At 59.0% G+C, this 57671-nt stretch carries 53 protein-coding genes and 3 pseudogenes (1 of these 56 running past the window's edge); 27 read left to right on the top strand and 29 right to left on the bottom strand.

Features of this window, described 5'->3' with window-relative positions; genetic code table 11:
• The 10 genes and pseudogenes from atzF to QRN50_RS16185 form a co-directional block, all read left to right on the top strand.
• Positions 1-1534 carry the 3' portion of an allophanate hydrolase gene (atzF, locus tag QRN50_RS16230; RefSeq protein ID WP_024651232.1) on the top strand. Its footprint begins 272 nt before the window's first position, so the window shows 1534 of its 1806 coding nt (coding positions 273-1806); its start codon lies off the left edge, out of view; its stop codon occupies positions 1532-1534.
• A 15-nt stretch (positions 1535-1549) separates the two neighbouring features.
• Positions 1550-2659, top strand: coding sequence for a BMP family ABC transporter substrate-binding protein (locus tag QRN50_RS16225; RefSeq protein ID WP_024660799.1), 1110 nt, complete (start codon positions 1550-1552; stop codon positions 2657-2659).
• Positions 2660-2668: 9 nt separating this feature from the next.
• Positions 2669-3778, top strand: coding sequence for an ABC transporter permease (locus QRN50_RS16220; protein WP_096127292.1), 1110 nt, complete (start codon positions 2669-2671; stop codon positions 3776-3778).
• Positions 3771-4691 carry an ABC transporter permease gene (locus QRN50_RS16215; protein ID WP_004406591.1) on the top strand — a complete coding sequence of 307 codons (921 nt, stop codon included), beginning with the start codon at positions 3771-3773 and terminating at the stop codon, positions 4689-4691. Before QRN50_RS16220 ends, QRN50_RS16215 begins: the two co-directional genes overlap by 8 nt.
• A 27-nt stretch (positions 4692-4718) precedes the next feature.
• Positions 4719-5735: a formamidase gene (locus QRN50_RS16210; protein ID WP_024642476.1), complete on the top strand. Its 1017-nt coding sequence runs from the start codon at positions 4719-4721 to the stop codon at positions 5733-5735.
• A gap of 4 nt (positions 5736-5739) precedes the next feature.
• Positions 5740-6426 carry a biuret amidohydrolase gene (gene biuH / locus QRN50_RS16205; protein WP_024639185.1) on the top strand — a complete coding sequence of 229 codons (687 nt, stop codon included), beginning with the start codon at positions 5740-5742 and terminating at the stop codon, positions 6424-6426.
• Entirely contained in the window at positions 6423-7964 is a 1542-nt protein-coding gene (locus QRN50_RS16200; protein ID WP_192873913.1) for an ABC transporter ATP-binding protein, read from the top strand. The genes biuH and QRN50_RS16200 overlap by 4 nt, the downstream gene beginning before the upstream one ends.
• Positions 7961-8632: pseudogene (locus QRN50_RS16195) on the top strand (cysteine hydrolase family protein); the annotation flags it as partial. The gene QRN50_RS16200 and the pseudogene QRN50_RS16195, both read left to right, overlap by 4 nt.
• 3 nt (positions 8633-8635) lie before the next feature.
• Entirely contained in the window at positions 8636-9031 is a 396-nt protein-coding gene (gene hpxZ, locus QRN50_RS16190; RefSeq protein WP_024642481.1) for an oxalurate catabolism protein HpxZ, read from the top strand.
• A complete protein-coding gene (locus QRN50_RS16185; RefSeq protein WP_004406597.1) occupies positions 9028-9714 on the top strand; it encodes a GntR family transcriptional regulator in 687 nt (228 codons plus the stop codon). Before hpxZ ends, QRN50_RS16185 begins: the two co-directional genes overlap by 4 nt.
• A 107-nt stretch (positions 9715-9821) precedes the next feature.
• Here the strand turns inward: QRN50_RS16185 and QRN50_RS16180 are convergent, their stop codons facing one another.
• On the bottom strand, positions 9822-10568 hold the full coding sequence (locus QRN50_RS16180; RefSeq protein ID WP_011266861.1) for an ATPase: 747 nt from the start codon (positions 10566-10568) through the stop codon (positions 9822-9824).
• Positions 10555-10824 carry a hypothetical protein gene (locus QRN50_RS16175; protein ID WP_004406599.1) on the bottom strand — a complete coding sequence of 90 codons (270 nt, stop codon included), beginning with the start codon at positions 10822-10824 and terminating at the stop codon, positions 10555-10557. The genes QRN50_RS16180 and QRN50_RS16175 overlap by 14 nt, the downstream gene beginning before the upstream one ends.
• A 552-nt stretch (positions 10825-11376) precedes the next feature.
• Here QRN50_RS16175 and QRN50_RS16170 point away from each other — a divergent pair.
• Positions 11377-13623, top strand: a complete 2247-nt coding sequence (locus tag QRN50_RS16170) for a putative bifunctional diguanylate cyclase/phosphodiesterase (RefSeq protein ID WP_011266860.1) — start codon at positions 11377-11379, stop codon at positions 13621-13623.
• 51 nt (positions 13624-13674) lie between these two features.
• Here the strand turns inward: QRN50_RS16170 and QRN50_RS16165 are convergent, their stop codons facing one another.
• On the bottom strand, positions 13675-15045 hold the full coding sequence (locus QRN50_RS16165; protein ID WP_004406603.1) for a GntT/GntP/DsdX family permease: 1371 nt from the start codon (positions 15043-15045) through the stop codon (positions 13675-13677).
• A gap of 319 nt (positions 15046-15364) precedes the next feature.
• Between QRN50_RS16165 and QRN50_RS16160 the strand changes: the two genes are divergently transcribed.
• Positions 15365-16621, top strand: coding sequence for a sensor domain-containing diguanylate cyclase (locus tag QRN50_RS16160; protein ID WP_004406604.1), 1257 nt, complete (start codon positions 15365-15367; stop codon positions 16619-16621).
• 86 nt (positions 16622-16707) lie between these two features.
• Here QRN50_RS16160 and QRN50_RS16155 read toward each other — a convergent pair whose 3' ends face one another.
• Both QRN50_RS16155 and QRN50_RS16150 read right to left on the bottom strand, forming a co-directional pair.
• On the bottom strand, positions 16708-18447 hold the full coding sequence (locus QRN50_RS16155) for a dipeptidase (protein WP_024639190.1): 1740 nt from the start codon (positions 18445-18447) through the stop codon (positions 16708-16710).
• A gap of 133 nt (positions 18448-18580) precedes the next feature.
• The gene (locus QRN50_RS16150) at positions 18581-19018 is read right to left on the bottom strand and encodes a GNAT family N-acetyltransferase (protein ID WP_032656324.1); all 438 of its coding nucleotides are present in this window, start codon (positions 19016-19018) and stop codon (positions 18581-18583) included.
• Positions 19019-19170: 152 nt separating this feature from the next.
• On the opposite strand from QRN50_RS16150, the gene QRN50_RS16145 reads away from it, so the two are divergent.
• Positions 19171-19380 carry a hypervirulence associated TUDOR domain-containing protein gene (locus QRN50_RS16145; protein ID WP_011266858.1) on the top strand — a complete coding sequence of 70 codons (210 nt, stop codon included), beginning with the start codon at positions 19171-19173 and terminating at the stop codon, positions 19378-19380.
• Positions 19381-19493: 113 nt separating this feature from the next.
• Here the strand turns inward: QRN50_RS16145 and sodC are convergent, their stop codons facing one another.
• From sodC to QRN50_RS16130, 3 genes are all read right to left on the bottom strand, one after another.
• Complete coding sequence (gene sodC / locus QRN50_RS16140; protein WP_096127294.1) at positions 19494-20012, bottom strand: superoxide dismutase family protein; 519 nt, start codon at positions 20010-20012, stop codon at positions 19494-19496.
• Positions 20013-20255: 243 nt separating this feature from the next.
• Positions 20256-21266, bottom strand: a complete 1011-nt coding sequence (locus QRN50_RS16135) for a zinc-dependent alcohol dehydrogenase family protein (protein ID WP_003365244.1) — start codon at positions 21264-21266, stop codon at positions 20256-20258.
• A 63-nt stretch (positions 21267-21329) separates the two neighbouring features.
• Positions 21330-21638: an ArsR/SmtB family transcription factor gene (locus QRN50_RS16130; RefSeq protein ID WP_004406609.1), complete on the bottom strand. Its 309-nt coding sequence runs from the start codon at positions 21636-21638 to the stop codon at positions 21330-21332.
• A 145-nt stretch (positions 21639-21783) separates the two neighbouring features.
• Between QRN50_RS16130 and QRN50_RS16125 the strand changes: the two genes are divergently transcribed.
• From QRN50_RS16125 to QRN50_RS16115, 4 genes and pseudogenes are all read left to right on the top strand, one after another.
• Complete coding sequence (locus QRN50_RS16125; protein ID WP_011266856.1) at positions 21784-22575, top strand: transporter substrate-binding domain-containing protein; 792 nt, start codon at positions 21784-21786, stop codon at positions 22573-22575.
• Between the two features lie 107 nt (positions 22576-22682).
• A pseudogene (locus tag QRN50_RS25935) lies at positions 22683-23219 on the top strand (MCP four helix bundle domain-containing protein); the annotation flags it as partial.
• Between the two features lie 270 nt (positions 23220-23489).
• A pseudogene (locus tag QRN50_RS25930) lies at positions 23490-24338 on the top strand (methyl-accepting chemotaxis protein); the annotation flags it as partial.
• 167 nt (positions 24339-24505) lie between these two features.
• Positions 24506-25498: a hypothetical protein gene (locus QRN50_RS16115; RefSeq protein WP_011266855.1), complete on the top strand. Its 993-nt coding sequence runs from the start codon at positions 24506-24508 to the stop codon at positions 25496-25498.
• Positions 25499-25554: 56 nt separating this feature from the next.
• On the opposite strand, the gene QRN50_RS16110 is transcribed toward QRN50_RS16115, so the two are convergent.
• The 10 genes from QRN50_RS16110 to QRN50_RS16065 form a co-directional block, all read right to left on the bottom strand.
• The gene (locus QRN50_RS16110) at positions 25555-26574 is read right to left on the bottom strand and encodes a branched-chain amino acid aminotransferase (protein ID WP_003314085.1); all 1020 of its coding nucleotides are present in this window, start codon (positions 26572-26574) and stop codon (positions 25555-25557) included.
• A 151-nt stretch (positions 26575-26725) separates the two neighbouring features.
• Entirely contained in the window at positions 26726-27367 is a 642-nt protein-coding gene (locus tag QRN50_RS16105) for a CatB-related O-acetyltransferase (protein ID WP_004406614.1), read from the bottom strand.
• Between the two features lie 38 nt (positions 27368-27405).
• Entirely contained in the window at positions 27406-28290 is an 885-nt protein-coding gene (locus tag QRN50_RS16100) for a glycosyltransferase family 2 protein (RefSeq protein WP_024642501.1), read from the bottom strand.
• Between the two features lie 255 nt (positions 28291-28545).
• On the bottom strand, positions 28546-29433 hold the full coding sequence (gene cyoE, locus QRN50_RS16095; protein ID WP_003314082.1) for a heme o synthase: 888 nt from the start codon (positions 29431-29433) through the stop codon (positions 28546-28548).
• A 10-nt stretch (positions 29434-29443) separates the two neighbouring features.
• Positions 29444-29776: a cytochrome o ubiquinol oxidase subunit IV gene (cyoD, locus tag QRN50_RS16090; RefSeq protein WP_003409003.1), complete on the bottom strand. Its 333-nt coding sequence runs from the start codon at positions 29774-29776 to the stop codon at positions 29444-29446.
• Positions 29776-30408 carry a cytochrome o ubiquinol oxidase subunit III gene (locus QRN50_RS16085; RefSeq protein WP_011266852.1) on the bottom strand — a complete coding sequence of 211 codons (633 nt, stop codon included), beginning with the start codon at positions 30406-30408 and terminating at the stop codon, positions 29776-29778. The genes cyoD and QRN50_RS16085 overlap by 1 nt, the downstream gene beginning before the upstream one ends.
• Before the next feature lie 3 nt (positions 30409-30411).
• Positions 30412-32424 (bottom strand): cytochrome o ubiquinol oxidase subunit I, encoded by a 2013-nt coding sequence (gene cyoB, locus QRN50_RS16080; RefSeq protein ID WP_011266851.1) that lies wholly within the window; start codon positions 32422-32424, stop codon positions 30412-30414.
• A gap of 3 nt (positions 32425-32427) precedes the next feature.
• A complete protein-coding gene (gene cyoA, locus QRN50_RS16075; protein WP_011266850.1) occupies positions 32428-33369 on the bottom strand; it encodes a ubiquinol oxidase subunit II in 942 nt (313 codons plus the stop codon).
• A gap of 10 nt (positions 33370-33379) precedes the next feature.
• The gene (locus QRN50_RS16070) at positions 33380-33580 is read right to left on the bottom strand and encodes a hypothetical protein (RefSeq protein ID WP_024639193.1); all 201 of its coding nucleotides are present in this window, start codon (positions 33578-33580) and stop codon (positions 33380-33382) included.
• A 252-nt stretch (positions 33581-33832) separates the two neighbouring features.
• Positions 33833-34342 carry a disulfide bond formation protein B gene (locus QRN50_RS16065; protein WP_096127296.1) on the bottom strand — a complete coding sequence of 170 codons (510 nt, stop codon included), beginning with the start codon at positions 34340-34342 and terminating at the stop codon, positions 33833-33835.
• A 606-nt stretch (positions 34343-34948) separates the two neighbouring features.
• Here QRN50_RS16065 and QRN50_RS16060 point away from each other — a divergent pair.
• From QRN50_RS16060 to QRN50_RS16050, 3 genes are all read left to right on the top strand, one after another.
• Complete coding sequence (locus tag QRN50_RS16060; protein WP_003408993.1) at positions 34949-35845, top strand: chemotaxis protein; 897 nt, start codon at positions 34949-34951, stop codon at positions 35843-35845.
• Between the two features lie 65 nt (positions 35846-35910).
• Complete coding sequence (locus tag QRN50_RS16055; RefSeq protein ID WP_011266849.1) at positions 35911-36372, top strand: GNAT family N-acetyltransferase; 462 nt, start codon at positions 35911-35913, stop codon at positions 36370-36372.
• Between the two features lie 116 nt (positions 36373-36488).
• Entirely contained in the window at positions 36489-37244 is a 756-nt protein-coding gene (locus tag QRN50_RS16050; protein WP_011266848.1) for a YkgJ family cysteine cluster protein, read from the top strand.
• A 17-nt stretch (positions 37245-37261) separates the two neighbouring features.
• Here the strand turns inward: QRN50_RS16050 and QRN50_RS16045 are convergent, their stop codons facing one another.
• The 7 genes from QRN50_RS16045 to QRN50_RS16015 all read right to left on the bottom strand — a co-directional run bounded on the left by QRN50_RS16045 (position 37262) and on the right by QRN50_RS16015 (position 44139).
• Entirely contained in the window at positions 37262-37486 is a 225-nt protein-coding gene (locus QRN50_RS16045) for a hypothetical protein (RefSeq protein WP_004406626.1), read from the bottom strand.
• Positions 37487-37579: 93 nt separating this feature from the next.
• On the bottom strand, positions 37580-38578 hold the full coding sequence (locus QRN50_RS16040; RefSeq protein ID WP_004406627.1) for a fimbrial protein: 999 nt from the start codon (positions 38576-38578) through the stop codon (positions 37580-37582).
• Between the two features lies 1 nt (position 38579).
• Positions 38580-39365, bottom strand: coding sequence for a fimbrial biogenesis chaperone (locus tag QRN50_RS16035; protein WP_004406628.1), 786 nt, complete (start codon positions 39363-39365; stop codon positions 38580-38582).
• Positions 39362-41896 carry a fimbria/pilus outer membrane usher protein gene (locus QRN50_RS16030; protein WP_096127297.1) on the bottom strand — a complete coding sequence of 845 codons (2535 nt, stop codon included), beginning with the start codon at positions 41894-41896 and terminating at the stop codon, positions 39362-39364. Before QRN50_RS16030 ends, QRN50_RS16035 begins: the two co-directional genes overlap by 4 nt.
• A gap of 131 nt (positions 41897-42027) precedes the next feature.
• Positions 42028-42780 carry a fimbrial biogenesis chaperone gene (locus QRN50_RS16025; protein WP_192873914.1) on the bottom strand — a complete coding sequence of 251 codons (753 nt, stop codon included), beginning with the start codon at positions 42778-42780 and terminating at the stop codon, positions 42028-42030.
• Between the two features lie 63 nt (positions 42781-42843).
• Entirely contained in the window at positions 42844-43428 is a 585-nt protein-coding gene (locus QRN50_RS16020) for a fimbrial protein (protein WP_011266843.1), read from the bottom strand.
• Between the two features lie 330 nt (positions 43429-43758).
• Positions 43759-44139: a fimbrial protein gene (locus QRN50_RS16015; protein ID WP_024639201.1), complete on the bottom strand. Its 381-nt coding sequence runs from the start codon at positions 44137-44139 to the stop codon at positions 43759-43761.
• A gap of 292 nt (positions 44140-44431) precedes the next feature.
• Here QRN50_RS16015 and QRN50_RS16010 point away from each other — a divergent pair, with 292 nt between their 5' ends.
• The 5 genes from QRN50_RS16010 (at position 44432) to QRN50_RS15990 (ending at position 52477) form a co-directional block, all read left to right on the top strand.
• Positions 44432-45598: an efflux RND transporter periplasmic adaptor subunit gene (locus QRN50_RS16010; protein WP_060409538.1), complete on the top strand. Its 1167-nt coding sequence runs from the start codon at positions 44432-44434 to the stop codon at positions 45596-45598.
• On the top strand, positions 45595-48699 hold the full coding sequence (locus tag QRN50_RS16005; RefSeq protein WP_024642496.1) for a multidrug efflux RND transporter permease subunit: 3105 nt from the start codon (positions 45595-45597) through the stop codon (positions 48697-48699). Before QRN50_RS16010 ends, QRN50_RS16005 begins: the two co-directional genes overlap by 4 nt.
• A gap of 10 nt (positions 48700-48709) precedes the next feature.
• Positions 48710-49387 carry a heavy metal response regulator transcription factor gene (locus tag QRN50_RS16000; protein ID WP_003314062.1) on the top strand — a complete coding sequence of 226 codons (678 nt, stop codon included), beginning with the start codon at positions 48710-48712 and terminating at the stop codon, positions 49385-49387.
• Entirely contained in the window at positions 49377-50741 is a 1365-nt protein-coding gene (locus QRN50_RS15995; RefSeq protein WP_096127299.1) for a heavy metal sensor histidine kinase, read from the top strand. The genes QRN50_RS16000 and QRN50_RS15995 overlap by 11 nt, the downstream gene beginning before the upstream one ends.
• Positions 50742-50947: 206 nt before the next feature.
• Positions 50948-52477, top strand: coding sequence for a sensor domain-containing diguanylate cyclase (locus QRN50_RS15990; protein WP_024660811.1), 1530 nt, complete (start codon positions 50948-50950; stop codon positions 52475-52477).
• 70 nt (positions 52478-52547) lie between these two features.
• Here QRN50_RS15990 and QRN50_RS15985 read toward each other — a convergent pair whose 3' ends face one another.
• Positions 52548-53027, bottom strand: a complete 480-nt coding sequence (locus QRN50_RS15985; RefSeq protein ID WP_024642493.1) for a PA2169 family four-helix-bundle protein — start codon at positions 53025-53027, stop codon at positions 52548-52550.
• 218 nt (positions 53028-53245) lie between these two features.
• Here QRN50_RS15985 and QRN50_RS15980 point away from each other — a divergent pair, with 218 nt between their 5' ends.
• Positions 53246-53485 (top strand): DUF3820 family protein, encoded by a 240-nt coding sequence (locus tag QRN50_RS15980; protein WP_003341842.1) that lies wholly within the window; start codon positions 53246-53248, stop codon positions 53483-53485.
• A gap of 127 nt (positions 53486-53612) precedes the next feature.
• On the opposite strand, the gene QRN50_RS15975 is transcribed toward QRN50_RS15980, so the two are convergent.
• From QRN50_RS15975 to zwf, 3 genes are read right to left on the bottom strand one after another with little or no spacing between them, the layout of a single operon-like run.
• Positions 53613-54287 carry a bifunctional 4-hydroxy-2-oxoglutarate aldolase/2-dehydro-3-deoxy-phosphogluconate aldolase gene (locus tag QRN50_RS15975; protein WP_011266838.1) on the bottom strand — a complete coding sequence of 225 codons (675 nt, stop codon included), beginning with the start codon at positions 54285-54287 and terminating at the stop codon, positions 53613-53615.
• A 36-nt stretch (positions 54288-54323) separates the two neighbouring features.
• On the bottom strand, positions 54324-55037 hold the full coding sequence (gene pgl / locus QRN50_RS15970) for a 6-phosphogluconolactonase (RefSeq protein WP_096127300.1): 714 nt from the start codon (positions 55035-55037) through the stop codon (positions 54324-54326).
• Positions 55024-56493, bottom strand: a complete 1470-nt coding sequence (gene zwf / locus QRN50_RS15965) for a glucose-6-phosphate dehydrogenase (RefSeq protein WP_011266836.1) — start codon at positions 56491-56493, stop codon at positions 55024-55026. The genes pgl and zwf overlap by 14 nt, the downstream gene beginning before the upstream one ends.
• Positions 56494-56711: 218 nt before the next feature.
• On the opposite strand from zwf, the gene QRN50_RS15960 reads away from it, so the two are divergent.
• Entirely contained in the window at positions 56712-57578 is an 867-nt protein-coding gene (locus QRN50_RS15960) for a MurR/RpiR family transcriptional regulator (RefSeq protein ID WP_002552324.1), read from the top strand.
• Positions 57579-57671 lie beyond the last annotated feature (93 nt).

Here is a 57671-nt window from a genome sequence, read left to right as displayed (position 1 = left end):
CACGGCTGCCTGCCCGACGTTCGCCTACGTACCCGAGGACAATGCTCACGTTGTGCAGCTGCTGCTCGACAGCGGCGCAATCCTGATGGGCAAGACCAATCTCGATCAATTCGCCACAGGCCTGGTGGGCGTCCGCTCGCCTTACGGCGCGGTACGCAATGCGCATGATCCGGCCTACGTCAGTGGCGGTTCGAGTTCCGGTTCGGCAGTGGCGGTAGCGCGTGGCTACGTCAGTTTTGCACTGGGCACGGACACCGCAGGTTCAGGCCGCGTGCCAGCCGGCTTCAACGGCATCGTCGGGCTCAAGCCCAGCCTTGGCCTGTTCAGCAGCCGCGGGGTCGTGCCTGCCTGCCGCACGCTGGACTGCCCATCCATCTTTGCCAACGATGTGATGCAAGCCTGGCAGGTGGCGCAGGTCATTGCAGCTTACGACCCGCTGGATGCGTCCAGTGTGGCCGTGCAGGCATTGCCGGTGCAGCGCAGGGTTCGGCGTGTCGCCGTCGCACGGCACTGCGAGTTCTTCGGTGACGAGCAGGCACAGGCGGCTTACCTCAAAACTCTGGAAGCCCTGCAAAACGACCCGCTGGTGACGGTCAGCGCTATCGAGTTCGACGTGTTCGCCGAGGCAGCTGCCCTGCTGTATCAAGGCCCGTGGGTGGCGGAACGCCGCGCTGCCATCGGCGAATTCTTCGCCAGCAACGCGGCCGACATTCATCCCGTGGTGCGCGGCATTGTGCAGAGCGCTGATTCATTCGACGCCGTGGACACGTTCAACGCGCGCTATCGCCTGGCAGAGCTGACCCGCGCTGCGCAGCAACTGCTGACCGACATCGATGTGCTGGTGGTGCCAACCGCGCCGTGCATGCCGACCATCGAAGCGGTGCTCGGCAACCCGGTCGCGCTCAACTCACAGCTCGGCTATTACACCAACTTCGTCAACCTGATGAACATGTGCGCCATCGCCATCCCGACAGATCGTCGCGCGGACGGGCTGCCTGCGGGTATCACGCTGATTGGCCCGGCCGGTGCCGATCAACGCCTGGCAGAGATCGCCGCCGCCTGGCAGCCGCTGTTCGGCCAGGCTGACCAGCGTGACGCCGTGGCAATGGCTCCCCTGCCCTATAACAGCCCGACCGTACAGGTTGCGGTCGTCGGCGCGCATCTGGTCGGCCAACCGCTCAACTGGCAACTGCTTGAAGGTGGCGCTCGCTTGCTGCGCAGCACAACCACCAGCGCGGATTACCGCCTGTATGCGCTGGCAGAAACGTCGCCGCCGAAGCCGGGACTGGTGCGCGTCGCTGAACAGGGCGCGAGCATCGAGATAGAAGTCTGGGAAATGCCGCTGAACCAGTTCGGCGCTTTCGTCGCAGCCATTCCCGCGCCACTGGGCATCGGCTCGCTGCAATTGGCCGACGGCCAGTGGGTCAAGGGTTTCATCTGTGAGCCTGGCGGCCTTGAAGGCGCGCTGGACATCACTGACTACAAAGGCTGGCGCGCCTACCGCGCCGCGCACACATCTTCCATCGCTCAATGACCCGAGGTAGCACACATGTCGAATGTTGATCGTCGCAGTTTCATCAAGTTGGCGGGCATTATCGGCCTGAGCGCAGCGCTGCCTTTCGGTCGCGCCTATTCAGCCGATGCGCCGCTGGTAGTGGGTTTTATCTACGTCGGCGCTCGCGACGACTTTGGTTACAACCAGGCCCACGCCCAGGCAGCGGCCATCATCAAGACACTGCCCAACGTCAAAGTGATCGAGGAAGAGAACGTTCCGGAAACCGTGGCCGTACAGAAGACCATGGAAGCCATGATCCGTCAGGACGGCGCCACGTTGATTTTCCCGACCTCGTTCGGCTATTTCGAACCGCATGTGGTCAAGGTCGCCAAAAAGTACCCCGACGTCCGTTTCGCACACTGCGGCGGTCTCTGGCAGAAAGGTCGCGACCCGATGAACGCGGGGAGCTTTTTCGGTTACATCGACGAGGCGCAATACCTCAACGGCGTGATCGCCGGGCACATGAGCAAGAGCAAAAAGCTCGGTTTTGTCGCCGCCAAACCAGTGCCTCAGGTGCTGCGCAACCTCAACGCCTTCGCCATGGGTGCCCGCTCGGTCGACCCGAGCATCGTCACCACGGTGATCTTCACCGGTGACTGGTCGCTACCGGTCAAGGAAGCGGAGGCCGCCAACGGCCTGATCGACCAGGGTTGTGACGTACTGACCTGCCATGTCGACGGGCCCAAGGTGATCGTCGAGACGGCTGAAAAACGCGGCGTGATGACCTGTGGCTACCACGCCAGCCAGGCTGCGCTGGCGCCCAAGGGCTACCTGACCGGGGCCGAATGGAACTGGGAGACGCCTTATCGTGCTCACGTCGCGGCAGCCCAGAGCGGCGCGCCGATGATCAACTTCCTGCGCGGCGGGCTCAAGGAAGGCTTCGTCAAAACGTCCGCTTACGGGCCTGCGGTAACAGCCGACGCCAAACAGAAAGCGGATGCCATCAAGGCGCAGATGATGGCCGGTCAGTTCGTGATTTTCAAAGGCCCGCTCAAGGACAACAAGGGCAACGTGGTGATTGCCGATGGCGTTGTCCAAGGCCAGACCGACATTGCTCTGGAGAGCATGAATTACCTGGTCGAAGGCGTGCTTGGCCAGCTCTGAGGAACGTTCATGAGTTCATCGACAAGTCTGCGCCGCCTGGCCAGCGCGTTGTTGCCGGGGCTGCCTACGCTGCTGGCGGTGTTTTCCTCGTGCGTGCTGTTCGGGCTGTTTCTGGCGGTTCAGGGCAAGCCTGCCTGGCAGGCGCTGCACCTGGTCGGCGAAGGCGCGTTCGGCTCGTGGTTCGCCCTGGAAAACACCTTGCAACGCGCCGCGCCGCTGATGCTCACCGCGCTGTGCGTCGCCCTGCCCGCACGGGCCGGGCTGATCATCATCGGCGGTGAAGGCGCGCTGGTACTGGGCGGTCTGGCTGCCGCAGTGACACCCTTGTGGCTCAGCCATCTGCCAGCCGCTTTGATGCTTGCCTGCATGGCGGTCGCGGCAATGACCGTGGGCGCACTGTGGATCGGTCTGAGTGGCTGGATGCGCCAGCGTCGCGGGGTCAATGAAACGATCAGCAGCCTGCTGCTTTCGTACATCGCCCTGGCACTGTTCCGGCAGTTGGTGGAAGGCCCCCTGCGCGACCCGGCAAGCCTGAACAAGCCTTCGACGCCGCCGCTGGACGATGCCTATATGATCGGCACGATCAGCGACAGTTTCGAGGTGCACTGGGGACTGGTGGCGGGCGTCGTCGCCTGTCTGCTGGCGTATGTGCTGGTGCGCCACAGCGTCAAGGGTTTTGCCCTCGCCGTGGTCGGCGGCAACGTGCGGGCTGCGCTGATGATCGGCTTGCCCGTGGACCGGCTGATCATGCTCAGTTGCCTGCTGGGCGGTGCGGCGGCGGGCCTGGCCGGCATGTTCGAGGTCACCGCGGTGCAAGGCAGCGCCAACGCCGCACTGATCGCAGGCTACGGCACCAGCGGCATCCTTGTCGCCTTCGCCGCTCGCCATCATCCGCTGGCCATTATCGTCTGCGCCATCCTGCTTGGCGGGCTGGAGGCCAGTGGCGGACTGCTTCAACGACGGCTCGGTCTGCCGGACGCCACCACGCTGATTCTTGAAGGTCTGCTGTTCACCAATCTGCTGCTCTGGGAAGCCCTGGGTGGACGTATCGCCGCCTGGAAGATCAGGCTGACGGCGGCGCCTGCGCCGCTCGACAAGGGAGCACTGCAACATGGCTGATATCGACCTGACTACCTTTCTGCTCGCCCTGCTGGCCGGCGCCATCCGCGTCGGCACGCCTTTTCTGTTCGTCAGCCTGGGCGAATGCCTGACCGAGAAGAGCGGCCGGATCAACCTGGGGCTGGAGGGCATTCTGGTCGCGGGTGCCATGTCCGGATATGCCGTCGCGTGCCTGAGCGGCTCGGCGTGGCTGGGCGTCGGCGCGGCTGCCGGGGTCGGCATTCTGCTGGGCCTGCTGCATGGGCTGGCGTGCTCGTTGCCACGGGTCAACGACATCGCGTTCGGCATCGCACTGATCCTGCTCGGCACCGGCCTGGCGTTCTTTCTCGGCAAAGCCTTTATCCAGCCACAGGCGCCCATGCTGCCTTCACTGGCGCTGGGTGCCTGGAGCAGCGAAGAACGCGTGCGCTCGGCGCTGAACATCAATGTGCTGTTCTTCGTCGGTGCAGCGCTGGCGTTCGTGCTGCACTGGGGGCTGCGCACCACGCGCTGGGGGCTGATGCTGCGTCTGGTCGGCGACCATGCCGAAACCGCTCAGGCGCTGGGCTATCGACCGCTCAAGGTACGCATCGTGGCCACTGCGGTGGGCGGCGGGCTGGCCGGTATCGGCGGTGCCTATCTGTCGCTCTACTACCCCGGCAGCTGGAACGAAGGGCTGTCCAGCGGTCAGGGGCTGATGGCCGTGGCGCTGGTGATCTTTGCCCGCTGGCGCCCGTTGGCGTGTCTGTGGGCGTCGTTGCTGTTCGGCGCTGCCGGTGCCATCGGCCCGGCCCTGCAAGCGGTCGGTATCAGCACCGGCTATTACCTGTTTGCCGCAGCACCTTATGCGCTGACGCTGGTGGTGATGTACGCCACCTGTCGCCGTGGTCGCACTTTGAACGGCGCGCCGGGCGAACTCAGCCTGACGCGATGAACTGATCTTTTTTCGAGGAGACATTGCATGGCCAGTGGTCTTGGTGGTTTGAACAAGTCGCCCAATGGCGTGGTGATCGGCCTGGCGCAACTGGCGCTGCCCGATCCGCATACGCGCGAGGCGTTGTGGATGCAGACGCAGAAAGTGGTCGGCATGGTTGCCAAGGCTCGGCGCAGCAATCCGGGCATGGATCTGATCGTATTCCCCGAATACTCGCTGCACGGCCTGTCGATGAGCACGGCGCCGGAGATCATGTGCAGCCTCGACGGCCCGGAAGTCATGGCACTGCGCGAGGCGTGCAAGACGCACCGGATATGGGGCTGCTTCTCGATCATGGAAGCCAACCCGCACGGCAACCCGTTCAACAGTGGCCTGATCGTCGATGACCTTGGAGAGATCCGCCTGTACTACCGCAAGCTGCACCCGTGGGTGCCGGTCGAACCGTGGGAGCCGGGCGATCTGGGTATTCCGGTCTGCGACGGACCGCGCGGCAGCAAGCTGGCGCTGATCATCTGCCATGACGGCATGTTCCCGGAAATGGCCCGCGAGTGCGCCTACAAGGGCGCCGACATCATGCTGCGCACCGCGGGTTACACCGCACCGATCCGCCACTCGTGGAAAATCACCAATCAGAGCAACGCCTTCACCAACCTGATGCAGACCGCAAGCGTCTGCATGTGCGGCTCCGACGGCACGTTCGACTCCATGGGCGAGGCGATGTTTGTCGACTTCGACGGCACGATCATGGCCGAAGGGGGCGGCCGGCCCGACGAAATCGTCTGCTGCGAACTGCGCCCCGACCTGGTCCGCGAAGCCCGTGTGCACTGGGGCGTGGAAAACAACATCTATCAATTCGGGCATCGCGGCTATGTGGCGGTCAAGGGCGGCGCACGCGACTGTCCTTACACCTACATGCACGATCTGAGCGCAGGCCGATACCGTCTGCCGTGGGAAGACGATGTCGTGCATACCGATGGCAGCTCGTGCGGTTTTGCGGCCCCCGAGCGCGACTTCAAACCCACCCCCGGCAGCTGGAAGGAGTAACGCCATGAGCGAACGTCATATTGCATCGGCGCCCTACCCCTGGCCCTGGAACGGGCAATTGCATGCGCACAACACGGCCTTGATCGTGATCGACATGCAGACCGACTTCTGCGGCGTCGGCGGCTACGTGGACAGCATGGGTTACGATCTGGCGCTGACCCGTGCGCCCATCGAGCCGATCAAGGCGCTGCTCGCCACAATGCGCCCGCTGGGCTTCACCATCATCCATACCCGCGAAGGTCATCGCCCGGACCTCAGTGACTTGCCCGCCAACAAACGCTGGCGCTCGCAGCGCATCGGCGCGGGGATCGGCGACCCCGGTCCGTGCGGCAAGATTCTGGTGCGTGGCGAGCCGGGCTGGGAAATCATCGACGAGCTGGCACCGCTGCCCGGCGAAATCGTGCTCGACAAGCCCGGCAAAGGCTCCTTCTGCGCCACCGATCTGGAACTGATTCTGCGCACTCGCGGCATCGACAATCTGATCCTGACCGGCATCACCACCGACGTCTGCGTGCACACCACCCTGCGCGAAGCCAATGACCGTGGCTTCGAGTGCCTGCTGCTGGAAGACTGCTGCGGGGCGACCGACCCTGGCAACCATGCGGCGGCCCTGAGCATGGTCAAAATGCAGGGTGGCGTGTTCGGTGCGGTCGGCCACTCCTCGATGCTTCGCGACCTGTTGGGAGCATGATCATGCGCGCCCCGAGCCTTGAGACGATTGGTGCGAGCAAATATTTCGGCAGTTTTTGCGCGCTCGACGAGGTGTCCTTCAAGGTCCGCGCCGGCACCGTCCACGCCCTGCTCGGCGAGAACGGCGCCGGCAAGAGCACGCTGGTCAAAGGCATCATAGGCTACAGCCCGCTGCAGTCGGGCAGCATTCTGATCAACAACCGCGAACACGAGATTCGCACCCCGCGCGACTCCCATCAGTTGCAGATCGGTATGGTGTATCAGCACTTCACCGTAGCGCCGGGCCTGAGCGTGGCGGAAAACCTGGTGCTGTCGCGCGGCGATCTGCCGTGGCGTATCGACTGGGCCAGCGAGCACCAACGCCTGGAAGCGTTCATGGCAAAAATGCCTTTTCGTCTGGACATCCATCGGCCGGTCAGCAGCCTGGCGGCCGGCGAAAAGCAGAAACTGGAAATCCTCAAGCAGCTGTATCTGGAACGTCGACTGGTCATTCTCGACGAACCGACTTCGGTGCTCACGCCGCAGGAAGCCGACGAGGTGCTGGGGCTGATGCAGGCGATGGCGCATCGTGGCGAACTGACCGTCCTGATGATCACCCACAAGTTTCGCGAAGTCAGCACCTACGCCGATGACGTCACTGTGTTGCGCAAGGGTCGCTGGGTGGGCAGCGCGGCAGTGGCTGACACCACCACGCAACAGATGGCGGCGTGGATGATGGGCGACGCACAGGTACGCGGGGTGAGCAGCGAGCGCCCGGTGATGGCGGCCCGCCCGCCGCAGTTGCAGGTGACAGGCCTGGATGTGCCTGGCGACAAAGGCACGCTGGCGGTGAAAAACCTGTCTCTGGCCGTTCACCCGGGTGAAATCGTCGGGGTTGCAGGCATCTCCGGCAACGGTCAGCGCGAACTCACCGAAGCGCTGCTCGGCCAGCGCGCCTTCAGCGCCGGGCAGATAGCGATCGACGGTCAGCCTTACCACGCACGGCGCGAACAGATGCAGCGCCTGCGCGTGTTCAGCCTGCCTGAAGAACCCCTGCGCAACGCCTGCATCGGCACATTCAGCGTGGCTGACAACCTGGCCCTGCGCAATTTCGACCAGCCGCCGCTGTGCCGCCAGGGCTGGCGTCTGGATCGTCGCGCAGCAGGTGTGCAGGCACGCAGCCTGATTGAGCAGTTCCAGGTGTCGCCCAACGACCCTGACCGGCCGATCGGCACCTTGTCCGGGGGTAACGTGCAGCGCGCTGTTTTGGCCCGTGAACTGACCCACGACGTCGCGGTACTGATCGTCGCCAACCCGGTATTCGGCCTGGACTTCGCCAGTGTCGCGCTCATTCACCAGCGCCTGATCGACGCTCGCAACAGCGGCACAGCGGTCCTGCTGCTCAGTGAAGACCTCGACGAGCTGCTGAGCCTGGCAGACCGTATCGTGGTCATTCACGACGGCGAACTGGTGTTTGAAACCCGTGCAGCGGACGCCGACCGTACCGAGCTGGGCCGACACATGGCCGGTGCCGAGCATCTCGCGGGGGAACCGGCATGAACAAGGTCAATGCGCGCCCTGACCGCTTCGCCTTCGACACGTCCCGTACCGCTGTGGTGATCATCGACATGCAGCGCGATTTCCTCGAACCCGGCGGCTTTGGTGCCGCACTGGGCAACGACGTCGCTCCGTTGCAGGCCATCGTACCGTCCGTGCAACGCCTGCTGTCGCTGGCGCGCGATGAAGGCATGACGGTGATCCATACCCGCGAATCACACCGCCCGGACCTTGCCGACTGCCCGCAAGCCAAACGTGACCATGGCTCGCCGGGCCTGCGCATCGGCGATCCCGGCCCCATGGGGCGCATCCTGATTCGCGGCGAACCCGGCAATCAGATTATCGACGCCCTGGCACCACTCGCTGACGAGTGGGTCATCGACAAACCCGGCAAAGGCATGTTCTTCGCCACCGACCTGCAGCAGCGGCTGAGCCAAGCCGGGATCACCCATTTGATCTTTGCAGGCGTCACCACCGAAGTCTGCGTGCAGACCAGCATGCGCGAAGCCAATGACCGGGGTTATCGCTGCCTGCTGATCGAAGACGCGACCGAAAGCTATTTTCCCGCGTTCAAACAGGCCACGCTGGAGATGATCACCGCACAAGGCGGGATTGTCGGCCGGGTTGCCTCGTTGACAGACTTGGAGCAGGCGCTACAGAAGGAGCACACATTGATGGACATCAACCTCCCCCACGTGGTCGCTGAAGTGACCCACGCCTTTCACGACTACGAACGCGCCCTGCTGGCCAATGAACTGAACACACTGGATGCGTATTTCTGGAATTCCGAACAGACCGTTCGCTACGGCGTCGCGGAGAACCTGCATGGTGCCGACACGATTGCGCGCTATCGACGCCAGTGTCAGCCGGTGGGACCGGGCCGCACGCTGCTGCGCACCGTGGTGAGCACCTTCGGTGAAGACTTCGCCACGGTCAGTACCGAGTTTCATGATGGCGTCACCCAGCGCCTTGGTCGGCAGATGCAGACCTGGGCGCGACTGGAGGGCGGCTGGAAAGTCGTTGCCGCACATGTCAGCATTGACCTGAGCAGCCTGGAGCCACGCCCTTGAATTCCCCGAACACCACCAACGCGCTGGCTGAAGACGTCTATCGGCGGCTCAAGCAGGAGATTTTCGACTTCTACCTGCTGCCCTACGACCGCTTCACCGAAACCCAACTGGCCGACCGTTATCAGGTCTCGCGAACGCCGGTGCGTGACGCACTCTACCGCCTGCAACGCGAAGGCTACCTGGACGTCGAGTTCCGGCGTGGCTGGTCAGTCAAGCCTCTGGATTTCAACCAGATCGACCAGCTCTACGATCTGCGCATCGTGCTGGAGTGCGCGGCGGTCGAGCGCATCTGTGCCTGCGCCGAAGTGCATCCGGAACTCACTATTCTGCGCCAGCACTGGTTGATCGATCGCGATTGCTGGCAGATAGATATGCAAGTGGTCGCCGACCTCGATGAACAGTTCCACACCCAACTGGTGGCCGCTTCAGGCAACCTGGAAATGGCCCGCATCCACCAGGAAGTGACCGAGCGCATCCGTATTGTGCGCCGCCTGGACTTCTTCAAAAGCGCGCGTATCGAACATACCTACCTCGAACACGCCGCGATCCTCAATGCCCTTCAGGCGCGCAAACGTGACGAAGCCTTATTGCTGCTGCGTTCCCATGTAGAGATCAGCAAACTGGAAGTACGCAAACTGACGATCTCCATGCTCAGTGATGCGCGGCGGCGGTATGAGGCGTGAGGTTTCTACGCTTCAAATCAAAACTTCTGGGGGGCAGGTCTGATACGTGAGCGCCTGTGCGCCCTGCGGTGGGCAGTCAAGAGTTTGTACTGCGATAAAGCGCACTTCTAAGGTTCCGGATCGATAAGCCGTTCAAGCCCTTCAATGGCCACTTTGCACCACTCCGGGACTTCGTCAATTTTGTATTCGACAATCGAAGCGTCTGTGATTTCTGCTTCGAGTTCTGCAGTATCTCCAGAGTTATCAAACAAGTATGCTCGACTCGTTGCCTGGATAGCCTCCGGCAGTAACGCCAGGCATCTGTGATAACGGGCATGCACTTTCTCAGGGGTGACATTGTGCCCGCCCTCGCCAACACGAATCGCGATCCGGTTGATATTGATACTCGGGTTTTCAGTGGCAACGAAATATAAATAAGTCCGGTATCCCATCGCCTTGGCTTTTTTGATGAACTCCACTTTGGAACGGTCCGACATGACTGTCTCAAACGTGAAGCTGGCGGACTGAACAAGCAATTGATGCCTGATGAAATCAGCAACGACCGAGGCGTGGTAAGAAGTGAATGTGATGCCTTCAATCAATAGCGATTGGGCGGTGATGAAGAAATGCTCAGCCTGACAAGCCAACCGTTCTCTTTCAATGAGGGGGTGCGAGGAGAAAAACGCCCGGAAAGCTTGCTGATCATCTTCAATCGAAAAAGGGGAAAGATCTATAAACCCATTATCGCCCGCCTCACGCTCAAGGTCGTCGGCATTGACGTAAATGTAAATCAGGTCAGGATCAAGTATGCGCTTGATGGTGCTCTTGCCTGAACCGTTAGGGCCGGCAAATACGCGTAGCCTAGGTACGGGCACTGGTAGCGGACCTTGGGCCGATCCTGAAGGAGCCGGTCGCTACCTTGCGTCTCGGCGTGGAGGCACAAACGACTTCTTCAGTGCCGTCCGCACATTCGGCGACGATAAATCCTCCTTTGGACAGCAACACTGTCTGCCCGGAGGATTTTGCCTTCTCATAGGCCATTCTGGTGGCAAGGGACGCTTTGGCCGGAATCTGAGCTTCCAGCTCCTGAATAGCTTCTTCGGACAGTACATCTTCTGAAGATCTAGGCATTAATCCTCCTCGTCAGCATGTTCAGCGTAACCTCAATGGCCAGATCATAGACCGAAAACGCTTTTTTCGACACCAACCGATACTCGTCAGTGTTACCAATCATGAGAAGCGCCACGGTCTGACGGATCATGATGTGGGCGAAAGTACTTAGACAAAACCGCAAGCAAGAGCCCACTGAATTGAGGCGCATCAATCAGCCCATCCGGACATCCAGCCTCCCATGCAACCTTTTGAAACCTGCCCTGTCGTAAGCATTAGCGCGTAATAGCACTTAGGCATCAGCCTGTATTTGCTGTATTAATACATGAACCTCCACTGTTTATTCGGCCGGTGACTGACAGTCTGGCTCGTTATGCAATGGGTCAGTCGTCGCCTCGACTAAACGTCTTTTAGCAATATCAAGTCTGTACGTGGTCCTGGCTGAAAAATCAGCTGAACCCATCAGACCATCTCTCCGCGCAGCTGGAAGAGGTCCACGGAACGGGTCCACGGCTTATGCGCTGCCGAACATGATCCGGGCCACACATGCAAGCCATTCAGGAATAGCGATCGATGAACCCACAGGGCTATGAGCACGACCACGTCATACCGACGAATGTTGAAGATGTTGCCAAGGTATTGCAGGCAGCTGCTCACTCCGCCTCGTGCACCGCCGCTTTGCTGATGGTATCCAGCGCTACAGGCTGGGAACAGTTGGTCAGCTGCGGCCAAAGCCTGCTCAAAGCGGATGAGGCATGGTTGAGGATGGTCTCGTCGTATGGCGACGTGGTGCTGGTCGGTCAGGACAGTCCGGCGAATGCGATCCAGACCAACAGCCCGGGGACTACCCTGATCTACGTTGCTATCCGTGGCTTCAGGCATGAGTTGCTGGGCGCGATGCTGTTGAGCAACAGCGATGGCGCAATGGTGCTGAGCGCTGCGCAACGCTATGCGCTGCAGGCCCAGGCGGTTCATATTCGTACCTACCTGCAACCGGGACGTGATCCCGAGGCCAACAATCCGCTGGTCACCTCGTTCGAACGCCTGCGCTTGCTTGAATCGGTGGTCATCAACGCCAATGACGCGATTCTTATCACCGAAGCGGAACCCATCGATCTGCCCGGCCCGCGTATCGTCTATTGCAACCCTGCGTTTCTGGCAATTACCGGCTTCACGGAAGAGGAAGTCATAGGCCGCACGCCCCGGATCCTGCAGTGTGAGGACACCAGTCGGGCAACGCTGGACATTATTCGCGAGGCTCTCAGTCACTGGCGACCGGTTGAAGTCGAATTGCTCAACACCCGCAAGGATGGCAGCCAGTTCTGGGTCGAGTTGAGCATTGTGCCGGTGGCCAACGAAAAAGGCTGGTTCACCCATTGGGTATCCGTGCAGCGCGATATCACCGAGCGCAAGGAATCTCAGCAACTGGCTCAGCGAGCTCGTCTGGAGTGGGAGGAAAAGCTTGCGTTACAGAGCCGGCTGGAGGAACGCGAGCGCATGTCCGAAGAGCTGACCTATATCGCTTTTCACGATGAGCTGACCTCACTGTTCAACCGCGCTTACCTGATGAACGAATTGACCACGGCATTTGAAACCCGTAAGTCTCGTTACGAACGGGCAACGGTACTCTTTCTGGACCTGGACGGTTTCAAGGTGGTCAACGACAGCATGGGGCACCTGGCCGGTGACCAGTTGCTCAAGGGGGTCGCGAACCGATTGCAGACCTGCGTTCGCTCGAATGATGTGTTGGCGCGAATCGGCGGCGACGAATTTGCGATCCTGCTGATGGGCAAGGATCAGCCGGAGACTGCCGTAAAAATGGCTGAACGCATCGTGAGCCAGTTGAACACGGCAATCCAGATCGAAGGCCAGGACATTTTCATCTCCTGCAGCATCGGCATCGTCAGCGCAGGCGAAAGTCATACCAAGCCCGAAGAGTTGCTGCGTGACGCCGATGTGGCCATGTACTCCGCGAAAAAACAGGGCCGAGGACGCTGGAGCATCTTCAACACCTCAATGCGCGAGGCGGCGATCGACACGCTGATGATTCAGAACGCGTTGCGCCAGGCACTGGAAGACAAGGATTTCCTGGTCTTTTATCAGCCGATCTACAGCGGCAACTGTGAACACCTGGTCGGGGTCGAAGCCCTGGTCAGATGGAACCATGCCACCATGGGCATCATTTCTCCCGATGCGTTCATCCCGATTGCCGAAGACCTGGGGATTATTCATGAGCTGGGTGCCTGGGTAATGCACAAAGCCTGCAGCGAAGTGCAGGCCTGGCGCAAGGAGTTCTCTCATCTGGACCTCAGGCTCAATGTCAACGTGTCCGGAAAAGAGTTGAGCCATCCCGGATTCGTCGATCGGGTAACACGGATCATTGCCTCCACCGGCCTGCCTGCTACACAACTGCAGATCGAGGTCACCGAGTCGGTGTTTCTCTATCAGCCTGACGCGATCGCGGAGATTCTCCGGCAGATCAGGCAGCTTGGCGTGAGAGTGGCGCTGGATGACTTCGGCACGGGTTACAGCTCGCTCGGCTACATCGACCGTTACCCGATCGATGCCGTGAAGATCGATCGGTCCTTCGTGTCCCGAATGATGACGTATGAGCGCAGCGAAGCCATTGTCAGCAGCATCCTGTCGCTGGGACGAGCGCTGAACCTGGATATCACGGCGGAAGGTGTGGAGACAGCAGAACAATACAACCTGCTGCGCAAAATGGGCTGCCCTTACTTTCAGGGTTATCTGCTGAACAGACCGATGCGCTCAGAGGCATTGCTGCATATCATCAAATCCGCAGCCGAATGCACTGCCTGATTTACGCCGACGTTGATGGGCCGGACTGATTCCCGGCCATTACGCAGCACTTCACGTCAACCAGTGCCACAACAGCAATGTCCCGACCAGCCCGACCACCGACACGATGGTCTGCAACACCGACCAGACCCAAATGGTTTGCTTGAGTTGCAGGCCGAAGTATTCGCGGACCATCCAGAAGCCTGCGTCGTTGACGTGGCAGAAGAACACCGAGCCGGCACCGATCACCAGCGCCACCAGCGATGCCTGCACCGGCGCCAGCCCGGCCATCATCGGCGCAAGGATACCTGCCGTCGTCGTGGTCGCCACGGTCGCAGACCCGGTGGCCTGACGCAGTGCCACGGCAATCAGCCAGGCGAGCAGCAGATAAGGCATGTGCGCACCTTCTGCCACCTTGCTGATGGTCTGGCTGACACCGGCATCCAGCAGCGTCTGCTTCAGACCACCACCCGCGCCGATGGTCAGCAACAGCACAGCGATGGGCGCGAGGCTTTTGCGCAATGTACCGCCGACGTGCTCACGGGAAAGCCCGTTGGCCCAGCCCAGGCAAACCGTTGCCGCCAGCACCGCGATGCCCAGCGCCACCAGGGGCTCGCCTAGAAACTTCAAGGTCAGCGCGATGTTGCTTTCAGGTTCCAGCGCTATCTTGGCAAAGGTGCTGCCGAGCATGAGGATCACCGGTAAAAGGATGATCAGCAGCGAGATGCCAAACCCAGGCTGCCGGCTGGTTTCAGGCTTGGCACTGAACAACTCACCCAGCTCGGCGGGCTCTTCAACGTGCATGCGCCCGGACAGCCAGTTGCCGTACAGCGGGCCGGCGAGAATCACTGCCGGCACGGCAATGCACAGCCCCAGCAGCATGGTCAGCCCCAGATCGGCATGCAACGCGCTGACCGCAATCAACGGGCCGGGATGCGGGGGCATCAGGGCATGCAAGGTGGTCATGCCCGCCAGTGCCGGAATCGCGATTTTCAGCAGCGGCTGACCGGACTGACGCGCCATGACGAAGATGATCGGCACCATTAGCACCAGACCAACCTCAAAGAACAGCGGCAAGCCGATGACCATCGCCACCAGCGCCATTATCCACGGCAACGTGCGGCCCTTGCCCAGCCTGAGCAAAGTGGAAGCGATGCGATCCGCAGCCCCCGACTCGGCCATCAGCGCGCCAAGCATTGCCCCCAGCGCGATGATGATTCCGGCCTCGCCGAGAATGCTGCCCGCGCCTTTGCTGAAGGCCTTTGCGACAGCCTCGGCTGGCAAACCTGCGCCGATGCCGGCGATGAACGTGCCGACGAGAATGGAGAGAAAGGGGGGCAACCTGGTGGCGCTGATCAGCACGATGATCGTGGCGATGGCAATCAGGCAGCAGATAATCAGGCGGGTGTCGTGAAACACCCAGGCAGCAGACGACAAATCCAACGCGGACCTCCTGGCGTTCGTTTTTTCAGGGTGCTTTTCAGCGCACTCCTCGAAAGAATCAGAAACAATTAGTTTCAATTGACCGAACGATACCGGAATGCGACATCGCGTCGCAGTTAATATTTGCCAAACCGGTCAGATACTTGGGCGCTGCATGGGGGCGTTATGCACCCGTTTATTCATGGAGGTATAGTGCCTGTGCAACCAGTGCTCAGTGCCTGCGGTCCAACCCACGGCATCCATCGTCCAACCGGCATTGCGTCACACATTATCTGATCAGAGCCGCGATCAATTAACGGATCACTCGACAGGAAATCAGATGACCTCATCCAGCCAGCGTCTTGCCTTGCTTGAAGCAGTTGTTGAACAGTCATTCAATGCCGTATTGATCACCGACGCCAATCTGGCCAATGGCGGCCCCTTCATTGTGTACGTCAATCCGGCATTCTGCGCCATGACCGGCTACACGGCCGAGGCATTGATCGGAGCCTCGCCACGGATCCTGCAAGGCCCGGACACCGATCCCCAAGTGATCGAGCGGATGCGCGAATGCCTGAGCGAAAGTCTTTTTTTCGAAGGGTCGACGGTCAATTACCGCGCGGACGGAAGTCCTTACATCGTCGAGTGGAAAATTTCTCCCGTGCGCGACGATGCCGGTACGGTATGCAACTTTGTCTCTGTGCAGCAGAACATCAGCCCGCGCATCCGCGCCGAGCGTGAGCAACACCTGCTGGCGCAGGCGCTGAACGCTGCGCTTGATCCGATTATCATCACCGACTGCAATTCCACCATCGTGTTTGCCAATGAGGCCTTTCAGCAGATCACTGGCTACAGCAGCAGCGAAATCCTCGGCGAAAACCCGCGGATGCTGAGCTCTGGAAAACACGATGAGGCGTTCTATGCGCAATTCAAGGAAGCGCTGAAGAGTGGCGCCCCGCTTCGCACGACCTTCATCAACAAGCGCAAGGATGGCTCGCTGTTCTATGCGGAACACAGCATTTCTCCACTGTGTAATCTGGAGGGCGCAATCACCCATTACGTCAGCATCAGCCAGGATGTGACCACACGCCTGGGCCGTGAACAAAAGTTGCTGGAGATTGCGCACAGCGATCCGCTGACCGGGCTGGATAATCGTCGCTCGGCCGAGCATACGCTTGAGCGGCAGATACCTGCGGTGAGCATGTCGGGCAAGCCGTTCAGCCTGATCATCTGCGATATCGATCATTTCAAGGCGGTCAATGACCGTTACGGCCATCCTGCAGGGGACAGCGTAATCACCAGCGTTGCGGCCATCCTCAAACAGCGTATCCGCCTCTTGGATGTCGCCGCTCGATGGGGAGGAGAAGAGTTTCTGATCCTGGTGCCCGACAGCTCGTTGAAACAGGCTGCCGAACTCGCGGAACGCATTCGCAACAGCGTTGAAAGCCTGGTGATTCCGGAAACCGGGTCGGTGACCATTTCTCTGGGCGTTGCAGAGCTCAGCGCCGGGGAAACGGCCGCCAGCCTCATTCAGCGTGCAGACAAGGCGCTTTATCAGGCCAAGCGCTTGGGCCGCAACCGGGTGGAATGCGCTTAGACCAAGACTTGGTTTTACTCGTTGCCCGCCTCGTTTGCCTGCGCATTGAACCCGGGCCTGTCATTGCAACAGGCCCGGAAATCGTGTCAGAGCTTTGGCAGTTGTCCGATACGCCCCATCATCTCGGTGACGATCTGCAGATCCAGCAAGAACTGCCCGGTGGTCTTGAACTCGTTATCCGTATGACCGGTGTATTTGACTTCGGGTCTCGCCAGACCGAACTGCACACCGTTGGGTAATGAATGGACCGACGTCGCGCCAGCCGACGTGCCAAAGGTGTGTTCCATACCGAGATTTTCACTGGCGACAGCGAGCAGCGCCTTGACCCACTCACCCTCGGGATTGCGGTACATCGGCTCGGCAATGGAATAGTCGAACGCTGGCTTGATCGCGGTTTTCGTACTCCAGGCCGCCAGCTTTTCGGCGATTTCGGATTTGAGCACCTGTGGGGACTTGCCCTTCGGCACGCGCAGATTGACCGCAAGCTTGAATGCCTTTTCATCCATTGCGACGTACGTCAGTGATGCGGTCAGAGGCCCCATGAAGTCGTCGGAGAACCCGACGCCCAACTTGCTGCCCAGGTAATCGAGCCCCCAGTTGTCGGCGGCATAGCGAGCAGCGTCGGTGATCTGGTTATGTTTGAGCGCCACCTTGCCCTGCAGGCTGTTGATGAAATCCAGCATCCTCGCGACCGGATTGACCCCGGACTGGGGCGCCGATGAGTGTGCGGATACGCCGGTCACGGTCAGTTTGACGTCCTTGCCGTCGACCCTGGCATCGACCTCGAAGTCACCGCCATTGCTTTTCACGTACTCGGCTCCGGCCTGTTGCAGACTGGCAGCAAGCTCGGCAGGTTTGTCGGTCAGCAGAGTGGCGACCGACTTCGATGGAATCTGATTGGTGGCCATACCCCCGGTCATTGAAACGATCTCGGCACCCTCGCCTTCTGCCTGGCGTCGGGCAAAGCTGGCCATGACCGTGCCGTAACCTTTTTCTGCGATCACAACGGGATAACCGCCATCCAGCGCCAGGTTGTAGGCAGGCGTCGGGTTACGCTCAAAATAGTAAGGGATGGCGTCGCCGGCGGTTTCTTCCGTGGTATCGATCAGCAGCTTGAAGTTTCTGGCCAGCGGCAGTTTTTCTTCCTTGATGACTTTCATGGCATAGAGCGCCACCACAATACCGTTCTTGTCGTCTTCGGTACCGCGCCCGTACATGCGATCACCGATCAACGTCACCTTGAACGGGTCCAGACGAGTGCCGTCAGGCAAGACCCAGTTGTCCAGCGTGACCGGTACAACATCGGCATGCACATGAATGCCCACCACTTCATCACTGGCCCCGTCGAGCGACACTTCATACACACGGTTATCGACGTTACGAAACTTCAGATCGAAGCCTTCGGCAAGGCTCTTGATCTTGTCGGCAATCTTTATGAACGCCGGGTTTTCGTGCTGGGCAACGCCGTCGACACGAACCGTGGGAATCGCCACCAGCTCACGCAGGGTTTCAGTCGCCGCGCTGCCGTACTTCATGCGGGTATACAGACCGAGCAGGCGATGAATATCGTTTTGTTGCGCTGCGGAAAGTGGTTTGTTATCGAGAAAGGCACTGATGGCCGGGCCAAAATCGGCAGTTTTAACCACATCAGCGTTGGCCAGACTGTTCAGAAACTGCCTGAAATCCTTTACCGACGTATCACTGAACGTCTTGAGGATGACGGCGCTCTGTTGTGCAGTGACAGTGGCGTTTGCCAGACTGGAGAACGACGAGAGACTGGCCAGGATCAAGGTGGAGGCAGCCAGTTTTTTGAGTGACAGATTCATTATTGAAAGCATTCCTTGGCAAGCAAAGCGCGAATGTTCTGATCGTTTGATCAGCAAGCTTTTCAACTTACACCAAGAGCAATGATGCGAGAATCCCCTTTTAAAACGAGATAACAGTGCACACCTGACTTTTTCACATGTCGTCCTGTCCAGCGAACGACTTCAACAGCGTGTGCCGGCTCCAGGGGCCACAGTAGCGTGGAAGGCATGCGATCGGCACGTAACCGCAACGCGCATACCATCTGGCGATATCGTCATCCAGCGTTTCGATCAGAGCGTCAGTGCAGCCTCGCTCGATGGCCAATGCCTCAAGCCTGTGCAGGGTCTGCGCCCCGAGCCCTTTTCCGCGCGACCCGGCATCGATCCACAGGTAACTCACAAACAACCGTTGAAACTCGGTTCGGCCTGTAACGCCGCCAATCAATAGATCGTTCTCCATGATCATGCAGGCAATCGGATCAGCCACTCCCCCTTTCGCCTCGGACAATGCGCGGCCGTGTTGCAGGACGCCGTCAATAACAGCCCGGGTTTGATCATTGGTAATCTGTGCGCCTGTAAGCCACTTCCTCATGTCATCACTTCCTTGATAACGGACTGCAGATACATGAGCAAGATAAAGGCCAACCACATGATCAACCGCAGTGAATTCTTGCCGCGCCGAACACTCCGAACAGTACCGAGCGAACGCTGCAGATCAGTCGCTCCCCACTCGAGGACATCTGAATGACCACCGCATTCAAAGTTGGCGACGCCGTACACTGGAACTCCGAGGCAGGCCAGGTGCATGGCAAAGTCACCAAAGTACATGTGCAGGACGTGGAGTTCATGGGCAAACATCGGCCCGCTTCAAAGGACGATCCGCAGTACGAAGTGAAGAGCGACAAGACCGGTCATTCGGCGATGCATCATGGGGGTGCACTCAAGCGCGCGTGATTGCTCAGCGCCGAGACAAACGGAGCACGGCGCAGCGCCCGACTTACTCAGGCGATAAAGAAAGCTTTAACCATTGGCGCGCCTGCACCCTAAACGGATGCAGGCACGCTGCATCAGATCACGCCGCAGGCAGCACGATCACCACCACCGCCCAGGGGTGCGGGGTGGTCGGAATGGTTGTCGCCGCCGGCGTGAACGATCAGCGCATGGCCTTTGATTTCCGAGAGCTTCTTCAGGCGTGGGGCAAGCACCGGATAACTCGCGGTGCCGTCAGCAGCCACGTACAGCGCAGGCAGATCGCCTAAATGGCCATCGGCGTAAGGCCCCAGATGCTTGCCGGTCTTGGCCGGGTCGAAGTGCCCGCCAGCCGCGAGGGCTGCGACCTTCTTGCCGTCCTTGGTACCCGCTTCGCAACTGCCGTTTTCATGCACATGAAAACCGTGGATGCCCGCAGGCAGCTCTTTCAGATTCGGAGTGAACAGCAAGCCGTATTGGGTTTCGCTTACCGTAACGCTGCCGACAGGTTTGGGGGCGCCGTCAGCGCTGACCAGATTGATCGGAACGTCCAGCGATGCAGCCTGAACACCGAAAGAGAAAACGCCAAGCAGACCCAGCAAAAGGTGAGGTTTCATAATTCAATGCGTCCCTGATCTGATAATCGAAGTGAACGTGGCGCCAGGCAGCGCTGACGCTGCACAGCACGAACGTCTTTCATGCCACAGAGGATGTGACCACAGACCTGCGAACTTGATGCAAGGAAATGAGCGGGGATCGCCAAGGAAAGTAATGCAAGACTTCACGACTGGCCCGCCGACACCAGGGTCGGCAGGCCAGCGCTGTTCACCTGTGCTCAGTTAACAGCACAGTGTTGCGGATCAGATATCCAGGCAGATCTTGCCGAAATGCTGATTGGTTTCCTGATAACGGAACGCTTCGACGATGTCGGTCATCGGGAAGGAACGGTCCATGACCGGACGCATGCCGTTGGCATCAATGGCACGGATCATGTCCTGTTGCTGGGTGCGACTGCCGACCAGCACGCCCTGCATGCGCAGCTGTTTGACCAGCGCCGGGACGAACTCCAGTTGACCGGCAACACCGCTCAGAATGCCGATGACCGAGATGTGCCCAGCGACCCGTGCCGCATTCATGGAATGCTGCAGGGTCGATGGACCGCCCACGTCGATGATGTGATCAACACCACGGCCGCCGGTCAGCTTGCGGGCAGTCTCGCCCCAGTTGCTGTCCTTGCGGTAGTTGATCAGGTGGTCGGCGCCCATGGCTTGCAGACGCTCCAGCTTTTCATCACTCGACGACGTCGCGATAACGGTCGCACCGACCATCTTGGCGAATTGCAGCGCGAAAATCGATACACCGCCAGTGCCCTGTACCAGAACGGTATCGCCGGCTTTCAACGCGTCATCGACCATCAGCGCACGCCATGCGGTCAGGCCAGCGGTGGTCAGCGTGGACGCTTCGGCATGGCTGTAGCCCTTTGGCGCCAGGGTGAACGAGGTGGCACGGGCAGTCACCTGCTCACGGGCATAACCGTCGACGCCATCACCCGGCACCGTGACAAAACCTTCAACCAGCGGCTCGCCACTGATCCATTCCGGGAAGAACGTGCTGACCACGGAGTCGCCAACCGCGAACTCGCTGACGCCCTCGCCTACTGCGGTGACTACGCCTGCACCATCGGCCATGGGAATGCGTTTTTCCGTTGGTGCCCACATGCCGGTGACGACCGCGAAGTCGTGATAGTTGAGCGAGTTGGCGTGCAGACGCACAGTGATCTCACCGGCTTTCGGTGCAAGCACTTCGCTTTCGCCCACGCTGACCTGATCGTAGCCGCCGCCAGCCTGCACATAGATGGTTGTATTGCTCATGGTCAATCTCCTATCAATTCAACATTACGCAAAATGACGAAATGTATAAATAACGCTCAAAGCCTAGAGTTCTTTCTTGAGCCTGTCGGCAAACCGGTCGATGGCCTGCTCGTCACGGCGAAAATAGGTCCACTTGCCAATCCTCGTGGCCTGAACCAGCCCGGCACGTTGCAGGATGGCCAGATGCGCAGACGCGGTAGAAGCCGACAGGTTGGCCTTGGCCTGAATGTGCGACACGCACACGCCTATCGCCGGATCACCGTGGTCCTGGGGAGGGAAATGGGCTTGCGGGTTTTTCAGCCACTCCATGATCAACATGCGAGTGTCATTGCCGACCGCTTTGATTTGCTCAAGAATCATGGAGGACAACATTACGCTTTTTTACGAAATGTTCAACCCCTGATTTACGCTGCCCCGTCAACGGCATGTTTTGATTACAGCTTCACATCGGCCTGACAAATGAAGCAATCTGTCGACTTCAATAAAACCGACTGCACCGCTGCGAGTATCCAGACTCATGATGAATCTTAAATACAGCGCCCTGACCGCCTTGTTGCTGGGCATCACAGGCATGGCTCAGGCTCAGGACTACACCTCGCATCTGGACAAGGTGCTGCAGGCTGGCCAGCTGGCTGTGTGCACCACTGGCGACTACAAGCCCTACTCCCTGCTGCGCGAAGACGGCGAATACGAAGGCATTGATATCACCATGGCCCGCTCACTGGCCAAGAGCCTGGGGGTGAACGTGCAGTGGGTGCCCACGACGTGGAAAAACCTGATGCCGGACATGGTGGCCGGTAAATGCGACATCGGTATGGGTGGCATCTCGGTGAGCCTGGAACGCCAGAAAAAAGCGTTTTTCAGCAACACGCTGGACGTCGATGGCAAAATCCCGCTGGTCCGCTGCGCCGATCAGGCCCTGTATCAGACTGTCGAGCAGATCAACCAGCCCTCTGTGCGTTTGATCGAACCTGCCGGTGGCACCAATGAAGCCTTCGCTCGCGCTCATCTGCCAAAGGCGTCGCTGGCCTTTCATGACAACAAGACCATCTTTCAGGAGCTGCTGGACAAGAAAGCTGACGTGATGATCACCGATGCTTCCGAAGCGCTCTACCAGCAGAAACGCATGCCGGGCCTGTGTGCCGTCAACCCGACCCGCTACATGCAATACGGCGAAAAAGCCTATTTGTTGCCACGCGACGATGTCGCCTGGAAAGCCTATGTGGATCAGTGGCTGCACCTGAGCAAGGCCACTGGCGAGTATCAGCAGGCGCTGAGCGAGTGGCTGGCAGTACCCGCCACCCCTTGATAGGTATTATTTAGCCATCACCTAAAGTCAGGATTTTCTACGCCGATACTTATTTGTTCCTCGGTATTACTGACGAGGCCATCAATAGGCGTTCACAGGGAAATCCCATGTCCCAGATTCAAACGACGGCTACCAGCGGCATGACCGTAAAAAACAGGCTGATGGCGTCTACATTTGCCATCATCGCTGCATTTATCGTGCTGTCGGTTTTCATGATCCAGACGCTCAAGACATCCACCGCGAATGTCGACGCCCTCTACAACAGAGATTTTCTGGCTACGGAAGCGGTCAACAATATCGATGGTGCGCTTACGCGGGTGGATATCAATATTTTACGCATGATCGCCATCGGCAACCCGGAGCAGACGGCAGGCTGGAAGAATGAAAACGAAGCGGCCTTCAGCAAGCTGGATGAGCTGACCGTCCAGTTGAGCAAGAACACCGCAGAAACCCTTGATGTGACCTTGACCCAACAATTGCAGCGTGGCTATGTCAAGTTGCGGGACGGCATGCGGCACCAGACCAGCGTGATCCAGACCGGTGATATCGCCGCCGCCACCAACATTAACCGCACCGAAGTCAAACCCTTTGCCGAGCAGGTGTTCAAGACCCTGCAAACGCTGCGCGAACAAGGCAAGCAACATGCGGGCGAGCGTTTCGATGCGCAGGAATCAAGCGCCACTCAAGCCAATAATCTGTCCATCGCCGCCACGCTGACAATCGCGATACTGGGCGTGATCGTGACCCTCATGACCATACGCAGCATCCTGTCAGCCATTGGGGGCGAACCGAGCACCGTCGCGACGATCACACGCACCATCGCCCGAGGCGATTTGAGCAGCACGATCAACATCAGCGCCAATGACACTTCCAGCGTTGCTGCTGCGGTCGTTGCGATGCAGACTCAATTGCGCGACACCCTGCAGCAGATCTCCAGTTCTGCAACTCAATTGGCCGCCGCTGCCGAAGAGATGACTGCAATCACCGAAGACGGTGTGCAAGGCATCCAGCGTCAGAACAACGAAATCGACCAGGCCGCCACCGCAGTCAATGAAATGACCAGCGCAGTGGAAGAAGTCGCGCGCAATGCCGAGCATACGGCGCGCTCGTCCAGTAATGCGACCAGCGCCGCGCAAGACGGTCTGGGGCTGGTCAAAAAGACCGTGACCTCAATCAACACCATGAGCACGGATGTGCAGAAAACCGCGACCCTGATTGGCGAGCTGGCAGGTCAGTCCCGCGACATCGGCAAGGTGCTGGATGTTATTCGGGGCCTTGCGGAACAGACCAATCTGCTGGCGCTCAATGCGGCGATCGAAGCGGCTCGCGCGGGCGAGGCTGGACGCGGGTTTGCCGTGGTGGCGGATGAAGTGCGTGCTCTGGCTCACCGCACTCAGCAATCCACCAGCGAAATCGAACGTCTGGTGACCAATATTCAGAACGGCACCGAACGCGCAGTAGGCTCCATGCGCGGCAACACCGAGCTGGCCAGCGAAACGCTTGGCATTGCAGAGGGCGCGAACGAGTCTCTGACCGTCATCAGCGCTGCCGTGAGCGAGATCAATGATCTCAATCTGGTGATCGCCAGTGCGGCCCAGCAGCAGGCCCATGTCGCCCGGGAAGTGGATCGCAACCTCATGAACATCCGTGACCTTTCGGCGCAATCTTCGTCTGGCGCGCAACAGACCGCCAGTGCAAGTCGAGAGCTGTCAACGCTGGCGCTGGACCTGAACAACATCGTGGGACGCTTCCGCCTGTCCTGATTCAATTTTGCACCCTTTGCACCCCTTGCGTCATAGCGCAAAGGGTGCAGCCGGGTATTTGATTTATCCAGCCCTGCCCGCCGTTTTTCACGCCATTTCACATATTTTGTTGCAAGCGCTTTACGCCTGAAATAGCGTGTTGTCCTGAATGTACAAGGACGATCCGCATGAAGCCCAGCAAGCCCATCACCCGCGCATTCTGCGTTGAACTGCAGCAAGAGCTGTCGATTGCCGCTGCCCGACGCGAATACTTTTCCCAGGAGCCACCACGTACGCGCTTCGAGTTTCTCTGCTCGAACGAAGCCTGCCGGGCGCTGGGTGCCAAAGTGACGGGCGTGCGCTACGACGTGAAGCCTCAGGACAACCCGACCTTTGTCGCCGCGCACTTCCGTGCCAATCCGCATTACGACCACTCGCCGGGCTGTGAATGGGTGGACGAGGACGAAGACGACAAGGCCGCAGACCCGATTGAAGAAACCGATGTCCAGACGCGTCTGCGCAAGGCCAAGCGCAAACTGGATGATTACATCGACGTTTTCGACCCGACGATCAAGGAGCCGGCCAAGGAGAAGTCCGGCCTGGAAAAGGCTGGCGCACCGGTGCAACGTCCACCCGCTGCCAATCCGCCAATAGAGCCTGCTACGCCGAAGGTGCCCCGTTACAGCGAGACCCGCACCAATAACCTGGAACGGTTGGTGGACAGTTATCGGCAGGCCAAGGCTGAGCTGTCACTGGAAGACTTCAAGCTGCTGAAACTGAAAATTCCGGGCCAGGGCGAAGTGTCGCTGCGCTCGTATTTTCGCCATATCAAATACGCACAATCAGGCGATAACGGACGGGTGCTGTTCGGCGGCGGTCTGATCGAACAGCGATACGGGCTGGGTTTCAAGTTCAGGTTCTTCGACCGTCTCGACGGCAAACTGGTGACGCTCTACGTGTCGCCTGCGCAGATGCAGGCCTATCGCTCCAGCCGCTACATCAGTGAGCTGCTGAGCCATGCGGAGGACGTGAAGTTCTTCACGGTGTATGCGCTGGGAACCGTCACCCTGAGCCCTTCAGGCAAGAGCTATAGCCTGGAGGTCGACGACTTGCGGCATCTGGCGATTGTGCTGGGGCCGGCGAAAGAGCCGCTTGAGGAAGAAAAAACACCTGAAGCCTGAACCTGTGGTCAATGATCGTTCCAGCGTTCGACGCTGGAACGATCCGGGTCAGCTCATCACACCTTGACGATCCAGCCAGCTGGCGCCTCGATGTCACCGGACTGAACGCCGGTCAGCTCCTTGTACAGACGCTGAGTCACAGGACCGACTTCGGTCTGGCTGTAGAACACGTGCAGGTTGTCCTTGTAGGAAATCCCGCCGATCGGAGTAATGACCGCAGCCGTACCGCATGCGCCGGCTTCCTTGAACTCGCCGAGCTGGTCGATGAACACATCACCCTCTTCGACCGTCAGGCCCAGACGGGATTTCGCCAGTTCGATCAACGACAGGCGGGTGATACCCGGCAGCACCGATGGCGACTTGGGCGTCAGGAACACATCATCCTTGGTGATGGCAAAGAAGTTGGCCGAGCCCACTTCCTCGATCTTGGAGTGGGTCTGCGGATCGAGATAGATGCAATCTGCAAAGCTGTGCTTCTTGGCTTCGGAACCGGGCATCAGGCTGGCGGCGTAGTTACCGCCGACCTTGGCTGCACCTGTACCGTTGGGCGCAGCGCGGTCGTAGCCGGAGATGACGAAATTGTTCGGCTTCAGGCCACCTTTGAAATAAGCGCCCACCGGAATGCAGAAAATCGAGAAGATGAACTCCGGCGCCGTGCGCACGCCGATGTTGTCACCCACACCGATGACGAACGGGCGCAGGTACAGCGCGCCGCCGGAACCGTAAGGCGGGATGAAGCGTTCGTTGGCCTTGACCACCTGCTTGCAGGCTTCAATGAAGACATCGGTCGGGACGTGGGGCATCAACAGACGGGAGCAGCTGCGCTGCATGCGCTGGGCGTTCTGATCGGGACGGAACAGATTGATCGAGCCATCCTTGCAGCGGTAGGCCTTGAGGCCCTCGAAGCACTGCTGGCCATAATGCAGCGCGGTCGACCCTTCGCTGATATGCAGCGTGTTGTCCTCGGTCAGTGAGCCCTGATCCCAGGCACCGTCGCGCCAATGAGAAAGGTAGCGCTTGTCGGTCTTGATGTAGTCAAAACCCAGAGTGTCCCAGTTGATGCTTTCTTGACTCATAACGCCCTCTATCATTTTAGCGACTGCCTGGTCGAGTCAGGCCAATGCCTTATTCTGCCAGATCATTCAGGCCATGAGGCTCGAAATAAATGCAAACCGACATGGCATTTCTGAAGCAGACATGCGGGCAGACGCCTCATGAGTCCAGCGGTCACCCGACCGGTAGCGGCGGCGATGCCTGGCGCTGGCGGATATAGTCGATAAATGTGTCCATATCCGAACTGCACAATGTTCGTGCGACGGACTTGACCTCTTCGACAGGCCAGTCCCACCAGGCTGCCTGGAGCAGCAACTGGCGAATGTCCTCGTCGAATCGCCAACGGATGAATTTGCAGGGGTTGCCGCCCACCACCGAATAAGGAGCCACGTCCCGAACGACCATCGCACCTGCCGCGACAATGGCGCCATGGCCGATGGTGACACCCGACACAATGGTTGCATTGGCGCAAATCCAGCAGTCGCTGCCGATCACTACATCGCCCTTGCTTGGCGCGTAATCCTGAATATCTGCGACTTGCCCGACCATCGCCGGGAATGGGTACGTCGTAATCCAGTCCGTGCGATGCTCACCGCCCAGTAGAATTTTCACGCCCTCGGCAATGGAGGTGTAAGCCCCAACCCTGAACACTGAGTCGTCACCGAAGTCGACAATATCCGGAATGCCATAAGTCCCGACGCCGACTACCGCACGCGGGTATTTCAATCTGATTTTTTCGGCGTGCCTGTCCAGTTTGTCCATCTTGCGCAACTGTTTGCGTATTTTTCTATTTTTCAACAGCTCGATGAATTTCATATCTTCAATCACATTTTTTTTGGACAGCCAGGCCGCACTTATCGATAGCTCAACAGCAAACGCTTGCAGCGCCGCAAGGTCGTTCTGTTGATCTGCCTCCATGGGATGGAAAACAACAGACTCCAGGCATATCGCTTGTCCGCAACCGCGGCGTATTTCAAGGCTTTGTTGATGGCCTGAGTTCGACCGCTCTGGTATTCGCGATGATCCCGATAAGGCTCGATGCTTTTCAGGTCAGCCTCAAGCAACACCTTGTACTTGCGTGAAAGGTTGTTCGGGTGACGTCGATAGCGCGTGACGATCTCGGGGAGCACATGAATTTCATAGCCCAGATGAGCGATTTTCAGTGTCGCCTGAAAATCCTGAACCTTTATCTGCGGGTCATAACCGTTTGCATCCTTGATGGCCTTCATGCGGTACAGAGCAACCGGCGCACCGACGACCACCGCGTCGCGCAATATGTCGTCGAACGTCAGCCGCTCGATGTAATCGCGCGACTGACGTTTTATTTCCTTGCCGTCACCATCCATGTAGCTGACCAACGCGCCGACACAGCCTACTGCGGGATGCTCATCGAGGTACTCGGCACGGATACGCACCGAAGAGGGAAGCATGATGTCATCCAGGTCCGGCGTGGAAAGGTAAACGCCTTTGGCGTAACGCAGACCATGGTTGAGGGCAGCACTGACGCCCTGATTGGCCTGGCGGTAGAGCTGGAACGGATAGCGTTGCTGCAGGGACTCGAGCATGGCGATGCTGTTGTCGGTAGAACCATCGTCGACGACGATGACCTCGAAATTCTTGTAGTCCTGAGCAAAGATGCTCTGAATCGCGACCTCAAGAAATCGCTCGGCGTTGTAGCAAGGGGCTACGATGGAAACCAAAGGGCTGGGCGAGAGGTTTTGACTTTCTGAAGACATCATGGATAGCAGCCATAATCATGATCAGCCCTGACGGGCTCGGAAACCGGATATCTGTAACGGGTCGCTTGAAAACGGCACATCATGGGGCAAGCGCTCCTGTTTTTCCATGAAAGGTCAAAAACGCCCTGCAAACAGGCGTTTACAGCCGCCAAAAAACTATCGGCATGCCATTTCCTTCAACCAGTGTAGATCGACACTCAAAAAAAACCCCGTTCTTCGCAGAACGGGGTTTATCAGGTCGCGTATCAAGTGGAATCAGAAGGCGTAAGTCACCAGCAATTCTTTTGTCACCTGAAAGTCGACCGACATCATCACGCTCAAGGCAGTAATGGTGAAGATCGAAAACACGAACAGCTTGCGAGCCCAGACAGTATCGTCAACGGCCTTGTAGCCCTTCCAGGCCATGTACAGCCAGTACATGCCCATACCCGCTGCGACAGCCAGGTAGTTGAGGCCCGCATAGCCACCGACGGTCAACATCAGGGTCGCCACGAGGAACGCCAGGATGTAGAGCATGATGTGGCGCTTGGTGACCAGAATGCCGCGCTTGACAGGCAGAACCGGGATCTTCGCAGCACGGTAATCGTTGAAGCGGAAGATGGCGATCGCATACGAATGCGGCATCTGCCACAGGCTGAACATCACCAGTAGCGTCAGGGCCGCAAAGTCGAAGCTGTTGCTCACTGCGCAGTAGCCAATCACCGGCGGCATGGCCCCCGAGAGACTGCCCACCAGCGTGCCGTGAACGGATCTGCGTTTCAGGTACAGGCTGTAAAGGCCGACGTAGATCACGAACCCGATCACTGCAAACAGTGCGGCCAAGGGATTGGCCTCGGTGTACAGCAGGCCAACGCCTGCAATACCGAGCAGGGTTGCGTAGAGCAGCGCCAGTTTCAGTGAAACCAGGCCCTGCACCAGAACCCGGTTACGGGTTCTCTCCATTCGCTGATCGATATCGCGATCGATGCAGTTATTGAACACACAACCGGACGCAACGACCAGGGAAGTACCGATGACTGCAGCGAGGAACACGCCGAAATCGATATTTCCCTTGGAAGCCAGAAAAAAGCCACCTGCCACCGAAAGCACGTTACCGAAAATGATCCCCGGCTTGGTGATTTGGATAAAGTGCTTCAGTGACATCTGGTATTCCTCAATGCGCCATCATTTCGCGGTGGACGCTGAAAATGATCCACAGCGACAAGCCGACCAGCAGGACGATAACCATCGTGGTAAAGGCGAAGGCCATCACGTTGTTACGTTGCACGCTCGTGAAGTCCAGATGCAGGAAGTAATGCAGGTGCACCAGAATCTGGATGATCGCGAAGACCAGAACGATTGCGATCGTCATGTCCTTCGGCAGTGAAGGTGACATCACCAGGGCAAACGGAATGGCGGTCAGGATGATCGACAGTACGAAACCGATGACGTACGACTTCACTGAGCCGTGACTATTGTCTTCAGCGGAGTGATGCGAATTTGACATTACAAAGCTCCCATCAGATAGACAACGGTGAACACGCCGATCCAGACAACGTCCAGGAAGTGCCAGAACAGGCTCAGGCAGCTCAGGCGCGTCTTGTTGGTGTTGGTCAGGCCCTTCTTCTGGACCTGGAACATCATGATCGCCATCCAGATCAGACCACTGGTCACGTGGGCGCCGTGCAGACCTACCAGCGCGAAGAACGCTGACAGGAAGCCGCTGCGGCTCGGACCGTAGCCCTCTTCGATCAGGTGATGGAACTCATAGATTTCCATGCCGATAAAGGCAGCACCGCACAGGAAGGTCAGTGCCAGCCAGCCCAGTACCTGGCTCTTATTGCCCTTGTACAGTGCCAGCATGGCAAAGCCGTAAGTGATACTACTGACCAACAGGAACGCGGTTTCCACTGCCACGAATGGCAGCAGGAAGATGTCCTGGCCCGACGGGCCGCCCGCGACACTGTTGACCATCACGGCGTACACCGCGAAGAACGAGGCGAACAACACGCAGTCGGTCATCAGGTACAGCCAGAAGCCGTAGACCGTCATGCCACCGCTGTCGTGGTGATCGTCATGCCCATGATCATGGTCGTGACCGTGATCGTGGGCTCCGGAGTTGATTGCAATATTTGACATTGTTTAAACCTGTTCCAGCGAGGACTTGACAGGAGTGTATGCACCGTTGGCCGCCAGGACCTTGTGATGCTCACCTTCAATACGCGCTACATCTTCAGCAGGCACCATGTAGCCCTGGTCGTCACGGACAGCGTGAGCAACGAAGACTGCAATGGTCGCGACCAGGCTTGCGCCTACCAGCCACCAGATGTGCCAGATGAATGCGAAGCCGAAGACCGTCAGCAACATACCCATGTACAGGCCGGTAGCCGTGTTGTTAGGCATGTGGATCGCCGAGTAGCGGGCAGGAACCTTGTAAGCGGTACCGGCACGTTTCGCATCGGTGAACGGATCGATGTCGTCAGCTTTTGGCAGCTCGGCAAAGTTGTAGAACGGTGGAGGCGAAGAAGTGGACCATTCCAGGGTATGGCCATTCCATGGGTCACCGGTCAGATCGCGGTTGTTGTCGCGGTCACGGATACTCACGAACAGCTGGATCAGCTGCGAAGCGATACCCATGGCAATCAGCACGGCGCCGAACAGCGCGACGTCCAGGTAGATGTTCCACTCTGGCATGTCGGTAGCGTTCAGACGACGGGTCATGCCCAGGAAGCCCAGCGCGTACAGCGGCATGAATGCGACGAAGAAGCCGACGATCCAGAACCAGAACGCTGCCTTGCCCCACTTCTCGTTCAGGGTGAAACCGAACGCTTTAGGGAACCAGAACGCGAAGCCGGCGATGTAACCGAATACCGCACCGCCGATGATGACGTTGTGGAAGTGAGCGATTACGAACAGGCTGTTGTGCAGCACGAAGTCAGCACCCGGGATCGCCAACAGAACGCCGGTCATGCCGCCGATCGAGAAGGTGACCATGAAGCCCAGGGTCCAGAGTACCGGTGCAGTGAAGCGCAGACGGCCCTGATACATGGTGAACAGCCAGTTGAACAGCTTCACACCCGTCGGGATCGCAATCAGCATCGTCGCCAGACCGAAGAAGGCGTTGACGTTGGCACCCGCCCCCATGGTGAAGAAGTGGTGCAGCCAGACCATGAAGCCCAGGATACAGATCGCACCGGAGGCGAAGATCATCGACTTGTGGCCGAACAGACGCTTGCCGGAGAACGTCGAGATGACTTCCGAGAACACGCCGAAGGCCGGCAGGATCAGGATGTACACCTCAGGGTGACCCCACGCCCAGAACAGGTTCACGTACATCATGGGGTTACCGCCCATTTCGTTCGTGAAAATGTGGAAGTCCAGGTAGCGGTCAAGGGTCAGGAACGCCAGGGTAGCGGTCAGGATCGGGAACGAAGCCACGATCAGGATGTTTGCCCAGGTGCAGGTCCAGGTGAAGATCGGCATGTCCATCAGTTTCATGCCAGGGGTACGCATCTTCAGCACGGTCACGAGGAAGTTGACCCCCGTCAGCGTCGTACCCAAGCCGGATAACTGTAGCGCCCAGATGTAGTAGTCAACCCCTACGCCAGGACTGTATTGCAACCCGGAAAGAGGCGGATACGCGACCCAGCCGGTCTTGGCGAACTCACCGACACCCAGGGAGATGTTGATCAGCAGCATACCTGCGACCAGCAGCCAGAAGCTCAGGGAGTTCAGGAACGGGAACGCCACGTCGCGAGCGCCGATCTGCAGAGGCAGAACGATGTTCATCAGACCCGTGAAGAACGGCATCGCCATGAAGATGATCATGATCACACCGTGAGCGGTGAAGATCTGGTCATAGTGTTCAGGCGGAAGGAACCCTTCGGAACCGTTCTGGGCCATCGCCAGTTGGGTACGCATCATGATTGCGTCGGCAAAACCGCGCAGCAGCATGACCATGGCAACGACGATGTACATCACGCCGATTTTCTTGTGGTCGACAGAGGTCAGCCACTCAGACCACAAGTACGTCCACTTGCGGAAATAGGTGATCAACCCGACAACCGCAATGCCGCCGAGCGCGATCATGGCAAGTGTCACCATGACTATGGGCTCGTGGAACGGCACCGCTTCCAGACTTAATTTGCCAAACATCGTTTACTCCTCTGCCCCAGCAGCTGAATTTTTGCCTTTTTCCGCACCAGCCTCACCGGCTACTTCCTTCTCACCAGCAACAACCTTCTTGCCCGGATTCATACCTTCATACTTGTCGATGACGATCTGGAACAGGTTCGGGGTGACCGAGGAAAAGAGTTCGACAGGGTTGCGTTCGCTTGGCTTGATCAACTCGGCGTATTCGGCCGTGCCAAGCTTTTTGGGCGAGCTCTTGACTTCGCTGACCCAGCTGTCGAAATCAGCCTGGCTGGTAGCGATGGCCTTGAACTTCATGCCGGTAAAGCCTGCGCCACTGTAGTTGGCCGAAATACCGTTGAATTCGTGATTCTCGTTGGCGATGAGGTGCAGCTTGGTGTGCATGCCCGCCATCGCATAGATCTGACCACCCAGACCCGGGATGAAGAACGAGTTCATCACGCTGTCCGAGGTCACCTGGAAGTTGATCGGAGTCTTGGCCGGGAACACGATCTTGTTGACCGTGGCAATGCCGTAGTCCGGGTAGATGAATACCCATTTCCAGTCAACCGAGATCGCCTGGATGGTGACCGGCTTGACGTCCGAATCAAGCGGACGGTAAGGGTCCAGCGAGTGAGTCGAGACGTAGGTGATGTACCCCAGGAAGACCAGCAACAGCATGGGTACGCCCCAGACTGCGATTTCGATCTTGGTGGAGTGAGACCAGTCCGGCGTGTACTTGGCAGCCTTGTTCGATGCGCGATACTTCCAGGCGAAGATCAGGGTCATCAGGATGACCGGGATCACGACAATCAGCATCAGCAACGTTGCGATTACGATCAGGTTCCGCTGCTCGATACCCACCTGCCCTTTTGGATCGAGCAGAGGTACGCCATCGCATCCACTGAGCAAAAGCATACAGAAAAGGGCCAAGAAGCCAAAAAACCTGGGGTACCTTTTTTTACTCATTTCACGACCTCTAAAAGCAGCTTGCGCGGTGCAGTTGGGTTTCGACCGCCAACACTTCGCCCTGCCAGTGCCGGCTAATTTTTTTGAATTGAACAAGGGCCGCCGGTACGCACAGCGGCGTATCGACAAGTCCGGGTTTAGCTATGGATTCTTGTTTTTTGAGTTGCTGGAACTGCCCAAAACTTCGGGCAGACGCTTTCGACGCGGCCATTATACGCCCTCAGAGGCAAGCGTTGCGCTGCCTGTTCAGAGTGCACAGGGGACGCTCCAAGCCTCAAAATGCTGATCGTTCGGCCAAGCTGAACGACAAGTGACGGGGATTGTAGATACGTAAATTTTTAATGACTATGCCTAATTTTGTAACAGTTATTCTCTATATGCGTAACAATCCTCCTCCAAACGCCTCAGCGTACTCGAAAAAAGCCCCGTATTCACGGGGCGTTTTTAGCGAAAGCCCCTGAAGTTAGTAAGGTTTGCGACGATTGCGAATGATGCACGCCGGTACCAGAACTGCAGTCAGGACAAAAGCCGTCAGCGCCCATTGCGCGAGTGATAATCCGAGAACCGGCGGATATGACGTGGTGCAGAAACCGCTGACCTGAAACCCTGTAGGAAACAGTGTAGCCAATGGCAGGCCATCGACAATCGGCTGCAGCACGTCGATACCGCAGCTGTCGGACGGATGGGCAAGGATCCAGACATGCCGGCCGGCAGCGGCAATGCCGCCAAGGGCGCTGAGGGTCACCAGGGTTTCAAACGCCGTGACGCTGCGACGCCCGGGCATGGCGGCGCCAATGAACGCAAAAATGGCGATGAACAACAGTGCGTAACGCTGCAGGATGCACAGCGGGCAAGGCGCTTCGTCCAGGACGACCTGCATGTACAGGGCGCCGCCGATCAGGGCCAGGCAGATAATACCCAGCAAAACCAGAAAGCGCTTTTCGCGTCTCAGGTACAACGTGTTGTCGCTCATTCACATACCTTACTGAACTGATGAAAGGGTTGGTCAACGCCATGCAGCGTTCGCAGCCTGAACGGAGGTACGGCCCGACTGCGCCAAGACGTGCGCGATGATCATCTGTCTGATTCGGCAACTCAAGCGTTGGCCAGCCATACGGACGCATTTGCCGGTCAGGTGGTCTGCGCGGCAGCACATCCACAACCGGCAGGACGCTTTTGCAGGAACCGGGTGCAAAGCCCTTCTATATATAGACGGGTGCGTCAGTTTGTCGCAGCTCTTCTTCTATATATAGCTGCGGTATTTTGTCGCAGGGTGCCTTTCTGTCAAAGCACTATGGCGTGCGAAACCGCGACGCAGGTCGTCGGAAGGCAGAGAGCGACAATGTGCCGCCCTCTCCCGGTTTGACGCAACCGAAGCCAGACTGCCACTATCGGCACATGGGCAGCCAGTTTGTCGGGCCCGCCGTGGTGTGGTGCAACGGCTTTCAATGGCAAGCGAACGGACGCGCTCGGCTGTCGGTTAAAAATCCTCAAGCCTGCCGGCCGCAGGTCGATAACCTGTCATAGAAAGTTGTTTGCCGCTACCAGGCGACGAAATACCTACAGCCAGAAGGTTCATATGTCCAAGAACGTCCGAGCAGATTCACTTTCGCTGCTCCTCTTCACGTTGCGCAGCGGCAAGCTGATGGCGATCAACCTGCTCAAGGTCAGCGAGATCATTCCCTGCCCGCCTCTGACCCATCTTCCCGAATCGCACCCACACGTCAAAGGTATTGCGACGCTACGTGGCTCGTCACTGTCGGTTATCGATCTGAGTCGTGCGATCGGCGAGCGTCCACTGGCCGATCCCGACGGTGGCTGCCTGATCGTCACGGATGTCAGCCGCTCGAAACAGGGCCTGCACGTTCAGGCCGTCAGCAAGATTGTGCATTGCCTGACCACCGATATCCGTCCGCCGCCCTACGGGTCTAGCAGCAAGTCGTTCATCACCGGGGTTACTCAGGTCGACGGCGTGCTGGTGCAAGTACTGGACATCGAAAAAGTGATCCACGGCATCGCCCCTGCACAGATCGTCGTACAGTCGACGGAGCTGGCCAAAGAGGATGCGGAACTGCTGAGCAAGGCGCGGATTCTGGTCGTCGATGACAGTCAGGTTGCCCTGCAGCAGTCGATCATTACCTTGCGCAATCTCGGCCTCGAATGCCACACGGCGCGCAGTGCCAAAGAGGCTATCGACGTTCTGCTCGACCTGCAGGGTACTGCGCGACAGATCAACGTGGTGGTGTCCGATATCGAGATGTCGGAGATGGACGGCTATGCCCTCACCCGCACGCTCCGGGATACGCCGGACTTCAGTGATCTGTACATTCTGCTGCACACCTCGCTCGACAGCGCGATGAACAGCGAGAAGTCACAGATCGCCGGGGCCAATGCCGTGTTGACCAAGTTCTCGTCACCCGAGTTGACCAAATGCCTGATCGAGGCCGCACGTACGGTAGTCGCCCAAGGGCTCTGATCCCTGAGCGCACGGCGACACAACGTCCGAACCTGACCGATGCATCCGCCGCGCATTACTGGCTGATGCGTCGGGATCTTGCAGTGCCAGTGCCCATCCCGCCCTGGCCGCCTGGCATCCAGCCACATCCCTTCACGCTTGAGCGAGCCGCAGAGGTTCACCGCCTGCTGACTCTGGGTTATGGCAGCGCCGCAGGCTGCGTGGCGGATTATCCGGACTGGCTGGCTGCATTCGAACACGATCCCGACTGCGATCCGTCGCTGTGCTTTCTGGCCATGCGTGACGAAACGGTAGTCGGTGTGATCGTGTGCTGGACCAGCGCATTCATCAGGGACCTGGTTGTGCACCCTGATGTGCGACACAGCGGGATCGGCCACGCCCTGCTCAATCATTTGTTCGCCCACCTGCATACGCGCAATGAAGCAGCGGTCGACCTTCACGTTATGGAAAACAACCTGGCGGCGCGGCGGCTTTACGAAAAATCCGCAATGGCCTATCTCAAGCGTTTCGACATTCCTGCAGCCTGAACCCGCTGTTCACGGCCCGGCGACTGGCGCGCAACTTGCTTCCCGAGACACATCAAGCGAGTGAGTGACCAATTGTTGTCGCTTGCAGCCTAACTGTTGGACGGGTCATCGAGATAATGGACACCAAGTTTTCCTGCGTGGGTTGTGGCGGCTGTTGCACCGACCATCACGTACCGTTGACGCTCAACGAAGCCGCGCAGTGGGCGGCCGATGGCGGCAACGTCATCGTGCTGACCGAGGCATTTTTGAGCAATGGTTATGGGGTTTCCGAGGCGCAGCTCACCCATGCCAGCCGTCGCTCGACCGAGGTCAGCAGTGGCAGTACGACAGCCTTTGTGGCGATCACCTTCGCAGCCTACAACGTCGGGCGCTGCCGGAATCTTGACGAGAAGAACCTGTGTCGCATCTACGAGCGCCGGCCACTGGTGTGCCGGATCTATCCGATGGAGATCAATCCACACATTCCGTTGCGCCCGGAGAACAAGGGCTGCCCGCCAGAGTCCTGGGAGCAGGGTCCGGACCTTATCGTTAACGACAGGCTGGTCGATACTCAACTGATGGACCTGATCGAACAGTCGCGTCAGGCCGATCGGGATGAAATAGACACCAAACAGCTGATTTGCCAGAAGCTGGGCATTCGCACCACCGCCCTCAAGGGCAACGGTTTCGTCGCCTACCTGCCGGACATGGGCGCGTTTGCTGCCGCCATCGAAGAGGTCAAAAACCCTGCGCAGGAGGGGCAAGCCCAAGGCTCGAAGTGGGAATTTCACGTCGCCGGCCAGCACGTTCTGGACACCCTGCAACAGGAAGGTGCCGAGGTGACTGACCGGCAACCGGTTTCCTACCTGTTCATTCCTTTGCAGGCGGCCTGACAGGATCTCTCAGGCAATCAGCGCTTGCCCATCGACCTGCGGGTGCCAGCCGGCGCGACGCCCGGGGTCTTGTGGTGGCCGTGCTTGTTGTTTTTCTGATGCCACGCCGGCTCTTTTTTGGCCTGGGCAAACTCCGAAGGCTTGAACGGAAAGCTGAAAGGCGCAATGACAGCCCTCTTTTCAGTGTCTGCGACGGAGTCGGCTGCGGCGTCTTGAACAGGAGGTTGTTCAGGCGTGGTCATGGTGTCACCAGAAAGTCGAATTGGCCGGGCAAATGCCCGCGGCCGCGCAGCATACATTAATCGCCGCACAACCGCCCGAGCCTCCTGTCGCCGTCATTTGTAGAACAGATCGACCATCACCTCGGCATTGAACGGTCCGGGCCTTGGCATGTTGGTGTTCCACAGCAGTTCGGCATTGAAGTCCGCCCTGGCTGTGTTGGTTTCGCCGAGCAATTCCGCCAGATGGAATGGCTCGTTGTAACGTAGCGGCTGACCGTTTACTGCGCTGGTAATGCGTATCCCCAATGAATCATTACCGACGGGGATCAGCAGCTCGCCAGACAGAGTGCCTGTCACCGGCCTGAAACGCGCATCAATGCTGAACGGCGAATCACAGCTGCGGCTGGTCAGCAGGGAGAATGTCTGGGTAGCAGTCACTTTGCCAATCGCCACCTGGTGTATCGCAACGTCGCCAAATTCCACGGTTTCCGGGAGCACCTGCAGATCGGCATCGCAGGCCACGAACCTCAGCCCCCGCAGGTTATTGATCACATAACTGAGGCTGCGCCCTGACAGCCGACTCGGGTCTGTCGCGCCGCCCAGTTGAAAGAACCGGTAATCCAGCAGGTCACTGGCCAAACCGGAGGGCGGTGTAGCGCCGAACTTCTGGATGAATACCGAAAACGCCAGGCTGAAACGCACCTTCGGGCAGTTTTCGAGCGTGTTCTCACCCTCGCGACACATCGGCAGGTAGCTGCCGGTACTCACTCGTCCACTGCCTTGGATGTGATCGATACCCTGTAACGTCATTCCGGCACGAATCCCCTGACCGATCGAACGATTGTCCGGATTCAGGTAGATAAAAATCTCCTGCGCTTCGGACTGCCAGCCCTCTGTGGCGCATTCGACCTGAACGTTCAGAGGTTCGGAACGCCATACCACTTCCCCGTCGGGAATCGACTCCGGGATTGCCACCGTACTGCTCAGGTCATCGTGAATTTCGGTTTCGCCCGTCCCTTGAGTGGTACAGATCAGCGCGAAGGTGGAAGCCGGATGCAGTAACAACAACACGGCGAGGGATCGCAGCCAGCCTCTGGCAGAGAGATGTTTCATATCAGCATTCGTCCTGAATGGAATTGTTTTTCGGCAGCCTGGCGGTAGTGGCCGTCTGCCCGGTGAGCTGTGCGCAATGGATCCGTCGGCCGCCGTAGTCGGTCAGCGCCTGGTAGGAAAAACGATGTGTGGCAGAGCGCTCGACACTCGCCGGCACAACCATCGCGACCTGTGCGCCCGGCGCCAGCAACAGATGATCGCCAAGCTGCACCCCGTCGATACGCAGCGCTTGCAGGGCAGCGTGATAGGGCGTCGGGTTACTGACCGTCAGCAACAAGGCGCGCGACGGGTCATGAGTCAGTGTCCACAGCAGCCGCGCGGGAGTGTCGGCCGGATCACCGTCAAGGCCGAGGGGCCGGTAGAACACGTTGATGCGTTGGCGCACGGCGATGTTCAACTGCCCCGCACCGTCCTGGCGTCGGGGTATCTCAAGCACGTAAAGATGCAGCAGCGACTCGTGTTTCTGCGGCATGCCTGTGCCCTGATAGAGCACGCGCAAGGTCTGCCTGCCGCCCACCGGCAGGCGTGAAAGCGGTGGCGTGACCACGAATGGCAGCGCCTTGCGAAGCTCACCCGGGGCGTCGTCGTCATCCACTGCGTCACTGAGCCAGGCCTGTAAAAGTGCCTCGGACTTGCCGCGATTGCGCACCTCGAGCGTGACCTCGCGATACTGCCCGTCGAAAATCAGCCGCGTTCCGCTCAGCGAAACAGCCCCGTGCGCCGCCAGGCCGCTCGTCAACAGCACAGCCGTCAACAGCGCCTTGCATGAGCCAGCGAAAGCGCTCATCGGCATACCACCCTGATCCGCTCGTAGGCTCGCGACGGGTCTCTGGGCGGTAACGAGAATGTCGCCTGGCAACGTTGATCTGACCAGCGCACCCACAGGCTGCCGGCATCCTGCTCGCTGAGCACCAGCGCCTGACTGCCGGGATCGACCACTGCCAGCGCCCTGCCCTGCTCATCTTCGACACTGGCACCCAGCGGCACTTTGCTGCCATCGACGCGCACCAGTTCGAACTGGACCCGGCGGCCCACATTGGCCTTGAAGCGCACCACCGGTATCGCGCCCCTGCGCGGCACGATCTGGGTAATAGCGTTTTCCAGATCGACATCAGCGCCCAGTTGCCGGGTATCCAGGCTGACCCAGTTGGTGCGGTAGGCCTGCGCATAGGGCAAAACCGCATAGCCGTTGCCGGCGGTCTCGACGTTACTGAACGACTTCAAGCGGGCGCCACCGACGTCGGGCACCTGAACCAGAGCAAAGGTTTCTCCCAAGGTCTGCCCCAGGTTCACGCCACCGGCATGCGCCACCAGCGACCCTGCGGCGGACAGGCTGAATGCATCGTAGTCCTGGCCCTGGCTATAACCGGCCTCGAAACGGCCGAACGCCGTGCTGGTGCTGACCTTGCCTGCGCCGAAACTGCCGGAGCTGCTGTCACGTCCAGCCTGTACCGAATAGAACGTGTCGCGGTCGCCCGGCACCTGACCGTTGAGCCCGGCCTGCGCGTTGTACTCGCCGCGGCTGTCGCGCACCGCGTTGAAAGACAGTCGCGACGAGCCGGGGCTGGAGCCGAGCGGCAGGGTCACGCTCAGGGCAACACGATTGTCGGTGCTCGCGTCACCGCTTCGCCCGAAATCCTCGTTGCGTTCGATGGACAGGCTGTAATTGAGCGAATACCAGGCCGCGTTATAGGACAGGTAAAGCTGCCGGGTCTTGCCGGACAGGTTCCAGTAGCGCTGCTCGGACGCCGTCAGGCTCAGCGACGCCGACTGGCCAGGCACTATCTGAGTGATGCTGAGTTCCAGCCGATCCCGCGCCAGCCCAGAGGCCCGCAATTGCCGCAGCGCGCCGCTGTCGCTGACGTGCTGGTTCAGGGTCCGGTATTGCTCGGTCGAATATCGATAACCGGCCACTGCCAACGTGGTGTCGGTGACATCCAGCGTATTGGCATAACGCACGCGCAGGCTCTGGCCACTGCGCGCCCGCTGATCCACCTTGCTGACCGAGCGGGTAAGGTCCATCGACACCGCGCCCAGCCCGGTGTTGATCCCGGTGCCTATGTTCGCGGCCTGGTAATCCTCGGCCAGTTGCACCCCGGCAAACCCGGTAATCCGTTCGGAAAGACCGTAGATCAGGGCCGCACTGGCAAATGCCGGAGAGGCCTGCTGATCGTCGTTGTTGTCGACCTGCCCACCGGCCAGGCTGTAGCGCAACGAGCCTGCGGGAACCATGATCGGCAGCGACGCGTAGGCCTGAGTGAAGGTTCTTACACGCCCGTCGGCTTCGATGACAGACACCGACAAGTCGCCATTGGAGCCACTGGGATAGATATCGGCAATCTCGAACGGCCCGGGCGACACACTGCCGCTGTAGAGCAGAAAGTCGTTCTGGCGAACTTCCACGGTCGCATTGGTTTCGGCAATCCCGCGGATGACCGGGGCATAGGCCCGCTCGCTGTCAGACAGCATGCCATCGTCAGAGGCCAGCGCCGCGCCCCTGAAGCGGACACTGTCGAATACCTGCGAATCGGTGAACGTCTCGCCCAGCGTGAGCTGGCTTTTCAGGGTGGTGATGTCACGCTGCGCGAAGGTACGATTGCTGCGATAACGCCAAGGCCTGTCACTGCCGCCGACCAGAGAGGACTCGTTGCGCAAACGCCAGGCGCCGACGTTCAGCCCGTTTCGCAGCCCCACGTAGTACTGCTCCGTTTCCAGGCCCTTGTTACGCCGCCGGCCGCCATTGAAGTTGTAGTTGATAAAGCCTGCGGTCTCGCCCTGATCCCAAAGCTCCGGCGACACATAACCGCGAGCACCGCGTGACATCACCGCTTGCGGCACGCTGATTGTCAGTCGCAACGCACCGGGCTGATAGTCGACGCGAGCAAATTCGACACGCGCAGGCAGGTCGAAACAGGCCTGGGCAGATACCTCACCTGACGGCAGACGACTCAAGTCCAGACCAAAACTCTGCAGCATCTCAAGCGACAGGCAGGGCTCGATCAGGCCTGATAGCGGACTTTTCAAAAAGCGGATATCCCGCCTGCCGCTCAGCTTGCGATTGACGTAGATATCAACCCGGTAAATACCCGGCAATACACTATTGGAGCGCAGAAACTCCTGAAGGTCAGCCGGCTGATCGCTTCCCTGGATAAACGCCGTATTGAACCTGACTGCCCCGTCGCCACCCGACGAGGCGGCCGACGCGCTGACCGCACACATCAACGTCAATCCGAAACCGATACCCAGCGCACCGCGTCGGGGGTGAGGGAGCGCGCACTGGGCAATAACTCCCTTATTAACTTCTTTGCGCCATTCCATAGCGGTCTTCACTCTACTTCGGCTGTCGCGCGCGCCGTGCAATCCTTTTACACAGACGCAGGTCTGCCGGGCTGTCTTGTCACTGAGGCCCGACGGTTTGAATAGTGAACGCTGACAGTGGATGCGCCAGCTTATCGGGGCGACGCCTTGCCGGCGTTAACCGGTTGTTTGTTGCCAAGGGTTGCCTGATAAGGCACTTGTCCGCCGTAGTCATTGAGACTGACGAAACTCAGAAGCAACGGCGCACTTGCCGGTGTGTGCTGTAACGGAATACGCAGACGCTGATGTGGCGCCAGCATCTGACTGTCCAGAAGGGCAAGTTCAGTGTCATGTTGACGTATGGAAATCCGGAGCATGGAGACATGGTAGGGGCCGGGATTTTCGACCTGCACACCGGTGTCATCGACCCGTTGCCAGTTCAGTTTTTCCGGCGCCTGCTGTGGATCACCCTGCAAACCATCAGGCCGGAAGAAGACTTTTATGCGTTGACGTACCGCGATCTGCAGCGTGTTTTCTGCTGCGCTCTGGGGTATTTCCTGAACATTGAGCCATAACACCGACTCACGATCGGTGGGCATGTCGGTACCGGAATGAATGATCCGCAATAGTTGCCTGCCACCACCGGCCATACGCGCAAGCGCGGGTGTGACAATAAACGGCAGGTTCTGCAGGCCTTCGTTATTGCTGGCCGCCGCCGTCGGAGATTCAAGCCAGGACTGCAGGAGAATCTCCCCCCCGCCACTGTTGTGCACCCCCAGACTGACCTCTTTGTCGTTGCCCTGGTAAATGACTCGCGTTGTATTCAATACGATGCCCGCCTGAACGGTGGATGCGCAGAACAACCACGCAACAAGCATCGTGTAGCGAAAAAAATCGGAAAACATGCTGGCGTTCGCCTTGAATTCGGTAGAGGACAGAGCGAGCACGGCCCGCCCTGTCCGACACGATTACTCGTAATCCATCACGAACGGCAGAAAGCCGTCGGCATTGCCCGGATTGGTGGGCGTGCCGTTAAGCACATACACCGCGCCAAAATTGATTTCAGCGGTGGCACCGCTGGCGCCATCCTTGATGAGTGTGGTGTCGACGGTTTCGTCGCCGCTCAGATCCATCAACACGCTGGAGGCATTGAGCAGGCCGATACCGACGCCATCTGCCGCACCGGTGGTGCGCAGGAGTTTCGCGTCGTTGTTGTCCAGGCCACTGCCGTTACGGGCAATAAGGCGCATCTTCACCATGTTGTATTGGTCGGCACCCGCACTGCAGTTGACCAGCAACTGGATGGGGGAAGCCGTTTCGAATCGGCTTTCGCTCGATACACCGATATCGGAGAAGGACACGTTGCCCAGGTCGATATTGATTTCGCCAGGGTTGGTCCCCGTACTGACACCCGTGCCCGGCCCCACATCGCAGGAGATATTGGTCAGTGTTCCGTTGAAGACCATTGTGCCGTTGTTCGCAGCACTGGCGGTACCTGCCATGCCAGCGCCCATTACGCCCAGAACTGCCAATGTAAGAGAAAGCTTTTTCATGCTAACGACCTTCCTTGTGTTATTTCGTGTGTGCCCGCTATCGGACGGTGAGCACTATAGAGCCAGGTCTATTTCAGTGCTGTCAGCTCGATAACTTTCACCCCGCAGACAACACAACACAACACGCAGGACAGGTCTGTAGGAATAATTATAAGTGGTGCCTTGCACACTGATAAAAACCCTTTTCAATACAGAAGCGTGCCCTTACTCAGGCACAGACTGCCGACGCCTTCACTGTGGCCGAGGTTATGTATCGTTCAAACTTTACAGGCACTGGACTGCCCCTTGAAAGCGTGACAGTCCGGACGAGAAAACACGACAGACCGGTAGTTACTGATAGCTCAACGTGACCACCGCAGCACTTGCCTGCAGGGCTTCTCCGTCGATTAACACGGCGGCAGGCAGCACCTGATACTGCGTCACGAAGGGCATTGCCTGCTCACCACAGACATTGCGTTCGGTGCTCACATGAATAGTGACTCCGGGTGCAACTTCCAGCGTTCGCGAATGAACACCGGGCGCCGTCATCTCTGTACTGGAAATCATGCAACTGCTGTTGACAATACTGCCGCGCAACGTAATTGCACCGTCCTTTGCCCATGACGAAGCGGGAGCAGCCAGCAGCAACGTCGACAGGATTGCGACCCACAAACGTTTATCAAGGGACCGTAACTTCACCATCACTTTTCCGTTCGATTTCTGACTGCTCATGGCGTACTCCATTCATAGACTCATACGATAATTTAAGTTGATGAGAGAATGACCTGCCAGAAACCTACTTAGGAAAATGTAGGAAAACTCCTAGGACTTTATAAACATCTGGACAACTATCTCTTCAACATAGATATCGTCCGATTCCGACTTTTCTTGACTGCACGCCACACCCGCTGGAGGCTTTCTGACAAACCTGACAGCTGAAAGTCATTCTGTTGACCGGGTTTGCAGGCTATAAGGAAGCTGTAAAAAACATCTCTCCCGTACCGACATTTGGCGTTTTCTTCATATGCGCAGAAAGACCCTGACCGTCACCGCCGTCGTCCTGGTGATCGCCTGTGCGGCGATTGCCGGCTGGAAACTGACACGCCCGGCCGCACTCCCCAAAAATGCCGCTGCCGCTGTACCCGTCAAAGTGATCACGGTCAGCCTTGAAGACGTACCGCGTTTCGTCACAGGGATCGGATCGGTGCTGTCGCTGCAAAGCGTGGTGATCCGCCCGCAGGTGGATGGGGTGCTGACGCGTGTATTGGTCAAGGAAGGTCAGCAGGTCAAGGCCGGGGACCTGCTGGCAACGCTGGATGACCGCTCTATCCGGGCCGCGCTGGAGCAGGCGCGTGCCCAGTTGGCGCAGAGCAAGGCGCAACTGGACGTCGCGCAACTGGACCTCAAGCGCTATCGCCAGCTCACCCAGGACAATGGCATCTCGCGGCAGACATTCGACCAACAGCAGGCAATGGTCAGGCAACTCGAAGCCACGGCGAAAGGCAACGAAGCGAGCATCAACGCCTCACAGGTGCAGCTGTCCTACACCCAGATTCGCTCGCCGGTGACGGGACGGGTCGGTATTCGCAACGTCGATGAAGGCAACTTCCTGCGCGTCAGCGATGCTGCAGGGCTGTTTTCAGTGACCCAGATCGACCCGGTTGCCGTGGAGTTTTCCCTGCCACAGCAAATGTTGCCGACCCTGCAGGGGCTGATTGCCGAGCGTAACGCTGCGACCGTCAAGGCGTATCAGGGCGACGGCGCGGCCAACGGCCTGCTGCTGGGTGAAGGCACGCTTTCATTGATCGACAATCAGGTGTCGGCAAGCACCGGTACGATCCGCGCCAAGGCGCAATTCAAAAACCCCGGCGAGCAACTCTGGCCGGGGCAACTGGTGACCGTGAAGATCCAGACCGGTATCGAACTCAACTCGCTGAAAGTGCCGCCACAAGTGGTGCAGCGCGGCGTTGACCTGCACTTCGTCTATCGGCTCACTGCCGATAACAAGGTGGAAGTCGTGCCGGTCAAAGTGCTCTATCAGGACAGCGAACAGACACTGATCAGCGGGCCGCGTGCTGGCGATGTACTGGTCAGCGACGGCCAGTCGCGGCTACGCCCCGGGGCAACGGTCGAAGTGATCACCGCGCCTGCTGCGGATGTCGCGAGCGCGCAAGTGGAGCCCGCACGATGAACGGCCGGGGCTCGGTATCGGCGTGGTGCATCGACCACCCGGTGGCCACCTTGTTGCTGACCTTCGCACTGGTACTGCTGGGGGTCATTGCCTTTCCACGGCTGCCGATCGCGCCGTTGCCGGAAGCGGAATTCCCGACCATCCAGGTCACCGCGCAGCTCCCCGGCGCCAGCCCCGAAACCATGGCGTCTTCGGTTGCCACGCCACTGGAAGTGCAGTTCAGTGCGATACCGGGCATGACCCAGATGACCTCCAGCAGCGCACTGGGCTCCACCAACCTGACGCTGCAATTCACGCTCAACAAAAGCATCGACACTGCGGCCCAGGAAGTCCAGGCCGCCATCAATACCGCAGCCGGACGCCTGCCGGCCGACCTGCCCAGTCTGCCGACCTGGCGCAAGGTCAACCCGGCCGACAGCCCGGTGCTGATCCTCAGCGTGAGTTCCAGCCTGATCCCCGGCACAGAACTGAGCGACGTCACCGAAACCATTCTGGCGCGCCAGCTCAGCCAGATCGAAGGCGTGGGCCAGGTCTTCATCACCGGTCAGCAACGTCCGGCGATTCGTGTTCAGGCCGCTCCCGAGAAACTGGCTGCGCTAGGGCTGACCCTGGCCGATATTCGCCTGGCGGTGCAGCAGACCAGCCTGAACCTGGCCAAGGGCGCGCTGTACGGCAAGGACAGTATTTCGACCCTGTCTTCCAACGACCAGTTGTTCAAGCCGCAGGACTACGCGCAACTGATTGTTTCCTACAAGAACGGCGCACCCGTCCAGCTCAAGGATGTGGCACGGGTTGTCGCGGGCTCGGAAAACGCCTACGTCAAGGCCTGGTCCGGCGATCAGCAAGGCGTCAACATCGCCATCTTCCGCCAGCCGGGCGCCAACATTGTCGACACCGTGGACCGTATCCAGCGTGAACTGCCACGCCTGCAGGAAATGCTCCCGGCCAGCGTCGATGTCTCGGTACTCAACGACCGCACCCGTACCATCCGTGCCTCGCTGCATGAAGTGGAAATGACCCTGATGATAGCGGTGCTGCTGGTGGTCGCGGTCATGGCGCTGTTCCTGCGCCAACTGTCAGCCACCCTGATCGTCAGTGCGGTACTCGGGGTCTCGCTGATTGCCAGCTTTGCGATGATGTACCTGTTCGGCTTCAGCCTGAACAACCTGACACTGGTGGCCATCGTGGTCGCGGTCGGTTTCGTGGTGGACGACGCCATCGTGGTGGTCGAGAACATCCACCGTCATCTCGAAGCCGGTCAGGGCATGCGCGAGGCCGCGATAAAGGGCTCAGGGGAAATCGGCTTTACCGTAGTGTCGATCAGTTTCTCACTGGTGGCGGCGTTCATTCCGCTGTTGTTCATGGGCGGCGTGGTCGGGCGACTGTTCAAAGAGTTCGCTCTGACCGCAACCGCGACCATCCTTATTTCGGTGGTCGTCTCCCTGACCCTCGCGCCGACCCTGGCCGCCTTGTTCATGCGCGCGCCCACCCATCACCCGCATCAGAAACCGGGGTTCGGTGAACGCCTGCTCGCCTCCTACGAGCGTGGCTTGCGCAAGGCCCTGGCCCATCAGCGGCTGATGCTTGGCGTGTTCGGCCTGACCCTGGCGCTGGCGGTAGTCGGTTACATCCTCATCCCCAAAGGCTTCTTTCCGGTCCAGGACACCGCTTTTGCACTCGGGACCACCGAGGCGGCTGCCGACATCTCCTACCCGGACATGGTGGAAAAACACCTGGAACTGGCAAAGATCGTCGGCGCGGACCCTGCGGTGCTGGCGTTCTCGCATTCGGTCGGTGTTTCAGGCAGCAACCAGACCATCGCCAACGGCCGCTTCTGGATCTCGCTCAAGCCACGCTCCGAACGCGATGTGTCGGTCAGTGAGTTCATCGACCGCCTGCGCCCCAAACTGGCCAAGGTCCCGGGCATCGTTCTGTACCTGCGCGCCGGGCAGGACATCAACCTCAGCTCCGGCCCGAGCCGCAGTCAGTACCAGTACGTGCTCAAGAGCAACGACGGCGAACTGCTCAACACCTGGACGCAACGGCTGACTGAAAAGCTGCGCAGCAACCCGGCGTTTCGCGACATGTCCAACGACTTGCAACTGGGCGGCAGCGTCACGCACATCGACATCGACCGCAGCGCTGCCGCGCGATTCGGCCTGACCACGGCCGATGTCGACCAGGCACTGTACGACGCGTTCGGCCAGCGGCAGATCAGCGAGTATCAGACGGAAGTCAACCAGTACAAGGTGATCCTTGAACTGGACGCCCAGCAGCGCGGCAAGGCTGAAAGCCTGGCGTACTTCTACCTGCGCTCACCGCTGACCAGCGAAATGGTGCCGCTGTCGGCGCTGGCCAAAGTCAGTGCGCCGCGTATGGGACCGTTATCGATCAGCCATGACGGGATGTTTCCGGCGGCGAACCTGTCGTTCAACCTGGCACCCGGGGTCGCCTTGGGCGATGCGGTGCGCATGCTCGATCAGGCCAAGAACGAGATCGGCATGCCCGCCTCGATCATCGGCAGCTTCCAGGGTGCGGCACAGGCGTTCCAGAGCTCGCTGGCCAACCAGCCGTGGCTGATCCTTGCGGCGCTGGTGGCGGTGTACATCATTCTGGGGGTGCTCTATGAAAGCTTCGTGCACCCGCTGACCATCATCTCCACCCTGCCCTCGGCAGGTATCGGCGCATTGTTGCTGTTGTGGATGATGGGCCAGGACTTCTCGATCATGGCCCTGATCGGCGTGGTGTTGCTGATCGGTATCGTCAAAAAGAACGGTATTCTGCTGGTGGACTTTGCCCTGCAGGCCCAGCGCGAGCAGGGCCTCACGCCGCACGAGGCCATTTATGAGGCCTGCATCACCCGCTTCCGACCGATTATCATGACCACCCTCGCCGCCCTGCTCGGCGCGCTGCCGTTGATGCTCGGTTTCGGCGTCGGTGCCGAGTTGCGTCAGCCGCTGGGTATTGCCGTGGTCGGCGGCCTGCTGGTGAGCCAGATGCTCACGTTGTTCACCACGCCGGTCATTTATCTGCAACTGGAGCGGCTGTTTCATCGACGCCACCCGGCGCCCGCCGCACCGGCGCCGGCCCTGCACAAGTGAGAGTCGCCTGATGCGCGTGCTGATTATCGAAGACGAAGAGAAAACCGCCGACTACCTGCGGCGGGGCCTGACCGAACAGGGCTATGCCGTGGACGTGGCGCGCGACGGGATCGAAGGCCTGCACCTGGCGCTGGAGAATGACCATGCGATCGTCATTCTCGATGTGATGCTCCCGGGCCTGGATGGTTTTGGTGTGTTGCGTGCGTTGCGCGCGCGCAAACAGACACCCGTGATCATGCTGACCGCGCGCGAGCAGGTCGACGACCGCATTCGCGGCCTGCGCGAAGGCGCGGATGATTACCTGGGCAAACCGTTTTCCTTTCTGGAACTGGTCGCCCGCCTGCAGGCCCTGACCCGGCGCAGCGGTGGCCATGAACCGGTACAGATCACCATCGCCGACCTGTGGATAGACCTGATCAGCCGCAAGGCGACCCGTGCCGGCCTGCGCCTGGACCTGACCGCCAAGGAGTTTTCGCTGCTCAGCGTGCTGGCCCGACGTCAGGGCGACATCCTCTCCAAGACATCCATCGCCGAGATGGTCTGGGACATCAACTTCGACAGCGATACCAATGTGGTCGAAGTCGCGATCAAACGCTTGCGGGCCAAGCTCGATGGCCCTCACGAGCACAAGCTGCTGCACACCATTCGCGGCATGGGTTATGTGCTGGAGAACCGCAGTGCGGGTTGATTCGATTGCCCTGCGCCTGAGCGGGCTGTTCGCGCTGGTGGCACTGGTGGTGTTCCTGCTGATCGGCTGGGCCTTGTACCTGCAGGTCGACAAGAGCCTCGACCTGCTGCCCCGCGCGGAAGTGGATGCGCGCTACAGCGTGCTGGAATCGGCGGTCAATCGTTTCGGCAACCCGGAGCACTGGGGCAAGATCAAGAACAAGCTCACCTTGCTCAGCGAGGAGGACAAGCGCCTGCGCTTCTGGGTGGTGAGTGACAATCCACTCTACGAGTTCGGCAATCCCGGTGCGGACATTCGTCGTTTTGCGCACGGGCCGCTGGGCATGCACGACCTGAAGCTGGCGGATCACCCGTTTTCGTTCAAAGTGCTGGTCAGCGAGTTTCCCGCCAAGGAACAGCGTCCGGCACTGCGCTTTCTGACCGCCATCGACACCGAGACGTTCTGGCACACGCAGCACTCGCTGCTGGTCGCCCTGATCAGCCTGGCAACGCTGGGCATTCTGCTCGCGTCGGCGCTGGGCTACTGGGTCGCGCGAATTGGCCTGCGACCGCTGACCAGCCTCTCGCAGGAAGTCCAGAAGCTCGCCCCGCCACGGCTGTCCGGACGCTTGCAGCTGTCGCCGCTGCCACCGGAACTCGAGCAATTCGTCGCCTCATTCAACTCCACGCTTGAACGCGTCGAGCAAGCCTACTCGAGGCTGGAGTCGTTCAATGCCGATGTGGCACACGAGCTTCGTTCGCCGCTGACCAATCTGATCGGTCAGACCCAGGTAGCGCTGACCCGTGGCCGCTCTGCCGAGCATTATTTCGAGGTGTTGCAGTCGAATCTCGAGGAGCTGGAGCGCCTGCGCTCGATCATCAACGACATGCTGTTTCTGGCCAGCGCCGATCAGGGCACCAGGGTCAAGGCACAAACCTGCACCTCACTGGCTGAAGAAGTCGCTACGACGCTGGATTACCTGGACTTCATTCTGGAAGACGCGCACGTGCAAGTCCGTGTCAACGGCGACGCCAGCGCGCCGATTGAAAAATCCCACTTGCGCCGAGCGCTGATCAACCTGTTGCATAACGCCGTCCAGCACACCGGCGCTGGTGAAGTCATTGAAGTCAACATCGAATCCCGCGATGCCCATGTCACTGTCAGCGTGACCAATCCGGGCGTACACATCGCTCAGGAACATTTACCCAGACTGTTCGAGCGCTTTTATCGGGTGGATGCCTCACGCAGCAACAGCGGCGCCAATCACGGCCTGGGGCTGGCCATCGTCAAGGCGATTGCCTTGATGCATGGCGGCACCGTGTTCGTGAACAGCGACAAGGGCGCCAATACCTTCGGCATCCAGTTGCCTCGCTGACACCTGAAAATACTGACTGCACTGACCGTTTTCACAGTCCTCAGTGTGCGCCTGTTCGCAGCATTTTAAATACACTTGCTTTATTCACATTCCCTTCATATGAGGCTATAAGGAGCGTGTTATACACGCGTCATTAAGTTCCCCAAATAACTGATAATTTTATTAACCGATTATCAAGAATCATTCGTCTGCAGGTAGAACAACCGATGATGGTGTTTGCGTTTTCTCGGCAAGCCCGGCTCAGATGGACCCGTCCGGAGCTGATATTGATTTTCGGCAGCTCGGTTTCAATGCTCGCCATTCTGGCGATCGTGGCGTCTCTACTGGCCCGGGAGCGCGACGACGCAGCACAGACAGCAGCACGTGCAGCATCCAATATCGTGCGTTTGATTGATGCCGACGTCATGCGTAACGCAGAACTTTACGACTCTTCCCTGCAGGGTATGATCAGTGCGTGGCAGCGTCCCGACCTTCAGCAACTGTCGCCTGAACTGCGTCAACTTGTACTGTTTGATCGCGCCACTGCCGCCTCTTACAAGGGCGACCTGGTATTGCTCGATAACCGCGGCGACATAGTGGCTGATTCTTTATCTGTCATTCCTCGACAGGACAACTTCTCTGACCGCGCCTATTTCAAGGACCATGCAACCGACCGCTCTTTGACGCTACATGTCAGCGCGCCGTACAAGACGCGCTGGGGCTACAAGGACTGGTGCATCAGTTTCAGCCGTCGTGTATCAGGACCCAACGGTGAGTTCATGGGCATCGTGAGTGCGGCGATGCGCCTGGTGTATTTCAAGCACCTGTTCATGAGCCAGAACCTGGGCAGTGAAAGCAGCATCAACCTGATCAATACCTCGGGCATTCTGATCGTTCGCTACCCGGAAATGGAAGGCCAGGATCTGATCGGCAAGGATTACAGCCACAGCCCCAACTTTCAGCGCATCCTTCAGGAAGGCGATGGCAGCTTCGCCGCGATGTCGACGCAGTTGAACGCTCGTCGGCTGTATACCTTTTCCCGAGTCGGCAACCTGCCGCTGATCGTCGTCATCGGGCAATCCGAGGATGAGGTGTATGCCGTCTGGCGGCGCAATGCCTGGCTGGTCGGCTCGGCCACCAGCGTTTTGTGTCTGGGCATTCTGTGGCTGACCTGGCTGCTGTGTCGCGAACTGCGAAGACGCCACCGTGCCGAAGATGCGCTGGCCAGCCTGGCCGCGACCGATGGTCTGACCGGGCTCGATAACCGCCGCCAGCTCGACGAGGCCATGGAGACCGAATGGGCCCGAGCGCAACGCTCTGGCAAGCCGCTGTCATTGCTGATGATCGACGTAGACCATTTCAAGGCATTCAATGAGCGTCACGGCCATCAGGGCGGGGACGAGGCGCTGCGTCTGATTGCGCAGACCATCTCATACTGCATCCGCCGTCCGGGCGACCGGGTGGCGCGCTATGGCGGCGAAGAGTTCGTGGTGGTGCTGCCGGAAACAGATTTGCCGGGCGCCATGCTGATCGCGGAAAAAATTCGCAAGGCCGCAGAGTCACTGCCGCTTTTCAGGAATGCCGAGCATCCCATCACCGTGAGCATCGGGGTCGCTTCGGAGGTCGTTCGCCAGGGCGACAAACTGGAGGCATTTTTCGGGGTAGCCGACAAGGCGCTGTATCAGGCCAAGGACAATGGACGTAACCGGGTCGAGTACCGCAGCTCGGTTGCCAGAAAGGTGACCGATCAGGTTTGACCGGCTGCCTTCGGGCATAAAAAAACGCCAGACTGGCTGGCGTTTTTTCGGTTACCGCTGAGGCATCGAATTACGATGCGGCGTGGGCTGCACGTGCTGCGTCACGCAGTGCTTTTACCTTGTCGTGGTTGGCCAGAACGCCAGCCTGCTGCTTTTCGATCAAAGCAATCACGTTGGCAGGAGCGTTGTGCTTGACAGCTTTTTCCAGCGCTTCGCGATAAGCCTTCTTGGCAACGTCTTCGCCTTTTTCAACTTCTTCCAGAACGGCCTTGTCGTCGTCCGAAGTAACCATCGACTTCAGGTTGACCCATGCGCGGTGCAGTGCGCCAGATACGCTGGAAGAATCTTCAGGCTTGCCACCCAGTGCGGTCACTTCAGCTTGCAGTTCACGAACGGCTGCAGCGACTTCAGTAGAACGGTTTGCAAGGAACGATTTTACCTGGGCGCTTTTTGCGTGTTCTGCGCTGGTACGGAAACCTTCTTCACCGTCTTTGCTGGTTTCGATCAGGTCATTCAGGATAGAGATCGTTTCTTTGTTGATATCAGTCATTTGATAATTTCCTAATGGCAGGTTGATACGAAAGTGTTCGATGTATAGGTAATTGCAGACACCGTGCCAGTTTTTGAAATGAAAATAATTATTTAATATCAATGACTTACGAAATTTTCACATTTGCCCGTTCGTGACTTCTGCATGATCTGCGGTTTGGCCTGCATGCAGAATGCACGTATCGTACAAGCTGAGACAGAAACGCAGGCTTATCGCGAATGAACCCGGAAAAACTCAAGTTGCTGGTGACACAGGAAATGCCGTTCGGCAAATACAAGGGCCGGCTGATCGCTGATTTACCAGGGCATTACCTGAACTGGTTCGCCCGCGAAGGCTTTCCCAAAGGAGAGTTGGGCGGCTTGTTGGCGCTGATGCAGGAAATCGATCACAACGGCCTTGGCGCGCTATTGGACCCGTTGCGCACGCGTCCACGTCAGTCGTTCAAGGACAAGGGGTAAAAACGAAGAGAAGGTCCGGGGAGAAAAAAACGGTGCTCCGGACCAGGGAGCACCGAAAAGCCATACAACCAACAACAACTTCCTTGTCGGAATCAGCCGCAAGGGGCTGACGCCGAAATCCTGAAAATCAGTCAAACAGCGCCATGGCCTGCGCAGTCGCTTCCTGGATACGCCCCCAGTCGCCATTCTTGACCCAGGCGTTATCGATCATCCAGGTGCCGCCCACGCACATGACGTTGGGCAGGGCCATGTAGCTCTTGAGGTTCTGCTCATTAACGCCGCCAGTGGGGCAGAAACGCACCTCGTTGAACGGCCCGCCAAGGGCTTTGATCGCTGCCACACCGCCGCTGATCTCGGCCGGAAACAGCTTGAAACGGCGATAGCCCATGGCGTAGCCGATCATGATTTCCGAGGCACTGCTGATGCCGGGTAGCAAAGGCAGCGGGCTGTCGAGCGCCGCCTGCAAGAGTTCCTGCGTGCTGCCGGGCGTCACGATGAACTGCGAACCGGCCGCTTCGGCGTCGGCCAGCATCTTGCGGTCCAGGATCGTCCCCGCGCCCACACACAACTCGGGGCGCTGTTCACGCAGGATACGAATGGCGCTCAGGCCGAACGCCGAGCGCAGGGTCACTTCCAGCGCAGTCATGCCGCCAGCGGCCAGTGCATCGGCCAGCGGCAGTACGTCCTGGTCACGGGCGATGGTGATCACCGGCAGAATCTTCGCCTTGGCGCAGAGTTCGTCGATCTGGGCAATCTTGTTCGCCATGCTGGTCAGCGGCTGATTATTTTCGTTCTGTGTCATGGCGACGGTTCCTTTGTTTGTGGGGCTTATCGGGGCTTATGGGCACCAGTAAATCTCGAGAGACGGGTTGAGAAAGGCACGCACCGGCATCTCGGCGAGGTCATCGCCTGCCAGCGCGGTGCGCAGGGTGTCGAGTTTGGCCTGACCGGACACCGACAGAATCGATGAACGCGCCGACGCCAGCAGGCGGCGGGTCAGGGTCAGGCGCTGGTGCGGCACGCTCGGTGCGAGCATGGGCAGGCAGCGGCGCTCGCCTTGCAGATCAAGGGCTTCGCTCAGATTCGGGCTGTTGGGGAATAGCGATGCGGTATGCCCGTCGTCGCCCATGCCCAGAATCAGTACATCGATGGGTGGCAGCTCGGCCAAGGCCTGATCGGCAGCCTGCGCGGCTTCCTCGACACTGCTCGCAACGCTGTACAGGCCGAGAAACCTGGCCTTCGCCACAGGCCCCTGCAACAAGTGGCGGTGCAACAGGCCGGCATTGCTGTCGGCATGTTCGGTCGGCACGAAGCGCTCGTCCGCCAGACTGATGACGACCTTCGACCACTCTAGCGGTTGTGTCGCCAGACTCTGGAAGAAGGCGACCGGGCTGCGTCCACCGGACACCACCAGCGTCGCCAGACCGTTCTCGCTGATCGCCTGCTTCAGGCGCTCGGCGACATTTTCGGCCAGTGCATCGGCCAGTTGCTGCGCCGTGTCGAAATCGTGTGCTGCCAGCCCTGCTGGCAGCTTGAGGTCACATGTCGCCATACCAGGATCTCCCGTCGCGAGTAATCAGGGCAATGGAGCTCATCGGCCCCCAGGTTCCGGCCGGGTAAGGTTTGGGCGCATCGCCCGCCTTCTTCCAGCCAGCGATCAATTGATCGCACCATTGCCAGGCGTACTCGATCTCATCTTTGCGGACAAACAGGTTCTGATTGCCACGCATGACTTCCAGCAACAACCGCTCATAAGCGTCGGGGACACGAGCGCTGCGGTAGGTGTCGGAAAAATTCAGTTGCAAGGGACCGCTGCGCAGCTGCATGCCCTTGTCCAGGCCCTGATCCTTGGTCATCACCTGCAAGGAGATGCCTTCGTCAGGCTGCAGGCGGATGATCAGGCGGTTGCTGATCTGCAAACGCTGTTCAGGCGCGAAGATGTAGTGCGGCGGCTCTTTGAAATGGATCACGATCTGCGACAGCTTCTGCGGCATGCGTTTGCCGGTGCGCAGATAGAACGGCGTACCCGACCAGCGCCAGTTGCGGATATCGGCACGCAACGCGACGAAGGTTTCGGTATCGCTCTGGGTATTGGAGTTTTCCTCCTCCAGATAGCCAGGCACCGCCTTGCCTTCGCTGTAGCCGGAGGTGTACTGGCCACGCACCACCTGGGTCGCCAGACGCTCCGGGGTGAAGGGTGCGAGTGCCTTGAGCACCTTGACCTTCTCGTCACGGATACTGTCGGCCGACAGGTCGCTTGGCGGGTCCATGGCAATCAGGCAGAGCAGCTGCAGCAGGTGGTTCTGAATCATGTCACGCAGCTGGCCGGCCTGATCGAAGTAGCCCCAACGGCCCTCGATGCCGACCTTCTCGGCCACCGTGATCTCTACGTGCGAAATATGGTTCTGGTTCCACTGGGTTTCGAACAGGCTGTTGGCGAAGCGCAGAGCGATGAGGTTCTGTACCGTGTCCTTGCCCAGATAGTGGTCGATGCGATAGACGCGGTTTTCCGGGAAAAACTGCGCGACGGCGTCATTGACCCGGCGCGAAGAGGCCAGGTCGTGGCCGATGGGTTTTTCCAGTACGGCACGCGTGCGTTCGGCGAGGTTGACCGACGCGAGGTTCTCGCAGATGGCGCCATAGACCGAGGCCGGTGTGGCGAAATAGGCGATCAGGGTTTCGGCATTGCCGACCCGCTCGGCGAGCGCAACGTAATCCTCGGCCTTGAGAAAGTCGACATGCAGATAGCTGAGACGCGCCAGAAAGCGGCTCAGGTTGTCCGGCTCCAGCTCCGTCTCGGGAATGAAGCGGCGCATGGATTTTTCGATGTACGCCAGATGCGACTCTTCGTCGCCTGGTTCACGCGCCAGGGCAAGAATTTTTGTGTCTTCATGCAGCAGTCCAGCGCGATCAAGCTGATAAAGAGCCGGGAACAGCTTGCGTACCGCAAGGTCCCCCAGGGCACCAAACAGGGCAAATGTGCACGGTTCAACCGTAATCAAGGGCATAATGTTGGTTCTTTTATCAAGTTAGGCTACAAATACCTTTTTTAAAGGCGTTACTCAAGGCCATATGTAGTAATAACCACAACATTCTGCCTGAAAGCATATTCCAGTGGTGATCAACACAGGCCCTCAGTACGATAGGCCACCTTTGCTACAGGCTAAAGGGCTAATAAAAGCCCAAGGCAAAACCGTTGGTAAATCAGCCCCGACAAGGACTTTGAATGGACCGCGTAAGAAACCTCCTGGAGCAAATCCAGGGCCGACTCGACGAGCTGAACAAGGCCGAACGCAAAGTGGCCGAGGTCATCCTGCTCAACCCGCAGATGGCCACGCGGCTGAGCATTGCAGCGCTTGCCCAGGCCGCCAAGGTCAGCGAGCCGACGGTCAATCGCTTCTGCCGTTCGTTCAGTGTCAGTGGCTATCCGGAATTGAAGCTGCAACTGGCCCAGAGCCTGGCCAGCGGCGCGGCCTATGTCAGCCGTGCGGTGGAAGCCGATGATAATCCGGAGGCCTATACCCAGAAGATTTTCGGCAGCGCCATCGCGTCACTGGACAGCGCGTGCCAGCAATTGGACCCGGCCTTGATCAGCAAGTCTGTGGACATGCTCATCCAGGCGCGGCAGATCCATTTTTTCGGGCTGGGTGCCTCCGCGCCGGTAGCCTTGGACGCGCAGCATAAATTCTTCCGCTTCAATCTGGCGGTGACGGCGCATGCCGATGTGCTGATGCAGCGGATGATTGCATCGGTGGCTCATACCGGCGAGTTGTTCGTGATCATTTCGTATACAGGCCGTACCCGTGAGTTGGTGGAGGTGGCGCGTATCGCCCGGGCCAACGGCGCGTCGGTGCTGGGGCTGACGGCAGCCGGTTCGCCGCTGGCCCAGGCCAGTACGGTGAGTCTGAACATTCCTCTGCCGGAAGATACGGATATTTATATGCCGATGACGTCGCGGATCATTCAGTTGACTGTGCTCGATGTGCTGGCCACGGGTATGACGCTGCGCCGCGGCGTCGATTTCCAGCCGCATCTGCGCAAGATCAAGGAAAGTCTGAATGACAGCCGTTATCCGATCGAGGATCAGGGCTGACCGGGTGTGATCGGAAGAACGCGTTGACTATCGTTCCAACGCTCCGCGTGGGAATGCAGTTCGTGACGCTCTGCGTCACACGGCGGTTTTTCT

The organism is Pseudomonas sp. MEJ108 (assembly GCF_030208985.1).
Taxonomy (GTDB): domain Bacteria; phylum Pseudomonadota; class Gammaproteobacteria; order Pseudomonadales; family Pseudomonadaceae; genus Aquipseudomonas; species Aquipseudomonas fragariae.
The sequence above is the reverse complement of the archived record's forward strand: the minus strand, read 5'-3'. Positions and strand labels throughout refer to the sequence as shown.

Bases quoted from the DNA above. Each gene is read 5' to 3' on its own strand.
- QRN50_RS16040 (WP_004406627.1), bottom strand. From the start codon at position 38,578: ATGAAACATCTCTCTGCCAGAGGCTGGCTGCGATCCCTCGCCGTGTTG.
- QRN50_RS16100 (WP_024642501.1), bottom strand. From the start codon at position 28,290: ATGATGTCTTCAGAAAGTCAAAACCTCTCGCCCAGCCCTTTGGTTTCC.
- QRN50_RS16130 (WP_004406609.1), bottom strand. From the start codon at position 21,638: ATGTTGTCCTCCATGATTCTTGAGCAAATCAAAGCGGTCGGCAATGAC.
- QRN50_RS16085 (WP_011266852.1), bottom strand. From the start codon at position 30,408: ATGTCAAATATTGCAATCAACTCCGGAGCCCACGATCACGGTCACGAC.
- QRN50_RS16005 (WP_024642496.1), top strand. From the start codon at position 45,595: ATGAACGGCCGGGGCTCGGTATCGGCGTGGTGCATCGACCACCCGGTG.
- hpxZ (WP_024642481.1), top strand. From the start codon at position 8,636: ATGGACATCAACCTCCCCCACGTGGTCGCTGAAGTGACCCACGCCTTT.
- QRN50_RS16010 (WP_060409538.1), top strand. From the start codon at position 44,432: ATGCGCAGAAAGACCCTGACCGTCACCGCCGTCGTCCTGGTGATCGCC.
- QRN50_RS15990 (WP_024660811.1), top strand. From the start codon at position 50,948: ATGATGGTGTTTGCGTTTTCTCGGCAAGCCCGGCTCAGATGGACCCGT.
- QRN50_RS16105 (WP_004406614.1), bottom strand. From the start codon at position 27,367: ATGAAATTCATCGAGCTGTTGAAAAATAGAAAAATACGCAAACAGTTG.
- cyoE (WP_003314082.1), bottom strand. From the start codon at position 29,433: ATGTCACTGAAGCACTTTATCCAAATCACCAAGCCGGGGATCATTTTC.
- QRN50_RS16110 (WP_003314085.1), bottom strand. From the start codon at position 26,574: ATGAGTCAAGAAAGCATCAACTGGGACACTCTGGGTTTTGACTACATC.
- sodC (WP_096127294.1), bottom strand. From the start codon at position 20,012: ATGAAACCTCACCTTTTGCTGGGTCTGCTTGGCGTTTTCTCTTTCGGT.
- QRN50_RS16155 (WP_024639190.1), bottom strand. From the start codon at position 18,447: ATGAATCTGTCACTCAAAAAACTGGCTGCCTCCACCTTGATCCTGGCC.
- QRN50_RS16070 (WP_024639193.1), bottom strand. From the start codon at position 33,580: ATGGCCGCGTCGAAAGCGTCTGCCCGAAGTTTTGGGCAGTTCCAGCAA.
- QRN50_RS16225 (WP_024660799.1), top strand. From the start codon at position 1,550: ATGTCGAATGTTGATCGTCGCAGTTTCATCAAGTTGGCGGGCATTATC.
- QRN50_RS15980 (WP_003341842.1), top strand. From the start codon at position 53,246: ATGAACCCGGAAAAACTCAAGTTGCTGGTGACACAGGAAATGCCGTTC.
- QRN50_RS16215 (WP_004406591.1), top strand. From the start codon at position 3,771: ATGGCTGATATCGACCTGACTACCTTTCTGCTCGCCCTGCTGGCCGGC.
- QRN50_RS16065 (WP_096127296.1), bottom strand. From the start codon at position 34,342: ATGAGCGACAACACGTTGTACCTGAGACGCGAAAAGCGCTTTCTGGTT.
- QRN50_RS16220 (WP_096127292.1), top strand. From the start codon at position 2,669: ATGAGTTCATCGACAAGTCTGCGCCGCCTGGCCAGCGCGTTGTTGCCG.
- QRN50_RS16030 (WP_096127297.1), bottom strand. From the start codon at position 41,896: ATGGAATGGCGCAAAGAAGTTAATAAGGGAGTTATTGCCCAGTGCGCG.
- QRN50_RS16015 (WP_024639201.1), bottom strand. From the start codon at position 44,139: ATGAGCAGTCAGAAATCGAACGGAAAAGTGATGGTGAAGTTACGGTCC.
- cyoD (WP_003409003.1), bottom strand. From the start codon at position 29,776: ATGTCAAATTCGCATCACTCCGCTGAAGACAATAGTCACGGCTCAGTG.
- zwf (WP_011266836.1), bottom strand. From the start codon at position 56,493: ATGCCCTTGATTACGGTTGAACCGTGCACATTTGCCCTGTTTGGTGCC.
- QRN50_RS16175 (WP_004406599.1), bottom strand. From the start codon at position 10,824: ATGCCTAGATCTTCAGAAGATGTACTGTCCGAAGAAGCTATTCAGGAG.
- QRN50_RS16125 (WP_011266856.1), top strand. From the start codon at position 21,784: ATGATGAATCTTAAATACAGCGCCCTGACCGCCTTGTTGCTGGGCATC.
- QRN50_RS15960 (WP_002552324.1), top strand. From the start codon at position 56,712: ATGGACCGCGTAAGAAACCTCCTGGAGCAAATCCAGGGCCGACTCGAC.
- pgl (WP_096127300.1), bottom strand. From the start codon at position 55,037: ATGGCGACATGTGACCTCAAGCTGCCAGCAGGGCTGGCAGCACACGAT.
- QRN50_RS16145 (WP_011266858.1), top strand. From the start codon at position 19,171: ATGACCACCGCATTCAAAGTTGGCGACGCCGTACACTGGAACTCCGAG.
- QRN50_RS16050 (WP_011266848.1), top strand. From the start codon at position 36,489: ATGGACACCAAGTTTTCCTGCGTGGGTTGTGGCGGCTGTTGCACCGAC.
- QRN50_RS15975 (WP_011266838.1), bottom strand. From the start codon at position 54,287: ATGACACAGAACGAAAATAATCAGCCGCTGACCAGCATGGCGAACAAG.
- QRN50_RS15985 (WP_024642493.1), bottom strand. From the start codon at position 53,027: ATGACTGATATCAACAAAGAAACGATCTCTATCCTGAATGACCTGATC.
- QRN50_RS16020 (WP_011266843.1), bottom strand. From the start codon at position 43,428: ATGAAAAAGCTTTCTCTTACATTGGCAGTTCTGGGCGTAATGGGCGCT.
- cyoB (WP_011266851.1), bottom strand. From the start codon at position 32,424: ATGTTTGGCAAATTAAGTCTGGAAGCGGTGCCGTTCCACGAGCCCATA.
- QRN50_RS16210 (WP_024642476.1), top strand. From the start codon at position 4,719: ATGGCCAGTGGTCTTGGTGGTTTGAACAAGTCGCCCAATGGCGTGGTG.
- QRN50_RS16170 (WP_011266860.1), top strand. From the start codon at position 11,377: ATGAACCCACAGGGCTATGAGCACGACCACGTCATACCGACGAATGTT.
- QRN50_RS16000 (WP_003314062.1), top strand. From the start codon at position 48,710: ATGCGCGTGCTGATTATCGAAGACGAAGAGAAAACCGCCGACTACCTG.
- QRN50_RS16025 (WP_192873914.1), bottom strand. From the start codon at position 42,780: ATGTTTTCCGATTTTTTTCGCTACACGATGCTTGTTGCGTGGTTGTTC.
- cyoA (WP_011266850.1), bottom strand. From the start codon at position 33,369: ATGAGTAAAAAAAGGTACCCCAGGTTTTTTGGCTTCTTGGCCCTTTTC.
- QRN50_RS16200 (WP_192873913.1), top strand. From the start codon at position 6,423: ATGATCATGCGCGCCCCGAGCCTTGAGACGATTGGTGCGAGCAAATAT.
- biuH (WP_024639185.1), top strand. From the start codon at position 5,740: ATGAGCGAACGTCATATTGCATCGGCGCCCTACCCCTGGCCCTGGAAC.
- QRN50_RS16060 (WP_003408993.1), top strand. From the start codon at position 34,949: ATGTCCAAGAACGTCCGAGCAGATTCACTTTCGCTGCTCCTCTTCACG.
- QRN50_RS16150 (WP_032656324.1), bottom strand. From the start codon at position 19,018: ATGAGGAAGTGGCTTACAGGCGCACAGATTACCAATGATCAAACCCGG.
- QRN50_RS16055 (WP_011266849.1), top strand. From the start codon at position 35,911: ATGCGTCGGGATCTTGCAGTGCCAGTGCCCATCCCGCCCTGGCCGCCT.
- QRN50_RS16115 (WP_011266855.1), top strand. From the start codon at position 24,506: ATGAAGCCCAGCAAGCCCATCACCCGCGCATTCTGCGTTGAACTGCAG.
- QRN50_RS16160 (WP_004406604.1), top strand. From the start codon at position 15,365: ATGACCTCATCCAGCCAGCGTCTTGCCTTGCTTGAAGCAGTTGTTGAA.
- QRN50_RS16045 (WP_004406626.1), bottom strand. From the start codon at position 37,486: ATGACCACGCCTGAACAACCTCCTGTTCAAGACGCCGCAGCCGACTCC.
- QRN50_RS16035 (WP_004406628.1), bottom strand. From the start codon at position 39,365: ATGAGCGCTTTCGCTGGCTCATGCAAGGCGCTGTTGACGGCTGTGCTG.
- QRN50_RS16135 (WP_003365244.1), bottom strand. From the start codon at position 21,266: ATGAGCAATACAACCATCTATGTGCAGGCTGGCGGCGGCTACGATCAG.